Genomic DNA, 57,671 nt, shown 5'->3' on the forward strand with positions numbered 1-57,671 from the left:
TGAATCATGTCATATAAATCGGAAACCTTTCGGTCTTCATCTGCTATAATCGGAAATTCTACATTGGTATTCTGAACTTCATTAATGTCTTTGATCCATTCTACATGAGATGCGGCACCATCTACACTCAATGCAATCATTTTAACATTACGTTTATCAAATTCACCTTTAAATTGTGCAGCAGTACCTAATTCCGTAGTACAAACCGGTGTAAAGTCTGCAGGGTGGGAAAATAGAATTCCCCAGCTATCACCTAGGTAATCGTATAGGTTAATTTCGCCTATGGAACTGTCTGCCGTAAAGTTAGGGGCTTTATCGCCCAATCGTATTGTTGCCATTATAATATGTTTTTAGGGTTGAAATTTAATCCTATAAATTTAGTAGATTAATGAAGCACAACCTTAATTTTATGGTTAAAAATGTATTAAAGTTTCTTACTTTTAAGGCATGGAAAAGAACGAGTTGGAACAGTTAAAATACCCAATAGGAAAATTTGAGGCGCCTGCGCAAATAACCCATGAACACATAAAGGAATGGATTCATGTTTTGGAGATGATTCCTCAAGAATTGGAGAATTTGGTCAAGAATTTAACCGAAGAACAGTTAGAGACACCATACCGTCCTGAGGGGTGGACGGTAAGACAAACGGTGCATCATATTGCAGACAGTCACCACAACAGCTATATTCGTTTTAAATGGGCACTAACAGAGGATAATCCCGTCATAAAAGCTTACGATGAAAAAGCTTGGGCCGAACTTTTTGATACTAGAACGGCACCTATTCAGCTATCACTTGATCATTTAAAGGCGGTGCACGGTAAACTGGTTCACTTGTTAAAGGGACTCTCAAATGTACAACTCCAAAGAACATTTACCCATCCCAGCGGAAATGTTCAAGTACCTCTAGACCTTAATATTGGTCATTATGCATGGCATGGAAGACATCATTTTGCCCAAATTTTTAATTTAATAGAGAGAAAGGGCTGGTAGCCAGTAATCCAAAAGTTGGGGACTATTTTTTCCATTTTATATTACAGCCAATACTTGGTTTTTGGAGTGCATTTACCGGCGTATTATTTATTAAGGCATCAAGGGCATTTTTTAGGTCATTCCCGGTTACGGGTATTCCATTTCCAGGTCTGGAATCATCAAACTGCCCACGGTATACCAACTTTAAATCGGCATCAAATACATAAAAATCAGGAGTACAGGCGGCATCGTAAGCTTGAGCTACAGCTTGTGTTTCATCATACAAATAAGGAAAAGTATACCCTTCTTCTTGAGCTGTTTTTTTCATGAGATGTGGTGCATCCTGTGGGTAGTTTATAACATCGTTACTTGAGATGGCAATGAAACCTATTCCTTTGGTCTGATAGATTTTGGCCATTTTAGCCAGTTCAGGGTTTACATGTTTTACAAAAGGGCAATGGTTGCATATAAAAGCAATAACCGTTCCTTTGCTACCTTTTAGTTCGGTTAGGCCGGCTTGGGAATTGGTTATGGTGTTCAATAAGTTAAAATCCGGTGCTATAGTGCCAAGCGGGAGCATGTTACTGGGTGTATTTGCCATTTTTATTATGTTTAAAGCTTAAAGTTATAAAAAGAATTTTGAGTGTCTTTGCCAAACCGTAATCTATTTTTACCTTCATCTTCTAGAAGTGGGTTAATTTTTTTATAACATGGAGAAAACGATAAATTGGGAAGATTTTGCAAAAATAGATATGCGTGTGGGAACGGTTGTAAGAGCAGAAGATTTCCCGGAAGCCAGAAATCCGGCATATCAATTACATATAGATTTTGGTGAGGAAATTGGAGTAAAAAAGACATCTGCCCAGGTCACTACACTTTACACCAAAGAACAACTTTTAGGTTCACAGGTAGTTGCAGTGGTTAACTTTCCTAAAAAACAAATTGCAAATTTTATGAGCGAATGTCTTATATTGGGTGCTGTCAACGGCAAAGATGTAGAGCTTTTAGAACCAAAAGCAGTTGTTGCCAACGGATTGAAAATATCATAACTGATTGACCGAAAATCTTCTAGATAACGTACCACTTAATTTTGATGCCCAAGCACAATGGGTACTGAATATTTCCCTTGCTTTGGTAATGTTTGGCATTGCACTAGAAATTTCTGTTTCCGATTTTAAGGGCCTTTTCCAAAATCCCAAGCCCATTTTTGCGGGACTGATCAGTCAATTTATTTTACTTCCTCTATTAACCTTTGTCTTGGTCTGGTTAATTGAGCCTATACCCAGTATTGCTTTGGGTATGATTATGGTGGCGGCTTGCCCTGGTGGTAATATTTCTAATTTCATATCGCATTTGGCTGGAGGAAACACGGCATTGTCCATTAGTCTTACCGCTGCGGCAACCTTGTTGGCCGTTATATTTACGCCTTTAAATCTTCAGTTTTGGGGAAGTCTGTATGAACCAACCCATTTAATCCTAAAGGAGGTAGCTCTGTCTCCTTGGCAAATGATTCAACTGGTTTCATTGCTGTTGGGACTGCCATTGGTTTTAGGTATATGGGTAAACCACCTAAGACCTAAATTAGCAAGGACTTTGGGTAAAGTTCTTAAAGTGGTTTCATTGGTGTTTTTTATACTATTGGTATTTTTGGCACTGTATAACAATAGGGCCGTATTTTATGATTATGTAATGTATGTTTTCTGGATTGTAGTTTTGCATAATATATTGGCCTTTGTAACGGGATTTTCGTTCGCGAAAGTTATGGGACTATCCAAAAGAAATATACGCTCAATAACTATAGAAACGGGTATTCAAAATTCTGGACTGGGCTTACTTTTAATTTTTTCCTTTTTTGACGGCCTGGGCGGAATGGCCTTGTTGGCCGCATTTTGGGGAATTTGGCACTTGATTTCAGGTCTTGTGCTTGCTGCAGTTTGGAGCTATAAACCAATTAAAACAGAAACACTGACTTGAAAAATATAGGCTATCAACTATTGAAAACCTGGATTAAGACCGGATTGTATCTCTACTACGGTAAAATACGGGTCTCAGGACTGGAAAATGTGCCAAAAAATAAACCAGTACTCTTTTTGCCAAACCACCAAAGCGCATTGTTAGATGTACTCCTAATTGCGGTAGATTGCAATAGGAAACCTTTCTTTCTAACGCGATCAGATGTGTTTACAAAACCTACGCTAAAGAAATTTTTTGCCTATTTGCGAATGATTCCCATTTATAGGATTAGGGATGGGAGGGAAGCCTTAAAGAACAATCAAGCGGTTTTTGATCAATGTGCGGAAATTTTTGGGAACGGGCATGCTATTGTAATGTTTCCCGAAGCCAATCATAATATTAAGCGCCGTGTACGCCCCTTAAGTAAAGGTTTTACACGTATTCTTTTTAATGCCGTAGAGAGATTGCCGGATACGGAAATACATATTGTACCCGTAGGACTCAATTATAAGAGCAATTCGGGCTTTCCGGATCAAGTGGCCATATACTTTGATAAAAGTATTTTGGTGAATACTATGTATGATGCTGATGACGTGCAAGGTTCTGTAAATAATGTAAAAGGGCTGGTATCCGATAGGTTGAAGCAACTTACAACACATATTGAAGATGAAAAGGCGTATGAAAACATTTCTGGACAACTGAATGCTTTGGATGTAGATTTTTTGAATCCTTTTGAGACCAATAAAGTTATAGGAACCTTAGATAGCTCTATATCTGCGGAGCCTGTAAAAAAGAAAAAAGGAATTCTAGGAATCTTAGCTAATGCTCTTTTTACAATTCTAAATTTCCCTATACTTTTTATATGGCGAAAATGGGCCAAGCCTAAAGTTTGGGAACCTGAATTTATGGGAACGTTACGTTTTGGATTTGCGCTATTGGCCTATCCGGTATACTATGCACTTTTGTTTACCGTAATTGCTTTACTGTGTAGTGGTCTTGTAGGACTAATGGTAATATTGTTCCTATTTATTTACAACTGGGCGTATGTTCGTAACAACTGATTTTTGATGACGGAACAAGACTTTATAAAATAAAAAACGACCCTTTAAGGGTCGTTTTTATATTAATTTTATGAGCTTTAGATGTCGTCAAAACTAACATCTGTAAAGCTTCCTGTTTCGGTAGATTTCAACTCTCCGTTAGTTGGGATTTCTTCTTCTTTCTTGAAATCTTTTTGGTGACGCTCAGAGATAACTTCAGAACCTTTTTCCTCAATAATAAAGTTCATCATTTCCTCTACGTTTTCCCTAAAAGCCTCAAAATCTTCTTTGTAGAGGTAAATTTTATGTTTTTTGTAATGAAAAGAGCCGTCATCATGTGTAAATTTTTTGCTCTCGGTAATAGTCAAATAATAATCGCCTGCCTTTGTACTTCGTACATCAAAGAAATAGGTTCGTCTTCCTGCCCGTAATACTTTGGAATGAATTTCCTCCTGGTCCATTGAATCTTTTTCGTTCATCGCGTTTAGTGTCTAGTTAATAGTTGTTAATCTTTCAAAAATGTAAAAAAAAAGCCAATACGACAACAATTTTTTAGTTTTCTTTCTCTGACAGTTGCGTGTAGTACAACTCTTTGTAATACCCTTCAACACCGTTTAAATCAGTGTGGTTGCCTTCTTGAAGAAGTTCTCCGTTGGAGAGAACCAGTACCTTGTCTGCATTTTTAGCCGATGATACCCTGTGGCTAACGATGAGTGTGGTGCGGTTTTTGGAGGCGTTTTTAAGATTGTTGAGGATTTCTTCTTCGGTTTCGGTATCTACCGCAGATAGGCAATCATCAAATAAATAAACCTCTGGTTTTTTAAGTAGGGCCCTTGCAATGGAAACCCGCTGTTTTTGTCCTCCACTTAAGGTAATTCCCCTTTCTCCCAAAACAGTTTCATATCCTTTTTGAAAACCACTTATGTTTTGGTGTACTACAGCATTTTTGGCTGCTTCCATAACTTCTTCTTCAGTAGCATTTTCCTTACCGAACTTTATGTTGTTCTTGATGGAATCCGAGAACAAGAAAGCATCTTGAGGAACGGCACCTATAGATTTTCGGAGACTATCAATGTTCAATTGCTTTATAGGGGTGTCATCAATTAAGATTTCTCCGGAAGTTACATCGTACAATCTGGCAATAAGGTCTAGGATTGTAGATTTACCGGAGCCGGTTTTGCCTAGAATAGCTACAGTTTCCCCTTCATTAATAGTAAAGGAAATGTTCTTAAGGGCGGTTATTTCTGTATCCTCATAGGTAAATGTTACATTTTTGAACTCTATTTTTCCCTTGATCGGTGTTTCTTCAAGAACGGTGTTCGTAATATCCGGTGTTTCGTTCAAGAATTCGTTTATACGTTTTTGAGAAGCTTCGGCACGCTGTACAATGGAGGTTAACCAACCAATTATAGCTACCGGCCACGTTAGCATATTCACATAAAGAACAAATTCGGCAATGACACCGGCGGAAGCTATTTCGCCATTTATATATTGTTTTCCGCCTATATAAATAACGAATATATTGCTAATACCTATCAATAAGATCATTAGGGGAAAGAACCATGCATTTACTTTGGCCAAGTTCATGCTTTTGTCTTTTCCTTCAATTGCCAAGGCACTTAGGTCGTTATTTGTTTGCGGTTCCAAAGCGTATGCCTTTATTACGGAAACACCGGAAAATATTTCTTGGGTGAAGGTTGATAAATTGGAGAGGTATTGCTGAACAATGGTACTGCGTTCATGAATAACTTTACTTATGTAATAGATAAGTACGGATAAAATAGGTAATGGAATTAGTGTATATGCGGCCAATGTGGGGGCCGTCATAAACATAATAGGAATAATGCAGGCAAACAGTGTAATAGTATTTATACCATACATTAATGCCGGACCCGTGTACATCCGAACCTGATTTACGTCTTCGCTAATGCGGTTCATTAAATCACCGGTCCTATTTTTTTTATAAAAATTGAGGCTTAAAAACTGGTAGTGATCAAATATTTCATTCTTAAGGTCGTATTCAATATATCTAGATACGTTAATTATGGTCTGGCGCATCAAGAAGGTGAAAAATCCGGAAAGCAGTGCGGCACCAACAATTATAAGAATATACTCTAACAGTAGTGTTTTTGCTGCCGATTCACCAACCTGTCCATCCATAAAGTTTTCAATGACTTGGATAGACTCTTTTACGTATCTGGGCATTACCAATTGTAGCACACGAGCAACAATGGTTATGACTACCCCGATCAATAATTTAGACCAATATTTTTTAAAGTATTTGTTTAGGTGTGCAAGTTCCTTCATGAAAGGTTTAGGCTAGAGCTATTTTTAATGGATCAAAGATAAGGGTTTGGTGATAAACCATATGTTATAAATACCATAAGATGTTAGGAGACTTAATTAGTCTTAAATTCGATTCAACGATTTCCGAAAGTTAAATTTACGGTAACATTTTATATTTTATTAAGCCTCAAAAGGCTTAAAAACAAGGCTTTGGCGTGTTGGTGGGTGGGGATTGGAAAAAGTAGCCGTTGTTTCATCGTTTTGTATAGTAGTCTTTTGGGCTTTATTCTTATTTTTGCCACGTGAAAGTCAAACCAATACTATTCCAAAAAAGTTCTTTAAAATGCTAACACGAAGACATATACGGGTAAAAGTAATGCAATGTATTTATGCAATTACCCAATCTAAAGACGAATCTTTAGAGAAACAAGAAAAATTTCTGCGGTTTAGCATAGACAATATGTATACGCTCTACCTCTTAATGCTGAGCTTGATCATAGAAATTCAGCAACGAGGATCGGACCAATTACGGATTTCCTCTAAAAAATATTTGGCTAACGCATCGGATGATTTTCCGGATAAGGCAAAATTTGTAAACAACAAACTATTGCTTCAGTTGGTGCACAATGAGCCTTTAAAAGCTGAGCTTAAGAAGCGAAAGTTGGATAATTGGTATTTGAACGAAGAATATGTGAAAATTATCTACAACAACATTGTTGCAAGTGATGCTTACCAAAAATATATGTCCACGGAAGGCAGCACATATTCGGCGGACAAAGAGTTTATAATTACGTTGTTCAAAGAGGTCATTGCTCCAGACGAAAAAATCTACGATTATTTTGAAGATAATAACCTTACTTGGGTAGATGATATTCCTATCGTAAATACCTATATCTTAAAAATGTTCAAGAAGGTAAAGAACGATCAATCTACATCTTTCTTTCTGCCTCGTTTATTAAAGGATAAAGAAGATATGGAGTTTGCCCAAAAACTTCTTAGGAAAACATTGTTAAAAGATGGGGAGCTTACCAAAGAAATAGAGGGTAAAACACCTAATTGGGACAAGGATCGGATTGCCGATATGGATGCAATTCTTTTAAAGATGGCCATTTGCGAACTATTGAACTTTCCGTCAATTCCCGAAAAAGTTACCATTAATGAGTTTTTGGAAATAGCCAAGGAGTATTCTACTCCAAAGAGTAGCATTTTCATTAACGGTATTTTGGATAACCTTGTAAAAGAATACAAAAAGGAAGGAAAGCTTAACAAAATAGGTAGGGGGCTGATTTAAAATAATTGATTAATTTTACCTCAAATTAAAGTTAGAGATATGAGAAAAACATTTTTTGCCCTGAGTTTATGTTCGCTTATTGCGTTCGCTTCCTGTAAAGAAAATGCATCGAGCAAAGTAAAAACGGATAACGTTGTAGAAGCTGCACAACGTGATGAGGCTGGTAAGCAAATTCCGGTAATGGAATTTGAAAAAGCGGAACATGACTTTGGTACTATTGAGCAAGGTACGCCCCAAGAAACTGTTTTTACTTTTAAAAACACGGGCAACGCACCTTTGATAATTACAAACGCAACTAGTTCTTGTGGTTGTACGGTTCCTAATCCTCCAAAAGACCCTATCGCACCAGGAGAAACAGGTGAGTTGGTAGTTAAGTTTAACGGATCAGGACAGAACCAAGTAACTAAAACCATTACTGTAAACGCAAATACCGAGAAAGGTACAGAGCAATTACGTATTAAAGCGTTTGTAAATCCTAAAGGAGCTGCTCCTGTAGGACCAACAAAATAATAATTGATCAGATAATAAAATTATGGGTGATATAGGACAGTTTCTTCCAATGATCTTGATTTTTGTGGTTGCGTATTTCTTTATGATACGCCCACAAATGAAACGTCAAAAGGATGAAAAGAAATTCGCAGCTGAATTAAAAAGAGGCGATAGGGTAATTACTAAAAGTGGTTTACACGGTAAAATCATGGATTTGAATGACAATGACTTTTCTTGCATTCTTGAAACTATGGCCGGTAAATTAAAATTTGACCGTTCTGCTATTTCTATGGAAATGAGCAAAAAACTGAACGCACCCGAAAAGAAATAAGCGTACACTTTAATGTATGTTAAGAAACACCGCTATTAGTAGCGGTGTTTTTTTTGGTCTTGTGCTAAGGTAAATTAGTATATTCATGTTCTGAACAAACAAACCGGAATGATGTACCATAATAGACGAAACTTTATCAAAAAAAGTACTTTGGCCTTAGCAGGCTCTAGTGCCGCATTTTTATTTCCAATGGAGCTTTTGGCTGCTTTAAGAAAAAAGGTAGGGCCCAATGACCAAATCAATGTTGGGCTTATTGGTTGTAAGGGTATGGGGTTTAGTGACCTAACCTCTATGCTGAAGATTAGCGAAATTAATGTGATTGCACTTTGCGATGTAGACCAAGCCGTTCTAAAGGCTAGAACTGCTGACCTTGAAAAAGCGGAAATTAAGAAGCCGCTATGGTATCGTGACTATCGGAAGCTTTTAGAAAACAAAGATATTGATGTGGTCATTATTGGTACTCCCGATCATTGGCATTGTCTTCAGTTAACAGATGCCCTTAAGGCAGGTAAGGATGTGTATTGTGAAAAACCAATAGCAAATTCAATACAGGAATCCAATATCATGCTTAATTATGTAGGTGCGAGTGATCGCATGGTGCAGATTGGCCAATGGCAACGTAGTCAGCCGCACTTTGTGGATGCCATTAATTTTGTGCATTCGGGTAAATTAGGAAATATACGTCTGGCAAAAGCATGGGCTTATCAAGGTTGGATGAAACCTGTTCCCGTTGTTTCGGATTCTGCTGTTCCAGAAGGTGTAGATTATAAAATGTGGCTAGGTCCCGCTCCGGAACATGCTTTTAATGCAAACCGATTCCATTTTAATTTTAGGTGGTTTTGGGATTATGCCGGCGGATTAATGACGGATTGGGGAGTACATTTGTTGGATTATGCCTTGTACGGAATGAAAGCGGGAACTCCAAAATCGGTTATGGCATTAGGGGGTAAGTTCGCTTACCCGGAAGATGCTTCCGAAACACCGGATACGTTACAGACCGTTTTTGAATATGATGGTTTTTCAATTCTTTGGGAACATGCCACTGGCATTGATGGCGGTAATTATGGGCGTAACCACGGCATAGCCTTTATAGGTAATAACGGTACACTGGTCGTGGATCGGAACGGGTGGGAAGTAATACCTGAGGAAGAGTTTGCCGGATGGGGTAAAAAAGGAACCCCTAAAATGGAAGCTGTTTCGTATGATAAAGGAAATGCAAGCGGATTGGACCTACACACCAAGAATTTTATTGAAGCGGTAAAAACCAGGGATAATTCTAAACTAAATGCACCCATTAAAGTCGGGTATGATGCCGCTTTGGTTTCTCACATGGGCAATGTGGCCTTTAAAACGGGCAACCGTATCTATTGGGACGGTACTTCCGGAAAATTTAAAGAAGAAGAGGCGAATAAACTTATTACCGCCAATTATCAAAACGGCTGGAAATTACCAATGTTGTAGAGAAAAATGCTCCCAAACCTAAATAGATGTTAGGTTTGGGAGCATTATTTATCGGTATAAATCGTTAAGGCCTTTGCCTTCGATTATCATAGGTAAAATCTTTTCCATTCTACTTGCTTTCGTTTGTTCCCGCTTGGCGTTTGCAATGTATTCCGCATATTCTTTCTGTTTATATGGCGATAGTTTTTTAAAACATCCCTTTACTTTGGGCTGAGCTTTGAATACATTTTCCAGTTCAGGAGGAACGGTTACGCGGGTAATTTTGCTTTTAGGACTTCTGGCGAGTTCAATACCTTTCTTTTGGTTTTCAATAGCTTCGTTAATATATGCCGAAACTTTAATGGAGTCAATATCTTTTTCTGAGAAAAATTTCCAGTGGCGCATGGCTTGGGTCTTTCCTTCTTGGGCATTTTCAAGAATGTTTCCGGGGTCGCTTAAAAAGACACCTTTAAAGAACCAAATACCAAAATGATTCTTGAATTTACAAATAGCCAATACATTCTTCTGGTTGATAGTATAGGTTGGAAAATTCCACTTATAGGTCTCAACAACATCGGTTTTTATAACCAGATCTCGCAGTTGGCCAATGGCTTTTTTAAAGTGATGTTCTTCGGCAAAATAGGCCTCAATTTTTTCGGATGTATCCATGTGCTTATGGACTTTTAAGATTCTCTCTTAAAGGTAAGCATTTGTCTTTACACCGCTCTTTTGGCTACAAGCTCACATATTTTAATTATGACTTCAGTAGCTTTTATCATACTTTCCACGGGAACGTATTCGTATTTACCATGAAAATTATGTCCTCCGGCAAAGATATTAGGACATGGTAGCCCCATATAGCTTAATTGCGAACCATCTGTTCCGCCACGTATGGGTTTTATGATCGGGGTAACACGCATGGCTTCCATAGCTTCTTTTGCCAGTTCCACAATATGAAAAACAGGTTCTACCTTTTCGCGCATGTTAAAATACTGGTCTTTAATTTCCAAGCTAATACAATTGCCGTGAATGTGGTTCAGTTTTTCGGTGATATCACGAAGCAGTTGCTTCCTGTTTTCAAAGTGCGTTTTATCATGGTCCCTTACAATCAATTCAAATTCGGCATGTTCTATTTCGCCCTTTATATGGTGTACATGAAAGAACCCCTCTCTACCCGAGGTATTCTGGGGTGTTTCTTCCGGGGGCAGGATTTCTAAAAATTCGCTGGCAATGCTTATGGCATTTACCATTTTGTTCTTGGCATATCCCGGGTGAACACTTTTTCCTTTGATGGTTACTTTGGCGCTAGCTGCATTAAAATTTTCATATTCCAACTCACCAACTTGGCTTCCGTCCATAGTGTAGGCCCAATCTGCGCCAAATTTTTCAACATCAAAATGATGTGCCCCTCTACCTATTTCCTCGTCAGGAGTAAAACCTATTCTAATCTTACCGTGTTTTATTTCGGGATGATTAATAAGATATTCCATCGCGGTGATTATTTCCGTAATTCCGGCCTTGTCATCTGCGCCAAGTAGGGTAGTGCCATCTGTAGTAATCAACGTCTGGCCCTTATATTGTAGTAAATCTTCAAAATAATCAGGAGAAAGAACAATGTTTTCCATATGGTTTAGAACAATGTCCTTTCCATCGTAATTCTCAATAATTTGAGGGTTCACATTGGCTCCCGAATAGTCCGGAGATGTGTCAAAATGAGAAATAAAACCAATAGTGGGTACCTCTATATTAAGGTTGCTGGGCAAGGTAGCTGTAATGTAGGCCTTATTGTCAATAGAGACTTCCTCCATTCCAATTTCCAATAACTCCTCAACGAGCAAATCTGCTAAATACCATTGTTTTTCGGTGCTTGGGGTGGTGCTGGAACTGGGGTCGCTTTGGGTATCTATTTTTACATACTTTAGAAAGCGATCAATGATATTTTGCATTGGTATATTTTTAAACCAAAAGTACAAAATTGGGGGTACTAGAAACAATAGAAACTTTTTTTAAGATTATGTTTTTAGTGTTTTTCTTACGTTAAAAATAAAAAATACTTAACTTTTCAATGAATTAACTCAAATAACTAATTATGAAAAAGCAGTATTTAATGTGCTATGTGCTCTTTATGAGTGTCATAGGAATTGCTAGTGCCCAGATAACGGGTACGGTGTTAGACGAAGATGGTGAACCTCTGCCCGGAGCTTCGGTAGTTGTGAAGGGTACAACTACAGGATCTACTACGGATTTTGATGGTTTATTTTCTATTGATGCAGAAGTGGGGGACAAGCTGGTCATTTCCTACATTGGTTATGAAACCAAAGAAGTAACCGCTGCGGCCGGTGGCATGAGTGTGCAATTATCTTCAGGAGTAGCGTTGTCCGAAGTTGTGATTATTGGTTCCCGTAATCCTAACAGGACGGCTACAGAGAGTATGGTTCCGGTAGATGTAATCAGTATGAAGGAACTGAATAGCGTTGCGCCTCAGGTAAACCTGAACCAAATTTTAAATTATGTAGCTCCCTCGTTTACTTCAAATACCCAGACCATTTCAGATGGTACGGATCACATTGACCCAGCTTCTTTAAGAGGTTTAGGGCCTGATCAGGTTTTGGTATTGATCAATGGTAAAAGAAGGCACACTTCTTCCCTTATAAATGTTAACGGTACTTTTGGACGGGGTAGTGTTGGTACGGATTTAAATGCTATACCAGCGGCAGCAATTCAACGTATAGAAGTTTTAAGAGACGGTGCAGCTGCCCAGTATGGCTCTGATGCCATAGCAGGTGTTATTAATATAGTCTTGAACAAGAGTGTAAACGAATTAAATACAACAGTTACAACAGGAGCTAATTTCTCTAAAAATGCCAACGATCAAACGGGTGGTGTTGATGGTGCAACAACTAACGTTTCTGCAAGTTATGGGGTTCCATTGGGGCAAAATGGAGGCTTTTTAAATCTTTCCGGTGATTTTGATGTTCGTCAGGATTACAGTAGAATGAGAGAGTGGGAAGGTGATGTTTTTAATCAATACAACGTGGTTGAAAGGTTTGCGAGGAACGATGGTTATGATTTGACTAATTTATTGGATGATGATGTCGCGGATGTAATTCAATATGCAAATCAAGCAGGGATAAATTTGAACGGTGCATCTACAAAAGCGGAACTTCAGCCCATTTTATCTGCGGATGCAACGGACGCGGAACTTGCTGCAAGGGGACAGGAAAGAAGTGACTATAACATGAGAGTGGGTCAGTCTGCATTACGTGGTGGTCGAATTTTCGCCAACTTTTCTATGCCTTTAGATGATAATGGAACGGAAGTGTATTCTTTTGCGGGTATTAGTTCTAGAACTGGTAATTCTGCAGGTTTTTACAGATTACCCAACCAAAGCAGGACATTTACACCTGCATATAATAACGGATTTTTACCTGAAATTAATTCCACGATAAAAGACAGGTCTTTATCTGTAGGGATTAAAGGAAAAATTAATGAGTGGGATGTTGATTTAAGCAATACCTATGGAAAAAACTCTTTTCTATATACTATAGGAAATACTTTTAATGCTTCCATGCAAAATGCCTCGCCAACAATTTTTGATGCAGGTGGATTCTCATTTGCTCAGAATACGGCCAATTTGGACGTTTCCCGTTTTTTTGAAGATGCATTATCTGGTTTAAATGTTGCCTTTGGAGGGGAATATAGAGTTGAGAATTATGATATTGAAGCAGGAGAAGAAGCTTCTTATTCTCAATATACGGCAGATGGTCAACGTATCACTTTAGCATCGCAACAGCCATCACAAGATTTCTTTGGAAATGGAAGACCAGGAGGTTCTCAAGTATTCCCTGGTTTTAGTCCTAATAATGAATTATCTAGAGGTAGGAGTAGTGTTGCAGGTTATATAGATATAGAGGCAGATTTCTCTGAAAAATTCTTGGCCAGTTTTGCCACGCGTTTTGAGAATTATAGCGATTTTGGTTCTACTATCAATTTCAAATTAGCAACACGTTACAAAATCAATGACAACTTAAATATTAGGGCAGCAGCTAATACAGGTTTTAGAGCGCCCTCTTTACATCAGATAAACTTTAATTCTACGTCTACAATTTTTGACCAGAACGGAGATCCGCAGGAAGTGGGAACTTTTGCAAATGACAGTAGAGCAGCAAAGCTTTTGGGAATTCCTGAGTTAAAGGAAGAAACTTCAAGTAGTGTTAGTGTTGGATTCACAGCGAAAATTCCAGATGCAAACCTTACATTGACCGTAGATGGTTACTATGTAGAAATTAATGACCGAGTAGTGTATACTGGACAGTTTAGCGGTCCAGGTACAGGAACTGAATTGGACAATTTGCTCCGCCAGGCCAATGCTACCGCAGCCTCCTTCTTTGCGAACGCTATTAATACGGAGTCTCGCGGGTTGGATGTAGTGCTTACTCATCAAGCTAATTTAAGAGATAATTGGAGGTTAAAATCAGATTTAGCCGGTACTTTTTCTAAAACCAATCAAATAGGTGATATTAACGCATCGCAGGTTTTAGAGGATGCTGGTTTAGTTGACACGTATTTTCCAGAGGATAGCAGGGTGTATTTGGAAGAGGCCGTGCCACGTACAAAAATCAACCTATCTAATAGTTTAACTTCCGATAAGTGGATAATGTTCTTAAGAAACGTATACTTTGGAGAAGTAACGGAAGCCACTACGGTTGTGGAAAATCAGCAGGTTTTTGGCACCAAGTTGGTGACCGATCTTTCCATTGGTTACAAAGCCACGGATGCTTTAACACTTACGGTAGGAGCCAATAATTTATTTGATATCTATCCGGATAGAGCGGAAGAGCAGTTTAATAACCGTAGTTCAGGTCGTTTTGATTGGTCCCGTAGAGCCCAACAATTCGGTATTGGAGGTCGCTTCTTATTTGCTAGGGTAAACTTTACATTAAAGTAAAACTTTAAAGAGAAAAATTAGTTTAGAAAGGCTGCCCCAGTGGGGCAGCTTTTTTTATGTAAACGAATCATACACAGGAGAAATATAATTTTTTGGTTAAATAGTTGTTTATATAAACGAAGTTGAATTTTAATCAAGATTATATGTATCGTAAAATATATGGTTTTATAGCATTCATGATGTTTTTTTCTGTGGGATATGCACAAAGTTGTACATTGTATATAGGTGGAAAAAACAGTGAAACCATTAAAACGATTTTTCAACTGAACGAGGAGCAGATAGTTCTCATGGAGGCGCTTCAGGGAGAATTGGCAGTGACTACAAAAAGTGTTGAGGAGCAAATTGAAAAGCTGCTCGCGCAACATCCGCAAAGTACGCAGGAAGATCTTATAAAACTGGCCGAAAAATATAAAGGGCTGCAACAGCAATTGGTACAGGCAGCTTATGATAGTGATAAAAAACTGCTATCTGCTTTCAACACTAAACAATATGAGCGTTATCTTCAGCTCTGTAACGAAGCTATAAGGCTTCCTATAAAAGTGGTGCCAAAGAGTTACGAAATACCTGTAGAGGAAGAGTAAAGAGTTACCGGTTAGGCCGTGATGGCCTATTTCAATTCAGTACTTAGGATTTTAAAATTGTAATAAGTTGTGTCTATACTAGGCTAAGTTTGTATTTTTGCGCAAACACTACACAGCTTCATGTATAAGACCTTTCTTCAGCCGTTACTTTTCTCGCTAGATGCAGAAAAAGCCCATCACGTTACCTTTTCATTAGTTCGTTTTCTTTGTAAGATCGGTTTTTCCGGTTTGTTTAGGGTTATTTATAAGATTGAGGACCCGCGCTTGGAAAAGGAAGTTTTTGGGATTAGGTTTAAAAACCCAGTGGGACTTGCCGCTGGTTTTGATAAAGACGCCAAACTTTACAATGAACTGTCCAACTTTGGTTTTGGTTTTGTTGAAATAGGTACATTAACTCCAAAACCACAGGAAGGAAACCCTAAAACAAGATTATTCAGGTTAAAGCCGGACCAAGCCATAGTAAACCGAATGGGGTTCAATAATATGGGGGTCGTAGATGCTGTAGAACGATTAAAAAAAGAACATAAAGTTCTTATTGGGGGCAACATAGGTAAGAATAAAATAACTCCCAATGAGGATGCCGTTTCAGATTACCTTATCTGTTTTAATGCGCTTTTTGACCATATAGATTATTTTGTGGTCAATGTAAGTTCTCCCAATACGCCAGGCTTGCGTGAGCTTCAGGATAAAGAACCTTTAACGGCTCTTTTACTGGAACTAAAAAAAGAAAACTCAAAATTAGCTTCGCAAAAGCAGCAAAAAGAAAAACCTATTCTTTTAAAAATAGCACCAGACCTAACGGACGACCAATTGCTGGATATTATTGCTATTGTGGCCGATACAAAGATTGATGGTGTTATAGCTACTAATACGACTATAGAAAGGAAAAATTTAAAATCTGAAGAATCGCTCACGAAGGAAATGGGCGGACTAAGCGGAAAACCACTAACGCAAAGAAGTACAGAGGTAATCCGTTTCTTGGCGGAAAAAAGCAATAAAGCTTTCCCTATAATTGGTGTAGGCGGAATTCACTCCGAAAAAGATGCTTTGGAAAAATTGGAAGCCGGTGCAGATTTGGTTCAGCTGTACACGGGTTTTATATACGAAGGCCCAGCATTGATAAAGCGCATTAATAAGGCTATACTAAAGCAGTCCTAAAAACCTAAGGATATAGTTTTAGTTAGATTGTCCTCGGTTTTACTTTGTCCAATAATCAACCACTAAAACACCATCTAGGTATGGGCCTAGAGCATCTGCAAAAGCTTTGTGATCTGGGTGTGGTAAATAAGTGGCACGGTCTTCTTCGCTCTTAAAAGTTAAGAAAAAACAATGGGTAAAACCGTCGTTCAGACCTTCGGGGCTATTGTTCAATCCCCATTCGTAGCCTACAATTTGTGGAATTTTTGAGGGTAATGCGGTAAAGGCGTCCTCCACTTTTTTAATATCTTCCTTAGAAGTTTCGGGTTTAAATTTAAACAATACTACGTGGCGTAATAAACTATCTTTTTGCATAACGGTTTCGGCTGCGGGTTTTACTTCGTTCCTGATTTCAAACGCCACTAAAAGCAACGCTACTAGAACTAAACTTAGGGTAAAGGTAATCTGACTTTGTTTCATGGCTTTAGTTTTAAGATGCAATAACGGTTACGGTCCAGCATAAGGGGAATTGCGACCAACTAAAAAAAATACAATCCAAGCACATTTTTTTGAACTCCAGATTTCACACAAGATATAAAAAAGAGTAGTTACTTTAGCGTAAATAACAAGGTTTCCAGTCTAAAACTGGGATGGCTAAGATTTGTATTAAATTTAAGCAGGAATTAGATTACCATGAATTACGAAACTCTTTATGCGTTTATGTTGGCTACGGCAGCCTTGTCCGTTTCGCCGGGGCCCGATAATATTTATGTGTTGATGCAGAGTTTGGTAAACGGCAAAAAGTATGGATTGGCAACTACGGCCGGGCTTATTTCCGGTTGTTTGATTCATACAAGTTTGTTAGCCTTTGGAGTATCTGTTCTAATAAAAGAAAGTGAAACGCTGTTTTTTGGTATAAAATTACTGGGGGCCATATACCTATTTTACTTGGCCTATAAAGTATTTAAAAGCAGCAGTACCTTGGAGCTGACGGAAGGTTCCGTACCTAAAAAAGGACTTTGGCAATTGTTTAAGCAAGGGTTTATAATGAATGTGTTAAACCCTAAGGTTACTATTTTCTTTTTGGCGTTCTTTCCTGGTTTTCTCTTTAGTGAAGAAATAAGTACTACGGTACAGTTTTATGTGCTGGGTCTTATTTTTATGTTCATATCTTCTATCGTTTTTAGTTTAATAGCGGTGCTTTCCGGTAGTATATCATCTTATTTTACAGAAAATTCTAAAGTGGGCCTGTATCTAAAATGGCTTCAAATCATTGTGTTCATTGGTATTGCCGTCTATATTTTAGTATCGGATAATTAATGCTAATTTTGAGTAGGTTTAAGGGTTGGCATGGCCGGTCCATTAGAAAGGAATACGCATGATGGAAAAGGTGAAAGTTATTGAATGTCCCAGAGATGCCATGCAAGGCATCAAACCTTTTATTCCAACCAAGGAAAAGGTAAGGTACATTCAGGCTTTATTGGGTTGTGGTTTTGATACCATAGATTTTGGAAGTTTTGTTTCTCCCAAGGCTATTCCGCAGATGGTGGATACTGCCGAAGTGCTTTCACAACTTGACCTGTCAAAAACAACAAGTAAACTTTTGAGCATCGTAGCCAATGTTAGAGGGGCTGAAGATGCTTCTCGCCATCCTGAAATTCAGTATCTGGGATATCCTTTTTCTATTTCCGAAAATTTTCAGATGCGTAATACACATAAAACCATAGACCAATCCGTAGGAATACTTCAAGAAATACTGAATATTGCGGATGCTTCGGGCAAGGAAGTGGTAACCTATATTTCTATGGGTTTTGGAAACCCGTACGGTGACCCCTGGGATGTGGATATTGTAGGTGAATGGACAGAGAAATTGAGTGCAATGGGAGCTAAAATTTTATCTCTATCGGATACGGTAGGGTCTTCAACACCAGAAGTTATTCAATATCTCTTCTCGCAATTAATACCAAGGTACCCAGAAATAGAGTTTGGAGCGCATTTGCATACAACACCTACCAAATGGCACGAAAAGGTAGATGCTGCATACAAATCCGGTTGCCGTAGGTTTGACGGGGCCGTTCAAGGTTTCGGGGGTTGTCCTATGGCAAAGGACGAGTTGACCGGTAATATGCCTACGGAAAAAATGCTCTCTTATTTTACTGCGGAAAAGGCAGATTCAGGAGTTAATTGGATGGTGTTCGAGGCTGCCTATAACAAAGCTACCGAACTGTTTACTGCCTATCATTAATTCTATTGTCCACCACACATTTTGTCCAGATAGTTATTCAAGTTTAATTGAAACAAGGTACCATCTACCAAATCATGTACGGCATCCAATTCTTTTTTGTTCATGGCAAGGGTTATTTGCGGAGCCGGAGTGTCTAAGAGTAAAGACCTGCAGGTTTCGTGTTGGCCACACTCGCTGCACATGGCATTACTGTTCTTTGTGCATTCAATATTCTTTTTAAACTGTTCCAGTTCGTTTTGGGACAATAACAACCCGGTATCCCTAAAAACAATCTGTATTTTTCTAATATCTTTTGTTGAGTTTCTTTTCCACTGGAAAGCTACGCCAAAAGGGTTGTGGTAAATAGGGTTAATGTCTTCCATAATATGTGCTAATTCATTTGGGGTTAAACAATTTTATAATAAAGTATTCAAGACTTTAGTGCCTTAAGTCTCATTTCAAAAGTAGTATTTTTATTTAGATTAATTATAAATAGTAATAAAATATATTTTGATATAGCTAAAGCACGCACTATAACTAGGCAGAGCAAATACTAAATTCAATATTATTTAGATTTAATAAGAATAATGTTGCGAGGCACATTTTCATGTATTAAATTTGGCGCTCTATTTAAATCAAGTCTAAATAAATTTCGCACACAAAAATGAAAAAGATTCTTTACTCATTGGCTATTAGCTCTGCAGTTCTTCTTACATCTTGTAGCTCGGATGATAATTCTTCGGATATGAACGAAGATATCATGATTGACAACCCAACTAGTTATTCTTTTGAAAGAGATGGAGCAACCACGGTTAGCTTTGGAGGTCAGACTACACGTATCTTAATGGCTCAGGAGCTTTTAGGAGGTTTTACCACCAATACCAATACTGCAGAAACTTTGCAGGCTATGTATGCCCATGAAGAGGGTGCGGATGATTTTGAAGATGCAGATTTGAATGCTTCGGATAAGAGTCTTCGTAGTAAGACTGCGGCTTCTGCCGATTATTTTTCAACCAACGCAACAGATCAAGCCCTTATTCGTGCAGATTTTGAATCATGGATAGACGGTCAGGTAAATGAAGTCTTTGCCAACTGGAATGTTGCTGCCGAAGCTGGAGTTGCAGGTCAATTAGCGGATGGGGAGAGAACCCGTTACGTAAATGCAAAAGGTCTTGAGTACAATCAATTGTTCGCCAAAGGGTTGATCGGAGCTTTGATGACCGATCAAGCATTGAACAACTATTTGAGCACAGCGGTTTTAGATGAAGGTTCTAGCCGTGCTGATAACGACGCGGAAACTGTATTGGAAGGCAAGTCCTATACCAATATGGAGCATAAGTGGGATGAAGCTTATGGATACGTTTACGGACTTAATGCCGATGCTTCCAACCCTAATGCAGATCTTGGTGCGGATAGCTTTTTGAACGAGTACATCGGGAAATTAGAGGAGGATTCTGATTTTGCTGGAATTGCTGATGAGATTTTTCAGGCTTTTAAATTAGGTCGTGCTGCTATTGTAGCTGGAGATTACGAAGTTCGTGATGCTCAGGCAGATATAATTAGAGAAAAAATATCAGAAGTAATTGCTGTTAGAGGTGTTTTTTACATGCAACGTGCGAAAGAAACATTGGCCGAGGAGACTCCAAATTATGGAAGTGCTTTTCATGCTCTCTCTGAAGCATACGGCTTTATCTATAGCTTACGTTTTACCCGCAAACCGGGTACGGATGCTCCTTACTTTACCAAAGCTGAATCTGAGGCACTTTTGGAAGATTTAATGGGAGATGGTGCTAATGGATTATGGGATGTTAAGGCTGAAACTATTGATATGATTTCAGAGGATATTGCATCAAGATTCGATTTTACTGTTGCCCAAGCAGCCGAGTAACAAAGGGTTGTAATTACTAAAATTTAAGTGTTGTAAAAAAAAAGCAGCTTCTGTTAAGGTTTAACAGGCTGCTTTTTATATTTTTGCTTACTTAGAATAAATAAAAATAAGGTATGAGGAGGTTTTTTGCCATTGTAGCTGTAGCGGCAATGATTTGGGCTTGTAGCTCTGATGGAGGAAGTGATCCCACAGATGATGTTGTAGTAGATCCAAACCCGGATCCGGTAAGTTTTGAGCGTGGCCCCATGCTGGTGAATTGGGCAGATAATATAATTATACCTTCTTACGAGGCATTTTCTACCGAAATAACGGACTTGCAAACCGCGTTTGATGCGTTTAAAACTGATTCAAACGAGACTAATCTTATTGTTTTTAGAGCATCATGGTTGTCCGCCTATAAAATGTGGCAAAGGGTTTCTATGTTCGAAATTGGACCGGCAGAAACAGTAGGTTTTCGTTTGAATATGAACATTTACCCTGCGGATAATGATAAAATGGACGGTTTTATAAGTTCAGGAGGGTATGACTTGGCTTTGGCCTCTAACAGAGACGCAAAAGGTTTTCCTGCTTTGGACTATCTGATTAATGGTCTGGGTGATACGGATGAAGCTATTTTGGACAGATTCAATGGAACCGAAAAAGAGAATTTGGTTTCGTATACAGGTGATATTATTGCAGACATGGTAAGTCTTACCCAAGGTGTTCTTGCAGAATGGAACTCGGGATACAGAGCAACCTTTGTGGCCAATAACGGAGCGTCCTCAACCGCATCTGTAGATCGTTTTATTAACGACTATGTTTTTTACTACGAGAAATTTTTGAGAGCGGGAAAAATGGGTATTCCTGTAGGTGCTTTTTCTGAAAATGTACTTCCTCAAAACGTAGAGGCTTATTATAAGGCAGATATTTCCAATGAACTATTCTTAGAAGGTCTTGAAGCTGTTCAGGATTTTTTCAATGGTGTTCATTATGGTAAAACCACTTCCGGAGAAAGTTTGGCGTCTTATTTAGATGCATTGAACACAGTTAAGGATGGAGATGACTTAAAGAAATTGATAAACGATCAGTTTAATTTGGCAAGAACCAAGGTTCAGGAATTGGAGCCTTTTCGCAAAGAAATAGAAGACAATGTACCACCTACCAATATGCTTTTGGCCTATGATGAGGTACAACGTATTGTTCCATTGCTAAAGGTAGATATGGTATCTGCCATGAGCGTAAGTATTGATTTTGTTGATGCAGATGGCGATTAGAAAATGACCCGTTTCATTAGCAAACATATATCAGCCCCAATAGAGGCCGCCCCTTTGGCGGTCTTTCGCATTTTATTTGGTGTAATGATGTTGCTTAGTATTGTAAGATTTTGGAGTTATGGATGGATAGAAAAATTATACATTCAGCCTAAATTTTTCTTCTCGTATTATGGTTTTGAATGGGTTAAGCCCTTGGGTGTCTATACCTATTTCATATTTGTCATCTGTGCATTATCTGCCATCTTTGTAGCCTTGGGCTATAAATACAAAGTGGCCATTGTTACCTTCTTTTTAAGCTTTACGTACATAGAACTAATGGATAAGACTACCTATCTTAACCATTACTACTTTATAAGTCTGCTTAGCTTTTTAATGATTTTTTTGCCGGCCAATGCCTATTTCTCTTTGGATGCTAAACAAAGGCCGCATATAGCATTTCAGAAAATTCCGGCGTGGACGGTCAACAGTATAAAGCTCATGTTGGGCATTGTCTATTTTTATGCAGGACTTGCCAAACTAAATTCCGATTGGCTCTTTAAGGCCATGCCCCTAAAAATTTGGTTGCCCTCCAAGTTTGATACGCCTTTTTTTGGGCAGTTTTTGCATGAAGAGTGGGTACAGTACGCTTTCAGCTGGTTTGGAGCTGGATATGACCTGGCAATTCCATTTTTGCTTTTGTACAAGAAAACACGCCCTTTTGCTTTTATTATGGTGGTTATTTTTCATGTGATGACGCGGGTGTTGTTTCCTATAGGCATGTTTCCGTATATCATGATCATATCAACCTTAATATTTTTTGATTCGTCTTTTCACCATAAGTTTCTAAACTACTTGGCAAGCTTTTTTCGGATAAACAAAAACCGATTTGATAATGGAAAGGTTTTGGCTTTGTCAGTTAGGGAAAAAGCCAACCCAAAACTGATTTTAATAGCACTGTTTTTTGTGGTGCAGTTGGTAATGCCCTGGCGTTATTTAGCATATCGGGGAGAGTTGTTCTGGACGGAAGAAGGTTACCGATTTTCTTGGCGGGTAATGTTAATGGAAAAATCGGGCTATGCACAATTCAAAGTAGTCAGTAAAGATTCGGGTAAATGGTTTTATGTGGATAATTCCGATTTTTTAACGCCATTTCAGGAAAAGCAAATGTCTTTTCAGCCAGACTTTATTTTAGAATATGCCCAGTACCTGAAAAAGCATTTTGAAAATGACGGGCACAAAAACGTACAAATATTTGTAGATAGTCGGGTGGCGCTAAATGGTAGATTAAGCACTACCTATATAGACCCCAAAGTAGACCTTGGCCAAGAGCGGGAGTCGTTTGAACATAAAAAATGGATAATACCTTTTACTGATGAAATTAAGGGAATTTAGTATCGTACTTATAGCATTTCTAACCGCATTAAGTGCTGTTGGCCAAATTAGTATTACCGGTAAAGTGGTAGATAACAAAGGTAACGCTGTACAAGATGCAGAGGTCTACCTAAAGGAACTTCGGCTTTTAGAAACTACACAGGCAGATGGCAATTTTGTTTTTTCCAACATTCCGGGGGGTAAATACACTATTGTGGTGTTTGCTTTTGAGTATGAAGTCTATGAAAAGGAACTGACTTTTGATACGGCCTTCAATCTCAGTATTCAGCTAGAGCGAATAAAGTCGCAAGCGCTTTCGGAAGTAGTTCTAACTGAAAGACGAGAGAAAGTATTCGCTTTAAAACAACTTAAAAAAGTAGAGGGTACCGCTATATATGCAGGAAAGAAGACAGAGGTAGTTCTTTTGGAGGGTCTTACGGGAAACCTTGCGGCCAATAACGCGCGGCAAATATATAGTCAGGTTGTGGGGCTTAATATTTATGATAATGGTGATGCCGGCCTGCAGCTGAATATTGGGGGTAGAGGATTGGACCCTAACCGTACCGCCAATTTTAACACGCGTCAGAACGGATATGATATTAGTGCAGATGTACTGGGTTATCCAGAAAGTTATTACACCCCACCTGCCGAATCCCTCGAGGAAATTCAAGTGGTGCGTGGTGCCGCTTCTTTGCAGTACGGCACCCAATTTGGTGGCTTGATCAATTTTAAGTTAAAAAAACCGAATCCAAACAAGGAAATAGAACTCATTTCTCGCCAAACCGTTGGTTCGTACGATTTGTTTACGAGCTTTAATAGTTTAAGTGGTACAGTGGGTAAGTTCAGTTATTACACTTATTTAAATTATAAGGATGGTAACGGGTTTAGGCCTAATTCTAATTTTAACAGTAAGAATTATTTTGCCCATTTGGGTTATGAAATATCGGATAGGACAAAGGTGAGCTTGGAAACCACATTTATGCATTATTTGGCTAAGCAACCTGGCGGACTGACCGATGCCCAGTTTTATGCAGACCCCACTTTTAGCAATAGAGACCGAAACTGGTTTGAAGTAGACTGGCGTTTGTATTCATTGCGATTAGACCATGCGTTTTCTGCTAAAACAGATTTTAGCCTAAACATATTTGGTCTAAATGCCTCGCGTAGAGCTTTGGGTTTCCGAACTAACAGGGTTTCTGAAGTTGATAATATTGACACCCCTAGAGAATTATTGATAGATGACTTTAGTAACTGGGGCGCAGAGGCAAGAGTATTGACCCGCTATAATTTAGGAGGCACTGAATCTGCACTTTTGTTAGGTTCCAAAATTTATAAAACGGATAATGACCAAAGGCAAGGCCCTGGTACCGCTGCCGCCGATGCTGATTTTACATTTGCCGATGTTGATTTCCCGAATTATGAGAGACAATCCCAGTTTAATTTTCCCAATTTTAATGTCGCTTTTTTTGGTGAAAACATTTTCAATCTTTCGGATAGGTTGGCTTTGACACCCGGTTTTAGATTGGAACATATTAAGACTGAGAGTATAGGGAGCTATCGAGAAATTACGTTAGACTTGGCGGATAACCCGCTGTTGAACAGAGAGGTAGATGATAATAGGGATTTTGAGCGAACATTTTTACTCTTAGGCTTGGGAGCTACCTATAAAGTGTCGCCTAGCGTAGAACTCTACGGTAACTTTTCGCAGAATTATCGTTCTGTAACTTTTAGTGATATACGTGTAGTGAATCCTTCTTTTCAAGTTGACCCGAATATTTCTGATGAAGATGGTTTTACGGCAGATTTTGGTGCCAGAGGAAGGTTTAAAGATGTGCTCTCCTATGATGTAAGTGTGTATGGCCTGTATTATGACAATAGACTGGGAGAAATTCTAAAAGAAGAAACGCGGGTTAATGCAGCTGGCGAAGAAGTTTCTACAGGAAGATTGCTAAGGTCAAGAGGTAATATAGGAACCGCCTTTATTTATGGGCTGGAGAGTTTTGCCAATTGGAGTCTAAAAGAAACTTTCTTTCCGCAGTCGGAAAAGGCAAAGCTTAATTATTTTGCTAATTTGGCTTTGACACAATCTGAGTATCTTTCTTCCGAAAGGAACAATGTGGAAGGGAAAGAAGTAGAATTTATTCCAAAGGTAAATCTAAAAACAGGTTTGAACTTTGGGTATGGAAACCTGTTGGGAAGCCTACAGTATACCTATTTTGACAAACAATTTACAGATGCAACCAACGCCCTTCAGGACGTAGAGGACAACCAGAGAGGCATAGAAGGGGAAATTCCTGCGTATGATATTTTAGATTTTTCGCTTTCTTACACCTATAAAAAATGGAAGTTGGAAGCGGGTGTCAACAACCTTTTGGATAATTCCTATTTTACCCGGAGGGCTACGGGTTATCCCGGGCCGGGCATTATTCCATCTGAACCAAGAACATTTTACACCACCCTTCAGCTTAAATTGTAAACGGTTTCCAAAGATATAATCAGTTGATATTCGTGTAGTTGTGTTTTTCTTTTTTATATCGATTTAAAACAAAATATATAGAAGTAGTTTTTTGATGTGAATTAGAGATATTCGCCGTAAGAATGTGGGTGATTTCTGTAGGTTTTAGTTTGCTCGTAATCCAACATTGATAATAAGGTGATAACCAATTAATTTTACTACATTTGCACGCAATTAAATCTTTAATTGCTATGGAAGCCCACCTGAATAAAATTGTTGGAGAAGGTCTCACTTATGATGACGTACTCTTAGTCCCTGCCTTTTCTGAAGTACTCCCAAGAGAAGTAAATATTCAAACCAAATTCACTCGTAACATTACAATAAACGTACCGGTCGTTTCGGCTGCTATGGATACGGTTACGGAATCGCGAATGGCTATTGCCATAGCGCAAGAAGGCGGTATTGGTGTTCTTCATAAAAACATGACTATAGCGCAACAGGCCATTAAGGTGCGTAAAGTAAAACGTGCGGAAAGTGGTATGATCATAGACCCGGTTACGCTACCCCTAGATTCTTTTGTACGTGATGCAAAGGCCAATATGAAAGAATATAGTATTGGAGGAATACCTATTGTAGATGATGAAGGAAAGTTAATAGGTATTGTTACCAACAGAGATCTTCGTTTTGAGAAAAATAATGACCGACCTATTTCTGAGGTAATGACCTCTAAAAATTTGGTTACGGTTAGTGAAGGAACATCATTGGCCCAGGCCGAAGATATTCTTCAAGAAAATAAAATTGAAAAATTACCGGTTGTTGATAAGGATTATAAACTGGTTGGGCTAATTACTTTTAGGGATATTACAAAACTTACCCAAAAGCCTATAGCCAATAAAGATACTTACGGAAGGTTACGTGTTGCTGCGGCCATAGGAGTTACTCCTGATGCCGTAGATAGGGCCGAAGCTTTGGTAAATGCGGGAGTTGATGCCGTAGTGATAGATACCGCACACGGACATACGAAAGGTGTGGTTTCCGTTTTAAAGGAAGTAAAAAAGAAATTTCCGGATTTGGATGTTATTGTTGGTAACATTGCTACGGGCGAAGCTGCAAAATATTTGGTAGAAGCGGGAGCAGATGCCGTTAAAGTAGGTATTGGACCTGGTTCTATTTGTACCACCCGTGTGGTTGCAGGTGTTGGTTTTCCTCAATTTTCGGCCGTGCTAGAAGTGGCTGCCGCTATTAAAGGTTCTGGAGTACCTGTTATTGCCGATGGAGGAATCCGCTATACAGGTGATATTCCAAAAGCGATTGCTGCAGGGGCGGATACGGTAATGTTAGGTTCTCTTTTGGCAGGAACAAAAGAGTCTCCTGGTGAGACTATCATTTATGAGGGAAGAAAGTTTAAGTCTTACCGTGGTATGGGTTCTGTTGAAGCCATGAAAGAGGGTAGTAAAGACCGTTATTTCCAAGATGTAGAGGATGATATTAAGAAACTGGTGCCAGAGGGTATTGTTGGCCGTGTTCCTTACAAAGGAGAGTTGTACGAGAGTATTCACCAATTTGTTGGCGGTCTTCGTGCCGGTATGGGATATTGTGGGGCAAAAGATATTGATACGCTAAAAGAAAATGGGCGTTTTGTAAAAATTACGTCTAGCGGTATTAATGAAAGTCACCCGCATGATGTAACCATAACAAAGGAATCACCTAACTATAGTAGATAGTTCATCAATTAAAAACAAAGGCCAAAATTAATTATTTTGGCCTTTGTTTTTTTAGGGTATGTACCCGATAGAGGTCATCTGCAGCTTGCATTAATTTGTTTTTGAGTGTTGGTTTTAAATCGGGATTTTCGGTTAGGAAATTCTCCAATACGGTATATGCTTCAGCGGATGTATGTTTCCCGATAGTATTGTTCAGCCAGCCTTTTGGAAAGAATATATCTCCGGTTTTTTGAATTTCTTCCAGTATATCAAGACTTGCTCTCAGGTTTTTTAAGCTTTGTTTTTCGCGAAGCGGATGATTTAGATGGCTTAAGGCATCTAAGACCCACGATTCTTTCTGTCGGTTTTTTTCGTTTAGAAGAGCGTTGAAGAATTCATTTCTAACCGTTTCATCATTAGATAAAGAAGGGAGGAGAAAGTTAAATTCCGCCAATTTATCAGGGTTGTCTATAGCTTTCTTGGCTTCCAATACTATATTTTCTGAATCTGGGTGATGAAAAAGAGCTAAGCTTTCTGCCATGGTGGTATAATCATCCGTATTCAATTTTAAATTTGGCAGCGTAATATCCTTATGCCAAACTTGATACAATTGTGTACGTGATTCCTCCAAGTAGGCAATGGAACGAAAAGTTGAAAACAAGGTTTTCTTTAGATTGGAAGGTAGGTCCGATTGCAATTGGGACCAAAGTTGCTCGGCTAGTATAGGTTGATGCTCTGTTCTTTCATCAGCGGATAAAAATGTCCAGAAAATATGGGTTATATAGCCCGAAAGTAAATTGGCTACAAGTTCATTATTTTCATGGACCAAGTGCTTGCGATAGAATTGGAGTGCCTCCTTTGGTGTAATATTCCCTCTTAGGAAATTTTCATAGATGTTGATGAACTGATATCCTCGTGCCACATCATCCGTAATTTTGGGCAGGTTTTTCGTTTCTGATTCGTGCAGTGGAAAAACGCCATATCCCATACCATTGGAGTTGTACAGGATGGATAAAGGTTTGGGTTTGCCAATGGCTTCAGGAAGGGTAATGCTGCTCCCTGTCATTTGAACGGGAATGTTTACTAAGCTATCTTGGTATACCAAAGTTAAATCAAAAGTCTGGGGCCATATGTGGTAACTATCGTCTTCTGCGGTCTGGCTTATTTCAAAAGAGGCTATGTTTTGGTTAGAATCATATACTATTTGGTCGTGAAATAAAGGGCGACCAGCAGCATTTACCCAAGTTTCACTCCATTTTTCAACATCTACTTCAGTGTTTTTTGCCAGTATCTGTATAAGGTCGTTCCAAGTGGCATTGCCATTACTGTAGGTTTTTATGTATTCCTGAATACCCTTTTGAAAAATTTCTTTTCCTAAAATGGTTTCTAACTGGCGCATCATTATCGGAGCTTTGCTGTAGATGATACTTCCGTAAAGCGAACCTGCATTGTTGAGGTTATTTAATTCTTGGCGAATAGGGTTGGAGCCCTTGGTTCTATCCTCACCGTACGCTCTTGGGTAGTGCGTGGTCATAAAAGAAAGGTCGTGGTTTATATCTGGAAAAGCCGGGTTGGCAATTTTATCCGCTATGAAATTGGCAAAGACTTCCTTCATCCAAACATCATTGAACCAATCCATAGTTACCAAATCTCCAAACCACATATGGCTGGTTTCATGGGCTATGAGTTTTAACCTTCTTAATTTTTGGTTCTTTGTAGAAGTTTCATCTAAAAACAGGGCACTTTCTTTGTATTGTATTGCACCCACGTGCTCCATGCCGCCATACTGGAACCCCGGAATGGTAGCAAAATCCAACTTCTGAAAAGGGAATTTGTATTGGGTGTAATCCTCTAAAAAAGCTATGGATTGTTGGTGAAGGTTAAAAATGGTATCCGTGCTATAGACAACCTTCTTTTTATCCGTTTCACGGTACAACATAGTCATATCGAAACCATTTGGATTTTGATGGGTAAGATTGAATTTACCGGCTACAAAAGAGAATAGATAAGTGCTCATTAGGTCCGTTTGGCCAAAATGATGAGTGGTAACCCCGTTATTATCCTCTTTACTTATTTCTGGAGCTCCGCACAGTACAGTCCAATCTTTTGGCGCCGTAATTTCCAGAGAATAGGTAGCCTTTAAGTTAGGCTGGTCAAAACATGGAAAGAGCGTTCGGGCACGGTCCGGAACTAAAAGGGTATAGAGATAATCATCATTTCGGTTTAAAGAAGATTCCCCTGCAATGAAATCTATCTCTATTATGTTCTTCCCGGCTTTTAGGGACTTGGAGTCTATTTTAATGTGTTCATGCTCGTGAACAATGACTATGGTCTTAGAGTTGACGTCAATAGATTTTAAATGGGAAGTTTGTTCTTTAAAATCAAGATACAGTGGAGCATTTACGTCAGAAATTTGAAAAGTTAAAACAAGTTGGGCCGGAATAGGTTGGGTTTTCGCTTCCGGAATTTTAAAATTAAGTTGATAGTTGACATTGGAAACTTGGTTTTTCCTGTAAGTTGCCAACTCTAAAGAAACCCCATCTTCTAACTGAAGAGCTGTGTTGGTACGGTCTTTACAGGATAAAAAAATTAAGGCTGTTACTAATGTAATATAGAGTGCTTTCATGAACTTTTGAACGGGGAGTATTTACTTTGATGAAATGAAAGTACTTAAAAGTAAAAACGAATACAAGAGGTTTAACTAATCTAACTTTTAGAGAATAAAAAACCCTGATATTATTTTACAATATCAGGGTTTTAAAATGTTATATGTAGCTCTTTTGTTTATTTGCTTTCACCGGCATAAGTCTTCCAGTCTTGGTCCTTGTAAATATTATCGCCAAAGTATCTGGCAATATTTAAGAAAGGCTCTGGTTTTTGATAGCCCGGTACAGGAGAAAGCATGTTCATTTCTTCGTCCAGAAAGATAGTGGTTGGGTAACTTAACCTGCCTTGCATAAGGGCTGCGGCAAATTCATGATATCCTTTTCTTCCGGAGGGGATAAACTTATAGGTTTTTCCTTTAAATTCAATGGGTTCCTTACCTTCACCATCTAACTTCACCATATAAAAATTATCGGCCATGTAGGCAGCAACCTCAGAATTTTGAAAGGTATCCTTGTCCATCTTTTTACACCATCCACACCAATCTGTATAGACATCTATAAAAATTTTCTTAGGTTTTTTTTCCGTTGCAACTAATTCTGCCGCTTCGTTCCAGCTCAACCATTTTACCTCTTGGGCGTTCATGGTTGTGATAGTTAGCCCTATAAAGGCAAACAGGACAAATTTTAAGGCGTATGTGGTGCGTATTTTCATTCTGATTTTTGCGGTATTAGTCCAACTAATGTACCAAAACTAACGAAAATCCAACAAGTTTATTTTGCTAAAGCCTTTTCCTTCTTGGTAGCAAAGAGATTTTTAACATCTATTTGATGTTTGATCAGGTCATCAAAAGTTTCTCGCTCCCTAATTAAAATAGCTTTGCCTTCATGCCAAAGTACTTCTGCAGGTCTAAACCTAGAGTTGTAATTGCTGGCCATGGTAAAGCAATATGCCCCTGCATTTTTAAAGCAAAGAATATCACCTTCACTTATTTCGTTTATTCGCTTGTTACTGGCAAAAGTATCGGTCTCACAAATATAGCCTACCACAGAATAGTAACGTTCCCTACCTTCTGGGTTGGATATGTTAAGGATGCGATGCGTAGCCCCATAAAGCATGGGTCTAATTAAATGGTTAAAACCAGAATCAATACTAGCAAATACTGTAGATGTAGTTTGCTTCACTACATTCACCTTGGCCAAGAAATTACCTGCTTCGCTCACTAAGAATTTACCGGGTTCAAAAGCTAATGTCAATTCTCTTCCGTATTCTTTACAGAATTCGTTAAACCTGCTACCTAATTTGTTACCTAGTTCTTCAACGTTGGTTTCAATATCACCATCTTTATAAGGTACTTTAAAACCACTACCAAAATCTATAAAATCAAGGTTTTTAAAGTTTTTAGCAGTTTCAAAAAGTATCTCCGATGCATAAAGGAAAACATCAATATCCAAAATATCACTTCCGGTATGCATGTGTATACCGTTAATGTTCATGTTGGTAACATTAACAATGCGTAACAAATGTGGAATTTGATGAATGCTGATACCAAATTTGGAGTCAATATGACCTACGGATATATTAGCATTTCCACCTGCCATAACATGTGGGTTGATGCGAATACAAACGGGAACATCTGGATGCTTGCTGCCAAATTGCTCTAAAATAGAAAGGTTGTCTATATTAATGCGAACCCCCAATTTTGATGCTTCCTCTATTTCTTCCAAAGAAACACCGTTAGGTGTGAAAATGATAGATTCTGGTTTGAATCCTGCCAGAAGGCCTAATTGAACCTCTTGTATGGAAACCGTATCCAGACCACTTCCCAAACTGTTCATTAGTTTTAAGATGGCTATATTGGATAAAGCTTTGGCGGCGTAATTAAGTTTTAACTTCTTTACACTGCTAAAGGCATTTGTAAGTCTTTCAAATTGAGAAATTATTTTTTCCGAATCGTAAACGTAAACGGGGTCTCCATATGTTTTTGCTATATTTAGCAAATCGGCATTATTCATATCTTCGGTATTTAAAGCAAATTTAACCCGTTAATCTTATATGGGCAAAAAAACCGTTACAAATATAAAAAATACAACAAATTGTTATTTTTGAAACATGAGTCTGTGTAATTTAAATTTGCGGTTCGTAATTTCGGTCGTATTTTTAGAGCAAATATTACACTATGAAATTGGCGTTATTACCACTGCAATCTATATTTTTTCCGGGCGAAACCGTACCGCTACATATTTTTGAGGATCGCTACAAGCAATTGATCAAAGATTGTAGAAATGAGGCTGTTACCTTTGGTATTCCTGTTTATATTAATGATAGTATGACTTATGGAACAGAAGTTCAATTGGTAGAAATTGTAAATACTTACGAAGACGGAGCTATGGATGTAACCTGCGTAGCACGCCAAGTTTTTCGTATCCTAAGTTTCAAAAACCAAATGGATGGCAAGCTTTATGCAGGCGGAACCATAAAATTTATTGATAGCGTAAGAGATGCGGATAAATCCTTGAAAAAGGAGGTACTAGATAAGATTCACGAACTGTACGAGCTTATGGCCGTGCCCTATACCCCGTTGCCGTTAGAGAAGTTCAATAGTTATGTTTTGGTACATAAAATGGGGCTTTCGTTTGACCAAGAGTACCAATTATTGCAAATGCCAAGTGAGCGGGATCGTTTGTTATTTATGAAGTCGCATTTAATTTCAACCATATCAATGTTGAGCGAAGTTAATCGTACCAAAAAGACCATAGAAATGAACGGCAACTTTAAAAACTTTGACCCCTTAGACTTTAAGGATTTTAATTTGTAATTCTGTTCTCATAGACCATTGTAAAACTTATGAAGTAAAAAAAGGAACGTGATTTAGGTGAATGAACCAGTTATGGGTAAGAGTTTTTAAGGCTTAGGATATATCTGCGCAACTAACTCTATATTTCATTAGTCTAAATCCTCTACGTTTCCTATTTTTGCTTTCGAATCTAAATATACCTTAATATATGAATCTTCACGAGTACCAAGGAAAAGAGATTTTGGCCAGTTTCGGTGTGCGCATTCAGCGCGGTATCGTGGCCCATAATTCAAAGGAAGCCGTAGAGGCTGCAAAACAATTAACTGCCGAGACCGGAACAGGTTGGCACGTTATAAAAGCCCAGGTACATGCAGGTGGCCGTGGTAAAGGTGGAGGTGTAAAATTGGCCAAAAACCTTAAAGAAGTAGAAGAAATTGCAGGAAACATTATAGGAATGAACCTGATTACCCCACAGACTTCTGCGGCGGGTAAAAAAGTTCACCAAGTTTTAGTTGCCGAAGATGTATACTACCCAGGCGATAGTGAAACTAGTGAATTCTATATGTCAGTTCTTTTGAACAGAGGTACAGGAAGAAATATGATCATGTATTCTACCGAAGGTGGAATGGACATTGAGGAGGTTGCCGAAAGCACTCCACATCTTATTTTTACTGAAGAAATTGATCCTGCTACAGGTCTTTTACCGTTTCAAGCTAGAAAAATTGCTTTTAACCTAGGGTTGTCAGGAACTGCTTTTAAAGAAATGACCAAATTTGTTGCTTCTTTGTACAAGGCTTATGTAGAGAGTGATTCCAGTATGTTTGAAATCAACCCAGTGTTGAAAACATCGGATGACAAGATAATGGCGGTAGATGCTAAGGTATCTATTGATGATAATGCGCTTTACCGTAGAAAGCAATATGCAGAAATGCGTGATTTACGTGAAGAGAACGCAATTGAAGTTGAAGCTGGTGCATTGGGTCTAAATTATGTTGATTTAGATGGAAATGTGGGCTGTATGGTAAACGGAGCCGGATTGGCAATGGCCACGATGGATTTGATTAAAATGGCCGGTGGTGAACCAGCTAACTTTTTAGATGTTGGTGGTACAGCCGATGCTAAAAGGGTAGAAGAAGCTTTCCGTATTATCTTAAAAGACGAAGGTGTTAAAGCTATTTTGGTGAATATCTTTGGAGGTATTGTACGTTGTGACCGTGTTGCAAACGGTATTGTAGAGGCTTACAAGAATATGGGAGATGCTATTAAAGTTCCAATTATTGTTAGATTGCAAGGTACCAATGCAGAAATTGCTAAGGAAATTATTGATAATTCCGGTTTGGCAGTACATTCCGCTGTACAGTTCCAAGAAGCTGCTGATAAAGTAAAAGAAGTTTTAAGCTAAAACTATCTTTTTATAAATTTTGAAAGGGATGAACCACATGGTTCATCCCTTTTTTTATACGCATAATTAAACATTTTACAATTTGTGTTTTACTCAGGTCGAGTAAAAAGCTGAGGTATCGTTAGATTTTTTACTCGTTTTATGACATTACTGTTTTCTAGTGTTAAATTTTAGTAAATAGTCAGTATACGGACTCTATTTTGTAATATCTTTAATGTGAATTAGTTATCTGAATTAGCAAAACAAAACAACAAACGCCATGAAAAAATCAATTTATGCATTAATGGTGATGATGGTATTTAACATAGGTTATGTTCTGGCCAACACACCCGAAGTTGAAGTACACGAACCAAAAGCATTAAAAGTTCTTACTTCACAAATTTATGAGATGTTAGGAACAAACGTTATTCCTAATGATATTAGAGGCTCTAAAGCAGAAGTTAGAGTAGCTGTTGATGAAGGGAATTACCTAAGAATCCTTTCTATAGAAACGGAGAATGAGGCCTTAAAAGATTTTTTGAAAAGTGCTATTGACTTTGAAAAATTATCAAAAGGAACTTTTGAAAAGGGTATTGTTTATCGCATTCCAATTGAAGTAGCTAAGCGATAAAAGTCAATCATTTTATAATTGAAAAAAGGTCTCCATTGGAGACCTTTTTTTATGATTATTGGTCGGTTAAAATGCTTGCATTATTTCGTCATACACAATTTCACCATTAATGATATTCAGTCCTTTTCTTAACGAGGCATCGGTATCTGTTGCATTTGCCCAGCCTAAATTGGCGAGCTTCAGCACATAGGGTAAAGTAACGTTTGTTAAGGCTACAGTAGAAGTGTAGGGCACAGCTCCCGGCATATTTGCCACGGAATAATGTACCACATCATCTATAATATAGATAGGGTCTTCGTGAGTGGTGGGTCTTGTAGTTTCCACACAGCCGCCTTGGTCCACGGCAACATCAACAATAACGGTTCCCGGACGCATTTCTTTAAGCATATCCCTAGTTATAAGATTGGGTGCTTTTGCACCTTTCAAAAGAACCCCGCCAACAATTAGGTCGTGGGTCTTTATGTGTTTACGGATATTGAATTCATTGGAAAACTCAGTAATAACATGTGGGGGCATCACATCATTTATGTGTCTAAGCCGTTTCATGTTAATGTCCAAGATGGTTACTTGAGCTCCAAGCCCGGCAGCCATCTTAGCTGCTTGCACACCAACAACACCAGCACCTAAAACTAGAACTTTTCCTGGGGCAACACCGGGAACACCCCCTAGAAGAACCCCTCTGCCTTTTGCTGGTTTTTCTAAATATTTAGCTCCCTGTTGTATGGCCATTCTTCCTGCAACCTCAGACATGGGTGTTAACAATGGCAGGGTGCCATCTTCGTCCTCAACCGTTTCGTAAGCAATGCATATAGCTTTGCTTTCTATCATTGCTTTGGTTAGAGATTCGCTAGAAGCGAAATGAAAATAGGTGAAAATAATCTGATCAGGTTGTACCAAATCGTATTCCTCGGGCATGGGTTCCTTGACTTTTACGATCATTTCACTAATGCCATAAACTTGTCCAATAGTATCTAAAATAAGGGCTCCGGCTTTTTTATAATCGTAATCAAAAAAACCGCTGCCCTCGCCAGCGGTAGATTGTACATAAACAATATGCCCATGTTTGGTGAGTTCGTAGACTCCTGCAGGAGTCATCCCTACACGATTTTCATTGTTTTTAACTTCTTTGGGAATACCGATTGTCATGCTCTTTTCTTTATATAAATTAAAATATTGGGTTCTTTTAATCTAGTTTTTTTCCGAGGTCTGTGAGTGGGTGTCTATACCCGCGTAGGTGTTAAACTGACCTGATAGTTCCGATGCTTTGCTTTTTTTTATTTTTTCAATTACATATGGAATGAAAGATACAACAATCATCCCAAAACCTATTAAAAGTAAAACCGCCGGGTTGATAAAGAAATCGCTAAAAGAGAATATACCAATACATAAAATGGTAGAAAACGGTAGAGATAGCGCCAAGATGTTTACGGCAAAATTAATATCAAAGGTTGGCTTTGTTTGTTTGTCCTCTTCTTCCATTGAACTAATAGCGCTCATATGGGCAAACGGCCAGAAGCTACATGAGCTTTGCGGGAATACTACCAATAAAAGAATTAACTGGGTAGATAGCGCCGGAAACAGCAAAATGAATATGGCGGATAAACAGAACGTAATGCCTGCTCTGCGCGTTAAAAGCGAAAGAATAAGTCCAAATTCTCCGGATTTTATACGTACGGCCATACCTATGAACAAAAGTATAAGAGGTGTCATTATTACCTTAATACTTAAAGCGGTGTCTTTTATAAAAGTGGGCAATGAGTCTAAATTAAAACCAAATGATAATAACAAAAGGCCGGCAATTATGACCATATTTATAGGCTCTTTAATTAGTGCTAGTCCTAAACCTTTAAGCTTACTGGAAGTGGATGGTTTTAAGTCTTGTAATGCTCTTTTGTGATACCAATGTGTAGCTAACATGTATAGCAGTATAAGAACAAATATTTTGTTTCCTACATCTGCCAAAGCGGCAAGAGCTAAAGAATCATCACCTAAATAGATAGCAATAAAAGGAAAACAGGATAGACCTGGTGCCAAAGAAGGCATCAGCATCATTATGGTTCGTTTTTTTGAGTTTTCTTCTTTTGATATGGTTGAGTTCAGGAAATATTTGGTTGCAAATAGCATAACAAGGTTAAATGCCAAAGCAAGCAAGGGGAAAATTAGTAAGGAACTATCTAGTTTTATTTTGAGTAGAGCAACAAATATTACGGCTGGCAAGGCAACACTAAGAATGATAACCTTAACACCTTTTAGGTCTTGCTTAGCTACTTTTTTTTGTAATAGTAGCCCTAAACCAATAATGAGCAATAGTTCTAACGTGTTTTGAAGGGCGAAATTCATAGGGTGTAGTTTAAGAATTAATGAGTAGGTAAAAAGGATTGAAAAACCCAAAGAGAGCCGATATCTGGTAATATCAAGGCAATTGATGGTTGAACCGACTCTCGGGGGTATTTCATAGCAATTATGCGAGGACTTTTTGTAAAGCGGTACCAAAAATTTCCATTTCTTCCATAGTACCCATACTTACGCGACACCAGTTTTTGTCCATAATGTCAAAAGCACGTACGCCAACACGTTGCTCGGTCATTTTTTCCAAGAATTCTTTGCCTTCCATTTCAATTGGGAAAAGAATAAAACTTGTAGAGGATGGTACGTAGCTGTATCCCATTTTATCCAGAACAGAGTAGACATATTCTCTACATTCGGCATTTAGTTTTCTTGACTTGTTTTGGAACGCTACATCGTCCATACTAACGGATGCCGCAAAAATGGTAGGGTAGGAGATGCCCATTCCGCCACGGGTTATTTTTTGGATTTTATCCAATGTAGCCTCTTGCGCCACAATGTAACCTATTCTAAGGCCTGCCATTCCGTGAATTTTAGAGAACGTACGGGCTATAATAACGTCTTTGCCCTCGTTAATAAGGGAAACCATACTCTTTTTGGCCGCATCGTCCAAGAACCCTAAATAGGCCTCATCTATGAAAACCGTAACCTTGTCCGATACGCGGGAGCAGAAATCTACCAATTCCGCATGATCGGTCATACTACCTGTCGGGTTGTTGGGGTTACAGATGTATACCAATTTGGTATTTTCATCAATAGCTGCTTCCATAGCGGCAAGGTCATGAGACCAGTCTTCCTTTAATGGAACGGGCTTCCAGGTGGCACCAGTGGCTTCAGCAACTTTAATAAGAGACATGTAGGATGGATCAGCAGAAACAATATTTCCGCCATCGGCAAATAATACCATTGCAGTTTTTTCCAATAGATCAGAAGAACCTGGGCCCATCATAATGTTCTTGGCAGTAACTTTTTCTTCAACGGCAATTTTTTCCATTAGGTCAAAAAGTTCTTTCCACGCATATCTATTTCCCATTGGTGCCGCGTTCTTAAAGGATTCGATAGCTTTAGGAGACGGCCCGTATGGGTTCTCATTTGCGTTTAACTTGGCCAAAAGCTCCATCGAGTCTGGAAATACATTGGCGTTATATTCTTTGAAAAACGGACTATAAAGTGTCTGCCCTTTTGCGTTAATATGTAGTCCTTTGGCATTTGATTTTCCAAAAGTTACGTGTGGAATTACCATTGCTCCTGCTGCGGTCAACATTCCTCGTTTTAACCAAGCTCTTCTGTCTAAAGTGTTCATAATGCTGTTTGTATTTAAGTTAAAAAGTCTAATTCATTTCTACTGGTAAGGCGTTGGCGCCTAAATCTCCGGAAGCAACAATGGTATCATCAGTGTCACTTAAGTAGATGTTAATGTGTGAATCCATATCAGGGATAGAATCATAAAAACTGGTGTCAGTAATAACGAAGAATTTGTTCGTCATAAATTCACCACTATCTCCGGAAACATCATCTAATGCAATCATTGTAGTGGTTCCGGTACCTACCATGCCATCCATAATTAAGGCAGGGTGCGATAGTCCTTCTACAGTATTGTATAGTGCAACCTGTACTAAAGTGCGATCAAGGTTGTCTTTCCAGAAAACAATTCTTCCATTTACATTTGATCCTGCTGGGTCTGTAGATGCTATGGTGTATGCCATATACTGGTTAAGTGTACCGCCACCGTCAGCTGCGGTAAGTACGGGGTCAAGTCTTTCTTGTTCGCAAGAGATAAGACCTGTAGCGACCACCATTACTACTAAAATGTTTTTTATATACTTTATCATAATTATCTTTTTTAAGTTTTACCGGATATTCTTTTCTTATAGTGTAAATGTCAATCTACCGAAGTAGTAAGATCCCGATGATCCTTGCTGATAGTTAGAATACAAGTTGAAGGTTCTTAATTCATACCTTACTATTTCTGGGTATTCATTAAAGATGTTGTTACCTCCTATGGTGAAACTGATTTTATCTGAAAAGTTGTAGGTAACACCCATGTCCGTAGTGAACTCAGGTGTGAAATATTGATCGGCGTAACCTACACTACCATCAAGAAGCGTACGTTCTCTGCTATCCCTAGTTTGAACAGAACCAAATCTTGTACCTCTTAACATGGCTGAGAACTTACCAATAGAGTAGTTTAATGTTCCGATAATCTTGCTACTTGGTGTACCCGTTTCAAACTGACCGATAAGTCCTCTGTTTACATAGTTGTCAGCCAATTCGGCATCGGTAAGATTTGTGTTTAGGTCAGGAATATTTACATTTTCAAATTTGTTCTCTCTGAAAGTTCCTGAAAGTGTAACTCCCAACTTACCTGCACCAATATTCTTGTTGTAGTTCAGTACGGCTTCAACACCTTTAGTACTGATGTCACCACCGTTAATTCTAAAACTAGCTAAACCACTACCGATGATTGGAGAAAGTACAGGAGCTTGGCCTGCATCAAATTCACCTGTTTCAAAGATTCTATCGAATATGTCAATTTTATAGGCATCAACAGTTAAATTCAATTTTCCAATTTTGGTAGTGAATCCTAAGCTGTAGTTTCTAGAACGCTCTTCTTGTAGTTGACCTATGCCCAATGCTCTTGCAGCAGAACTACTATTAGGATATAACGTACCGTCAAATGGCTCTAGGCCTACGAAAAAAGTATAACTGTGAGAGTAGTTCAATTCTTGTAATGAAGGAGCTCTAAAGCCACTGCTGAAAGAGCCTCTCAATGCAAAATTATCGCCAATAGAATATCGTGCGGCTACCTTACCGGTCAATACGTTACCAAAATCTGAGTAGTTTTCTAATCGCAGTGCTCCGGAAACTAAGAAAGCTTCAGTAACGTCCAATTCCATATCTACATAAGCCGCCATTACCGAACGGTAAGAGTTGCTTTCGTTTTCAGGTGCAAAACCCCTGAAACACTGGCAGTTTAACGCATAATTTTTAACCAATTCTTGGCTTACCCCTGCGTATGGTAGCACAACCGGATTCCCGGAATCGTCTACAATAGGAGTGCCGTTAAGGTCTTCTAAAGGAAAGCCATCAGGACCAACCAAGGCTTGGTTGTCTTCCGTAGCGGTAACTATTCCTGCAGTTCCTGCTGTCCAGCTTTCTTCTTGGCCGGCAACGATTGCATAGTTTTCAACTCTTAATTCGCCACCAAAGGCTACGTTAAGTCCAGATAGAATATCATCATAAAAGTTAGTGAAATCAAGATTTAATGTGTTTTGGGCAAAGCTGTGCGTACCTAAGTACATTTCTGTTGGTGAACTGGTTCCGATACTTGCGTTCCAAGTATTGAACATACCATATTTAGCGGAGTTGTAACCAAAGGTATTACTCAGGTCAAAATCAAAATCACCAAGCTCTCCGGTAATTCCCGTGGACAAAGAAAGATTGTATTGGTCTGTATAAATCTGAGGTCTAAATCCGTTCGGGTATAGGTCAAAACTAGTTCTGTCCGCTTGTGCAGCTCTTCTATAGAAACAGCTATAAGCATCTGAGTACTGGTAACCGAAATCCCCAAAAGCATAAAAATCCGTGGTTTCACTCAACGGATTTTCAAGATTAAAGCCAAAGCCCATAAGTGTCTTGGCCGGGAGTCCTGAATACGTTGCTACATCTACTTGTTCGATATCTCTTGCTGCCATGAGCCCTTCTACTGTTGTTAACGTGCTCATTGCTGCGGTGTTTCCACTTGCTTGTGCGGCAACCAGTTCTGGGTTGGTTATAACCGGTCTTCCGTTTACATCTGTGGTTTGGTTGTTCAGGTAACCATCGCTGTATAGTGGCGCTCTGTCTATTTCTAGTACGGTTGGTCTAATAGTTCGTTCAGATTGGCTGATCAATGCAGAAACATTAAAGTAACCGCCGTTTTCGAATCCAATTCCGTAATTACCATCAAATTGAAAATTGAAACCATCCCAATCCCCGGATGATCTGTTTAAGGCTTTCTCGCCATCTGTCAAGTCAGAATCACTAAAGTCAGGCGACTTGTTTGGGTAACCACCAACGGTAAGGGTTCCGGTAAATTCACCGGTTCCCTTTTTTGTTACTACGTTAATTACCCCTGCAATAGCGTCAGAACCATATTGTGCAGAAGCACCATCACGAAGTATTTCAATATGATCGATACCTATAGAAGGTATAAATTTCATATCTACGGCATTAGATGGTGTGCCTGTTTGTGATGCCGCTAAAATTGCCGAGGTGTGCCTTCTTTTACCATTTACTAAAACCAACATTTGGTTAGGTGCCAAACCCCTAAGGCTTGGTGGGCTAACGAATGAGGATAGATCTCCACCACCACTGGTATAAGCGGTGAATGACGGCGCCGAAGCAGCCAACATTTGTGAAAGATCTTGTTGCGGCATATTAATAGCTTCTTCTTTAATATTAATAACATCTACCGGAACCGGAGTGTTCAATTTAGTTCTGGGTTGACCCCTAGAACCAATTACTATAGTTTCTAGCAGTTGTTCCGCTGCCATGGCCAAGGTTACGTTTACGGTTGCTTGACCGCCTACGGGTACTTCTTTAGTTCCGTATCCTAAGGATGAGAATATAAGGATAGCATCTGCCGGAGCGTCTATCGTATAATTTCCATCAAAATCAGTAAGTGTTCCTTTTGTTGTGCCTTTAATAATAATGTCGGTGCCTGGTAGCACGACTCCTTCTTCATCTACTACCGTACCGGTAATAGTCGTCTCTTGTCCGTATGAGATCATACAGTTTAAAAATAAGAGTGATAGTATTAGAGCTTTCTTCATAAGTACAAGGTTTTGGTTGATACTAAACATTGTTCATTTGCCCAACCACACCTTATCCAATCGGGGGACGGTGGTCAAATGCGATAAAAGAAAAGTTCCGGATACTTAACGTGTCGGTTGTCATTGTTTGTGACCTAACGACACCACAATATTAGTGTGACTTTTTGATTAAAAAAAATGCGACACCCTTTGAAAACACTGTGTTTTAGGTAGTTATGAGTGTTTAATCTACCGATATGGTAATTTTTGATGAAAAATTGATCAATATGACAGAATTCAGATTTTTAGATTTTAAAAATCTAACGATATGTAAATATTGCGTTATAAAACCATTTTTATGGCATTAAAAATTTGAAGCGGTCAATTTTTAATTATATCCATAAAAAAACGGGTTTAATTAGTGAATTATAACTGATTTTTTGAAATCATTAAACTATTTTTACTAAAATCCTCTAAATGGTAAATTAAATTGAACATTTTGTGATGATTGTAAGCTGATTATCAAGAGGTGACCCAAAATTTCGGGTAGTAAATAACCAAGAAAAATACTACAAATGAGAGACAAACTTGATTCAGTAGACCATAAAATATTAACGTTATTATCTAATGATGCACAGATGCCCTATACGGAAGTTGCAAAGCGTGCAGGAATCTCTCCTGGAACGGTACACATGCGTACACGTAAAATGAAGAATATGGGAGTTATTAAAGGGGCTACCCTAAGTCTAGACTACAGTAAAATGGGGTATAAGATGACTGTTTTTCTGGGGATATATCTGCGCGAGAGTTTCTTATATAAGATAGTAATAGAAGAATTGGCTAAAATTCAAGAGGTGGTTAAAATCCATCATAGTACTGGAAAGTATGACATCTTTATAAAGGTACATGCTAAGGATAGTCTACATTACAGGAGGCTATATCAAGAGGCAATACTTACTATTGAAGGTATACGGGGTATAGAATCCTTTATTTCTGTAGAAGAGAACATGAGTAGACATATTAATTTTGAGAGCTGACCATTAAGTAACATGCTATTGCAACAGCGTGTATGGCTGTTTAGAATGATAAGAATGTGTTAAAAAGGCTGTTCCTTCGTAACAATCTCATCTCAGTATCGTCTTTTAAGTAATTCATCAAATCATTTAAAACGATAAATCATGAGAAAAACTAGTTTAGTCTTGGTAGCTGCAATGCTACTTTCAATCGGTAATGTTTTTGCTAACGAAGGTGAAAACAAGAAATCAACAAAAAACTTAACGGTTCAAATTTACGAGCTGCTAACGGACAACTCTTTAACTATTAAAGAAGTTGATGAAACGGCCTTTGTTCGTTTTACCTTAAACCAAAATCAAGAAATTGTGGTGTTAAGTGTAAATGCGGATAATGAAGTGGTTGAAGCTTTTGTAAAAGAGAAGCTCAATTATAAAAAGGTCAGTATTCAGGCGTATAAGGAAGGGAGAACCTATACTTTGCCTGTTCGTATTGCAGGTTAAATAGGTTTAGGTAAATATTAAATCCTGAGGGCAGCTCATCACCGAACTCAGGATTTTTTTTTGTTCTTGTATTTTACGTTAGTAATATCTTTGTTGATTTTCTTTTGTTGTTGCGTCTTAAAATCCGGTCTTTTAGCGTGATTGACCTTTGCCGGTTTCACAACTTTTTTGGAAAGTACTTCACCCGGTGTTTTTGGGTTTTCTTTCGTTCCCCTCAAATGAATCACTAATCCGTTTAAAAAATTACGCAATACTTGATCGCCGCACTCCATATAGTTGGGGTGGTCGTCCTTTCTAAAAAAGGCGCCCAATTCACTTTTGCTAATGTTGAAGTCAACAAGTTTTAGAATGTCAATTATCTCATCATCTCTCAGCATTAATGCTACTCTAAGCTTCTTAAAAACATCGTTATTGGTCATAGCGTAAAATTTTTGGCAAGGTATTACAAAAATATGGAGAACCATACTGATGAACCCTTATACTGACAATCTTGCCATAGAACATGCTGTAACTTTTATTGCATATTACATATAAAAATGACGTTTTGTCACTTTTATACATGCAAATAATGACATATAGTCATGATTTAGTAGTTGGTATGTAATTTGTCTTTAATCAATCGAATTAAAAATTTAAAGTCTAATATAAAATATAGATATCATGAGTATAGTAAAAAGAAACAACTTGGCTTTTCCTTCATTAATGAACGAGATTTTTAAGCCTGATTGGTTTGGAGGTATGGAGAATGTAGCAACAAGCACTCCTGCTGTAAATATTAAGGACAACGAAAAGAGTTTTGAACTCGATTTGATTGTGCCTGGAAGAAAGAAAGAGGATTTTAATATTGAAGTAGACAATGAACTTTTGACCATTTCTGCTGAATTAAAGGATGAAAAAGAAGTAAAAGAAGAGAATTATACCCGTCGCGAGTTTAGATTTTCATCTTTTAAAAGAGCTTTTACGCTTCCAGAATCTATCAATGTAGATGATATTAAAGCAGATTATGTTGATGGTGTTTTGAAAATTGAATTACCGAAAAAAGAAGAAGCTTTGCCAAAACCAAAGCGTCTTATTGAGTTGAAGTAAAAGTTAGATTGGTTGTTTTGTCTTAGTGCAAAACGTTTCATAATCCCGATTATTAATCGGGTAGATTTAAGTTTGGTTGGTTAGTTGAAGAAGCGCCCTAGGTATATTTCTAGGGTGCTTTTTTTGTGGAAAAGCAAGCAATTTTCAGCTCCGTTTTTGAATAGTAAAAGACAAATTATTTTGCATTTGACGGTTGCTTTTTCAAAGTGAATCGAGTAAATTATTGACTTAAAACAGTGTCATTTTTTTTCTGTTTAAAGAACTGTAACTACGAGTATATTTTTATTAAAAAATGATAAAAAACACAATTTAGACTTGTCTAAAAATTGATTTTTTTAGCCTGTTAATCAGTTATTTAAATCTATTTATGTGTATTGTTAATTTATGTGGTTAAAATCACTGGATTTCCTCCTCTAATAAACGTGAATTTAGGCTTTTTCTTGTAGTGATTTTATCTCGTCTCTCAGTTTTGCAGCCTGCATAAAGTCCAGTTCTTTGGCGGCCTTTTCCATGGCCTTTCTTTTCTCTCGGACCATCTTTTCAATTTGGTCTTTGGTCATATATTCAAGGTCCGGTTCCGCGGCTCTCATCTCCTCTTTTTCGAAGTGATATGTAGAAACTGAATTTTTAGAAAGTACACTATCCAAACTTTTATTTAATGCTTTTGGTACGAGTCCATGTTTCGTATTATAGGCAATTTGTTTTTCTCTACGGTAGTTGGTTTCATCAATTGTAGTCTGCATGCTTTCCGTAATTTTATCGGCATACATAATTGCCCTTCCGTTTAAATTTCTTGCCGCCCTACCAACGGTTTGGGTTAACGATCTATTGCTTCTTAAAAAACCTTCCTTGTCAGCATCCAAAATTGCTACTAAAGAAACTTCTGGTAAATCCAATCCTTCACGAAGTAGGTTAACTCCAATTAGCACATCAAAAATACCCTTTCTAAGATCTTGCATGATTTCTACTCTTTCCAACGTATCAACATCACTATGAATATAACGGCACCGTACATTAATTCGTGTTAAGTATTTGGCAAGTTCTTCTGCCATTCTTTTGGTGAGGGTAGTTACTAGAGTCCGTTCATCCTTTTCTACCCGAACCTGAATTTCTTCCACGAGGTCATCAATTTGATTTTGGCTGGGTCGTACCTCAATAATGGGGTCCAAAAGTCCGGTAGGCCTAATTACCTGTTCAACATATACACCTTGGCTAAGCTGTAGCTCATAATCTGCCGGTGTAGCACTCACATAAATTGCCTGGTTTTGAAGTGCTTCAAACTCTTCAAATTTTAGCGGACGGTTGTCCATTGCCGCTGGGAGACGGAAACCATAGTCCACCAAGTTTACTTTTCTAGAGCGGTCGCCACCGTACATGGCATGAACCTGTGGAATGGTTACATGACTTTCATCAATAACCATCAAATAATCGTCCGGAAAATAATCAAGTAGGCAAAACGGTCTGGTACCTGGCTGGCGGCCATCCAAATAACGTGAGTAATTTTCAATGCCCGAACAATAGCCTAGTTCTCTAATCATTTCCAAATCAAAACTGGTACGTTCTTCAAGTCGTTTTGCTTCAAGCGGTTTTCCTATTTCTTTAAAATAATCTACCTGTTTTACCATATCTTCCTGAATCTGATGAATTGCACCCTGCAGCACATCAGGAGAAGTAACGAACATGTTGGCCGGGTAGATGTTCAAGGTTTCGTAAATCTCGATTACGTTGTTGTTGAACGGGTCAAACGCCTCTATTTCTTCAACTTCATCACCAAAAAAATGAATACGGAAAGCATGGTCCGCATAACTGGGGAAGACATCAACAACATCTCCCTTAACCCTGAAGTTACCGTTCCTAAAATCGGCCGAGGTTCTGGAATATAGACTTTGCACCAATTGATGAAGGAATTTGGTACGTGCAATTACTTGGTCTTTTTTAATAGTGATGACGTTCTTCTGAAATTCCACAGGGTTTCCGATACCGTACAAACATGAAACCGATGCAACTACCAACACATCTCGCCTTCCGGAGAGTAACGATGACGTAGCACTTAAACGTAGTTTTTCAATATCTTCATTAATAGAAAGGTCCTTTTCTATGTAGAGTCCGGATGAGGGTATAAAAGCCTCAGGTTGGTAGTAATCGTAATAAGATACAAAATACTCCACCGCATTATCCGGAAAAAACTGTTTGAATTCCGAGTATAGCTGCGCTGCCAGTGTTTTATTATGGGCGAGCACTAGGGTAGGGCGTTGTACATTCTCTATAACATTGGCAACGGTAAAGGTTTTACCGGAACCGGTAACCCCTAATAAGGTTTGGTACCGTTCCCCGGCCTCCATTCCCTCTACAAGTTGCTTTATGGCTTGTGGCTGATCGCCCGTTGGTTCAAACTCTGAGACTACTTTAAATTTCATCCCTTAAAATTACAAAAGAAGTGTGACTTTGAGAGCCGTAAAGATTTTATTGTTTGTTTCAAAAGTAAACCAGGCAGCGTTCATATATTGAATAGAATAGTGTTATCGGGAATTACAAATCCCTCTTCTTCAACAACGCATAGGACCCATAAATAAAGATAGCCGTCCAAGCTAGTACAATTAGTATTTCATACCAATGTACATTGTAGTTTAGGACAATTTCTTCTCCCATTTGGTTTACGGCCGTTTGTACGGCACTTAACCTGGTGAACGGTTCCTTAATAAGGTTCCACATAGCATTAAGAGGAAAGAATCCCATAATCATATCTGTGGTTTCTCCATCAAAAAAACGCCATCTGATAATGCCTCGAATAAAGGATTCAAATATTTGCCATAGAATTAGAAAACCTAGAGCAAAAGCAGAGCGTTTTACCAAAACGCCTAAAAAGAGACAGAACGAGAAAAACCCTACTAGTTTTACAAAAAAGGCTAAAAGGAATTCCAGTCCCGAGAAAATAATACCAATTTCATTAAAATTAGAGTAGAAAAGACCCAAAATGAGTGATACCACGAATACAAAAACGGTGGAAATCAAAGCGAACGAAATGACCGTCAGAAATTTTGAAAGGATAAATTCCTTCTTGGATAGTCCGTCTATTAAATTCTGTTTTATGGTTTTATTACTGTATTCATTGGCCATCATAGAGACGATAACAATGGCTAAAAACAGTTTAAAGAATGCGGTAATAAATGAATTGAAATGCCAGATGTACGGAAAATTGAAGATTCCCTGTTCGGCCAAATGGAACTTTATAGGGCCAATATCAAATTTAATGGCAGCCACTAAAGCAATGGAGCAAAGAAGAACAAAGTACGATACAATCAGAACTTTACTGGCCCTGTTGTTCCATAATTTGATGAATTCAATTTGTAAGAGTCGTGTCATGGTTTTCTAGTTGGATTGATTTTTGGTCAAAGTCAGGAATTGTTCTTCTAGGCTTTCTTTTCTTTTCACAAGATGCGATAACGTTATCCCCTGGTCAAATAGGGTTTTGTTGAGTTCTCCGGCATTCATTTCTTCTTTTAAAAAAGCGGTAATGCAATTGTTCTCCAATTTTACCTGTCCAAAGCTGGCGTGTTTTTCCAAATATGTTTTTAAGCGTTCCTGATCATTGGTCTTTAATTCAAAAAAGCCATGACTTGTTAGTAGGCCATCTACACGGCCGGAATATAGTTTTTCGCCTTTTCTAAGTATGATAACATGGCTACATACTTTTTCCACTTCATCCAAAAGATGGGAAGCCAAGAGAATGGTGGTGCCTTGAGATGCAATTTTCTTTATGATTTCCCGTATTTGGTGAATACCTTGTGGGTCTAACCCGTTGGTGGGCTCGTCTAAAATTAAGATTTCGGGGTCATTGAGTAGGGCAGAGGCAATGGCCAGACGTTGTTTCATACCCAGTGAATAGGTCCTGAACTTGCTGTTTTTTCGGTCTAACAAACCAACTAGCTCCAATTTTTCCTCTATTTTGGTTTCACTTACCTCTTTGATTTTACAGACCAATTTCAGGTTTTGTATAGCCGTCATGTAAGGATAGAAATTGGGTCTTTCAATAATTGCCCCAACTTTTTTTAAAGCTTGGTGGGTGGTCATAGAACCATCAAACCAAGAAAAATCGCCTTGCGTTCTATTTACAACGTTCAGAACAATTCCCAGCGTGGTGGATTTTCCACTGCCATTCGGCCCCAAAATGCCGTAAACATTGCCTTTTTCAATAGTAAAAGAAAGGTCTTTGACCGCGGTCAGGTAGCCGAATTTTTTGGTGAGATGGTCAACCGTTAGAATTGTATTCACGTCAAGTGTTTTTTTGATTGATATATCATACTTGACGAGATAGGGGATATAATGTTACAAAAGCCTTAGTTTTTCTTTACCCGATAGGTTATTTTTCTATTGGTTATTACTGTAGTAGGTTGTTCCAAGGTTACTATAATGGTTTCCGAAGGGTCATCGGCAGAAATATTGGCGTCCGTTTGGTCCTGGCTGTTAGTTGCGGTATTGGTATAACTAGCGGAAGTAATATAAATATTGTTCAATCTGGCTCTTGTAACCAACGTTAACGACTCTAGTTCTCCTTGGCTCATGGTTCCCACTGTCCAATCAGGACTGTTAAAACTCCCTTTTGATACTGAGGATGAAACTAATTCCAATCCAGCAGGAAGAATATCTGTCAACACTAGGTTAGTAACATTGTTCACGCCCAAGCTCTCTACGGTTATAGTAAATTCAACAAGTTCTCCGTCCAGTACATTATTTCTGTCCGCCGTTTTTTTTACAACAATATCGGGAAAACAATAATAAGCGGCAATAGGTTGGGAATCATAAGTACACCCACCTTTGGTAACTCTCACAAAATAATCGCCTGCTTCACTTGGGGTATAGCTCGAAAAAATTGCCCCAGTAACAATAGTTCCATTCTGATACCATTGGTAAGCGTCAAAATTAGCATCTACTACTTCTATGATAGAACCGGGAAGACATCCACCACCTTGTACCTGTAAGTCAACTGCAGGTACCGTATCAAAACCAGAGAAATAACCGGCGATACCGCGGGCACCATTAAAACCTATGAAACCTACAGCAATTGGCCCGGTGGATTCAACGGAAACATTTCCCGTTAAATTAGCTACATAAAAAGTTTTCCAATCCGCAGATCCTGTAACGGGTGTTGGGGCAGGAAGGGTTACGGCGCCATTGCCATCCGTAACGGTAATATTTGCATTTGGGGTAGTGGTAGAGGCTATTATGGTTACACCTCCGTTCATTGTAATTCCGGCTGCATCCTGAATATTGGGAATGTTATTAAGGTTGTCCGGTAGTAAACAGTTAACCGGTGCTACAAAGTTAAGTCCTACAGTTACAATAGAGCTTCCTCCCGCTAATAATTGATAGGCATATGCATCTTTGGAAGTAGTAACGAACATATTACCACCTGCTACGGAACTTGAATAGTTGCTTTCTGGAATTTCAAAATAATCACCATTGTTTATGGTAGCAATTGGCGTTGCGGAGCCGTTCACATAAATTGCCGTATTGTTCTGTGTACCGATAATAATTGGTTTTTCGGTCTCACTAGAACCATTTCCTCTAATGAATACATATTCTTTGCCTATTTTATTTTGAGGCACAGGCTGGTCAATTGCGGCATCTCTACTACCGTTTCCTACTCTTACGCCGATATTAAGACCCCCGTTACTGATTACAATGTTTTTGGTAGCCGAAATGGTGGCGCCTAGCCAACCATCAATATTTGCCGTAGTTTGTTTTACGTATGCCTCCATCACAAATGTTTCATTTGCGTTCAGGGTAACCTGAAAAGTATCCGAAGTAATACCTCCGGCATTATTCCCTAATCGGAATTCACAATTTGGGTCGTATCCAAAGATGTCTATTACGGTATTATCCTCAGTTGCCATAATACCAACAGAATTGGTTAGACTGTTTTGTGTGGCTCTGTTTGGAATACCTCCCCATTTGAATAAAGTACCCATAGCCTGTCTACCCTTACTAGTAAGTGAGGTTGACTGGGAGGTCGAGCTACCTCTATAATTCACATAAAATTTCTCGCCGCCGGGTGATTCAAACCGAAGACCGCTATTGGTAAGAACAATACCCGTATTACTATTTGTAACCATGGTAATATTATTGTCACCCTGGGCTAATCCATAAGTAACTGGTGCTGCGTTGGATAATGTTAAATTAGCAATTGGGGTAACGTTTGTGCCTTGATAAACATTTACACTAAAAGCAGTGTTTTCAGGTGTGGATAGGTACACAGCTTGGTCTTTAACCGCCTGGTTATTGCCCCCTTGCTTTAGAGGTGGCAAATAATGAAGGTCACTGAGTTGTGAAAAACCACTCAGTGACACTATGAAAAATAAAACAAATACTCTTAATTTCATTTTACTTATCTATACAGCGTAAAATGCCCTACGAATTCCCTAGTATCTGCCTCTCCGTTGAGTTTTATGATGTACCAATAATCTCCGGAAGGTAAGTTGGTATCTTGGTAAATACCGTTCCACCCATCTTGGTTGTCTTTAAAACGGTACACCGTACGGCCGTATCTATCGTAAATACTGATAAAGATATCCGGGTAAATCTCAATATTTTTCGGACTCCAAATATCATTGTTACCATCTCCATTAGGTGTAAAGAAATTAGGGATTTCAATATCTATGAATTCCATATAAATACTTTGGGTACTTTCACAGCCATTTTCATCTACTACGGTAACGATATAAGTATCTGTTCTAGTAATGTAAAAAACGTTGTCAGAACCATTGTTGGTATCCCCAAAATAGTAGGTGTAGTTTTCTCTACCACCCGAAGCGGTTGCCGTTATCTGATTGATATTGGTCTCGGCTACGGTCAAAGTTAAGGGGTCAAATGATTCAATTTCAAAATCATAGGTGGCTACACAACCATTAGCGTGCGAAATGGCAACGTAATGGCTACCCGGAGCAATATCACGGAAGAACGGATTTAGTTGCATTTGGGAAGGGTTCATAGTATCAAGTCCAAAAAGAACGTCGTTTTCTATAGTTGGGTCCGCAAGCACAATATTCACATAATTGCTTGGTATGTTTCCGTTACAACCGTAGACCGGTTCAACAAGAGCTTCGAGGTTTACTCCGGATTCTATGGTAACCGTAATGGTTTCTTCACATCCTTGGGCATCTTCAACATAGATAATATATAGTCCGGAAGCTAAATCACTAAAGTTAGTTCTTCCTTCCACAAAATTGGTTTCTGTAAACAAACGGGTACTGTATGGAGCGGTACCACCTGTTATGGTCAAATCTATTTCGCCATTTTCCTCGCCAACACATATTTCAGGAGTAGCTAATGCTTCAACTTCCAATACCTCTGGTTGGGTAATGGTGGCTTCAATAACCTCAAAACAACCGTTAGAGTCCTGAACAATGATGGTATAGTCTCCAGGAGCTAATTCATCAAAAGTATTTTCATCTGTAAACTGATTCAAGTTTGGAGAGATGGCAAACTGATAGATTCCTGTACCGCCATTTACATTCACGGTAATGCTTCCGTCTTCGGCACCATTACAACTTACATCTACAATTTCTGGAGTAACTTCTAACGGAGCTGGTTCTACAATTGGAATTTCCGTTGAAACCACTTCACAATCATCACTCTGAACCCTAACGTAGTAGGAGCCCATTGGTAAATCTGTAAATAGACCTGTGTTCTGGTTAGGACGTATTTCATTGGTAAGCGCAGCGTCCGAGAATAGGGAGTACTGATAATTGCCCAATCCGCCATTGGCTTCAGCATCAATAACTGCTGTACTTTGACCGTTACAGTTTACTACAGCTGCAGAATCGTCTATTACCACTTGTAATGGCTCTATAGCATTGATGGTAATACTGTTGCTCTGAACGGAAACACAGTTAAAGCTATCCCTAACATAGTATTGGTAAGTGCCTGCGGTAATACCGGTAAACAAATGTGTGTCAGGACCACTTGTTTGGTTCATGGCATTAAAGTTGGTGCCGTCCGTACTCCACATATAAGGAGCGGTTCCACCAGAAGCGGTCAATAGCAACTCGGCATCGGACAGACAACTTAAGCGTTGAGCTGTGACCAATTGGCCTTCTACCTTTGTAGGTTCAACAATTTCCTCAATTGGTGTTTCAAAGCTACAGTTCATATCGTCTAATATGCTGATGCTATAAAAACCGGATCTTAAATTGCTAAAGGTATCGGTAGTCTGTGAGCTTGACGTCTGCAATAGGTTGGTACCGGAAGCATCATCGTACGTATTAAGAATGTATCTGTAGTTTGTGGTTACGTTCCTTGGGGAAACGGTGGCCGTAACAGAAGCATCCGCATCACCTTCACAGACTAAGGCTACGCTTGAAATTGTTGCGAAAATAGGGTCTGGGACAACCAATTCAAATGCATTGGCGAACGTAGGGTTACAACCTAAGTTGTCCGTTACTTCAACCGTATACTGCCCGGCTCCAAGACCTTGAAAAAGGAAACTAGTTACTTGGTTGGCTGTGTATGTTGTACCTGAACCGTTGTGGGTCAAGATAATGTCATACGGAGCTTTTCCTCCAGCAGGGGCAATGTTGGCGCTACCAAGGTCATTGGTACAACCTACATCTTCCGTATCTATTGGTGCTAGAGTTATTGGAGCGCTTGGTGTTGTAATGTTAAAGGACCTTACTTGTGTACAATTAGGGAAATCATCTTGTACTACTTCTACCAAATAGTTTCCTGCAGGTACGCTAATGGCGGGAGTAGGGCCAACATTGACAGAACTGCCCGTTAACACGGCAGCACCATCATCAGAACGGTCTGCCGGAGTACCATTGGTGTCATAAATAGAATAAGAGAATCCAGTAGTGTACGTAGCATCATCCAGTGTTAATCGAATACTGCCGTTGTCTCCATGGCAAACAACATCGGATAGTTTTTCAACGGTAACATCAAATGTATTCGGGTTTTCTACAGAATGACTACGGGTAATTTCACAACCTGTAGTGATATTTCGAATCCCAAAAGTATAGCTGCCAGCTCCAAGATTCAAGAACTGATTAGAAGCTTGGTATGTAGTGGACGGCAATTGTCTAAACTCATAGTTTGTTGGGTTGGTTGCAAAGTCCGTAATAGTGCTGGTTACATCAATACTGATGTCCTCTCCACTGTTGATACAGCTGATATCTCTAGTAACGGAAATAGTAGCGTCAACTAGTGCGTCATAAGCATTTACAGTAACTGTCCGTTCAACGGGACAACCTTTGCTATCAAAAACACGAACGATTACATCTCCGCCGGCAAAATCTGTATACTCATAAACTAGACTGCTGCCATCTTGAAGAACGTTTGAAGTAGCATCGTCAATGAAAACAAATCTATTGTAAGTACTACTTCCTCCTGAAATACTACTGTAATCAATAGTAATTTTTGCATTATTGGCGTCATTGTCACCTGTACAGCCAAATTGTTCTACAGCAGGTAGGGCAAATGAAATGAGGACATCCTCATTCACTACAACCGAATTCATAACTGTTGAACATCCGTTAGGGCCTTCTCCTGTTACGGTATACGTATCTCCAGGTAAGTTTATAAAAGATTGAATAGTGGCATCCCAAGATGCACCTACCGGCATTGGGGTCAAGGTAAAAGTCAAAGGATTATTACCATTGTTAACTTGGGCCACTTCTATACTACCGTCATTAGCACCTGAACAACTTACATCTGTAGGATTGGCGGTGAACTGTGGTTGAATAGCAGCAGGAACCTCTACTGTGAAACTTCTGCTACATTGTGGGGCCGAAGTTCCCATGTCGTAAACGTTAACAGTATATGTATCCGCTGCATCTATTATTGCATTGAAAGGATTGCTCGTTAAGGTTTGGCGTGCAATTTTAACCGCAGCAGAACTATCTACAATTTCGAATTCGTAATTACCAGAACCTGAAATTGCCTCAATCGCTATTTGCGCTTCATTACCGGCACCACAGCCCAATTGCTTATCCAAACCTGCTGTAGCCTGTAGGGTTGGGTGTACATCAATATTTTGTGAAGCTGTACAACCAGTTCCGTCTTTAATGAAAATATCATAATTTCCTGCAAGTACAGAGGTGAAATTACCCCCGTTATTCTCGTATGTGCTTCCACCATCCAAAGAATAAAGTACGGTTCCTGTTCCCGTAGAACTTACCGTAATGGTAGCATTGGTGCTGCAGTTATCTATATCAATAGCATCTATGGTAGGTAGTGCCATAAAATTCATGGTTACATTGCCCAATGCATACGAACAGCCATATTGGTCTTCTACGGAAACAGTATAAGTTCCCGCAGGCGAATTTGCCGCAATTTCAATAGGATTATCACCTGTAGCGGTAATGGTTGCAAACGGAGCAGGTCCGGTTACGGTATATAGATACGTACCGCCACCACCTCGTGCATTGTCAATTTCTATAAGTCCGGGACTCTCACAAGAAATATCCTGAATAGATTGTGGAACTCCAGTGATAGTATCCAGTTCATCTAGAATTTCATTTTCACTGGCGCTGATACATTGTGGGGTTCCAGAGCCATCTATTTGCTGAACTTCTATGAAGTATTCGTCTGCTGGTAAACCTGTAATATTAATGGTACCGGAATAGGCTACTACACCTCCGCTATTGCGGATAGCGTTACCATCAATATCATATAAAACCCATTCCATGCTTGGCTCAGTGCTTCCGTGATTATCGGTAATCGTATATTCAATTTCACCATTACTTGTGGCATTACAGGCAGGGGTAATACTGGCCGTAATTTCCATTGGATTGGTAACAATATCATTAACGTTTACACTACTTTGTCTTACACAACCTACGGCATCCCTTACGTAGAAAGCATAGGTTCTTCCTGGAATTAAATTCGGGAAGGTGTGAGTGGTCCCTGAAGGATATGCCACTGTCCATGGGTTGGTTGGAGTAACGGCGTTAAAGTTTGCCGGATCGTCCGAATAGGTGTACTCATAGGGAGCTGTACCGTTTTGACCACGTACACTAACCTGTAACTCATCACAATTAACGATTATTGGAAGAATTGTAATATCTAAATCATCCAATGGGTAAGGAATGATAAATCTAGGTAAATCGGTTTGACATATAGTAGCACCGCTACCATCTACCGTTCTTAATGAAGGCTCAACTTCCTCACCTGATAAATATCCTCTAAATTGATCGGAGGTTTGCCATGTAGTACCACCATCGGCACTAAATTCAACAGTTCCTATAGTGGTCGGGTAATTTAAAAAGTCAAACCCAAAATCATTAACATCACCCGTACAATTGGCGGGAGTTCTACCTTCTACATCACTGGTTAGTTCAATAGGTTCGTCAACAACAATACCTGTAACTGTTTGTACACACCCAGCGGCGTCAGTAATCTGTACGTCATATGTGCCTGGGGTTAAGTTGAAATAGGTTCTGGTATTGCTAACCACGTCCGTATCTGATTGGTCCGGGTTACCATTTGTAGTATCGATTAATCTGTAATCGAACGGTGCAAGTCCGCTTGTGATATTCACTTCAATACTTCCGTTGCCACCAAAACATTCGGCATCCTTTGGGACCGCGGTAAAGGATAAGGTAGGATTGGCTTGAACCTCTTCCGTGACGGTTGTTTGACAATAATTGGTTCCGTTGGATTTATCCCTTACATAAATATCATAATTTCCAATATCGGCTACAGGTACGTCCCTAGTATTGGTTGCAGCAAAATCTGCATCCGTAACCGTATTTCCGCTAGGTATAAATGCATACATATAATTGGTATCTCCTCCATTTGCGGTTGCGGTTAAAGTACCATCTGCACAACTGCTGGCATTGGTTACAGAAACACTTAAGGTAACGGCAGGAGCTATGGTAATAGACTGAATTCCTGAGGAACATCCATATTGGTCTTTTACTTCTACATCATACGTTCCTTCCGATAAGTTGTTAAAAGTAAATGTAGTTCCGTTGATAGGTGTTGGGGTCTGTTCTGCACCTGTACCTAATTTAAATGTATAGTTGCCATTTCCGTTCGTGACGGTTGCGGTTACGCTTCCATTATTAAGACCGTCATAACACTGGGTAGCCGCTAGGTCTACAGAGATTGGAGTAGGGGCAATTACGGTAACTGGCACTGTAGATAATGCTTCGCAGTTGTTCGTATCGGAGATTCTAACCAGGTAATCACCCGCAGGAACATTCAAGAACTGATTAGACGTGCTAAATGCACGAACCATGGTACCATCCGTAAGTTCCAACTGATATTCGTATCCTGGTGTTCCTTCTGTTGCCGTTGCCTCCAACGTTGCACCTGTGTTTAAGCAGGTAAACTCAGCTGTTTGTTGTAAAGTTGCAGTCAACGCATTTGGTGAAGTCAAAGTAACTGATGTTGCTGAGGTTGCCGTACATGTATTGTCATCTACTTTACGAGCCATTACGCTGTACGTACCATCGGCCAAGGTAGCAGCTGAGGTAATTGGAGAAGTGGTTTCCGCTGTCCAAGTGGTACCTCCATCCAAAGAGTATTCATATCCAAAAGCAGGATTGAAATTATCGACTTCAAAGCGAATACTACCATTGTTACTTCCATTACAAGTCGGGTTTGTACTTCCAAGGATATTTACCTCAAAAGCTTTACCAGTCTCTACAACCACTGTAATATCTGCGGTTTTATTACAGATTTCAGGTACTTGAGTGGCTTGAATATCGTCAAGGACCAAAAAGTTTCCATCATCACTATCCAGATTGGTACGAAGCACGATACCAACGGCAGTGTTTGTACCAGGATTAAACGTAACCTCTCTTAAGTGCCAATCATTTGCATTGGTATTCTGTGGAATAGAGCCGGTAGCTTGACTACTAATAACGGTGCCAGAAGCATTTACTAGTTCCACAAGCACTTCAGGGTTGTTGCCTGGTGTACCATCTATTTGTAAGTTATAAGCATAAAACGAAATAGTTATGTCTTGATTGGCAAGAACTTCAAGACCAGACCTGGACCATAATACGTTATTGTTACCGGCCGAGGTGCTTACACCTATAGCCATGAATCTACCGTTTGTAAGACCGGAATGGTCATTAGGACTTCTCCAAGTAGTATTCGGGTTTGTAACTCTATCCGTTACTGCATATTCTGCATTTACTAAAATACCTGCAGGACCAAGGTTACAGTTAGTTTCGCTG

General features: G+C 39.0%; 46 protein-coding genes (2 of these 46 cut by a window edge). 24 read left to right on the plus strand and 22 right to left on the minus strand.

Annotated features, from left to right (window positions below):
- Positions 1-338, minus strand: partial view of a peroxiredoxin gene (locus SJY45_RS18230; protein WP_215441468.1) — the 5' portion only. The gene continues 301 nt to the left of window position 1, outside the view; only the first 338 of its 639 coding nucleotides appear in the window; its start codon is at positions 336-338; its stop codon lies off the left edge, out of view.
- Between the two features lie 109 nt (positions 339-447).
- Between SJY45_RS18230 and SJY45_RS18235 the strand changes: the two genes are divergently transcribed.
- A complete protein-coding gene (locus SJY45_RS18235; RefSeq protein WP_215441470.1) occupies positions 448-990 on the plus strand; it encodes a YfiT family bacillithiol transferase in 543 nt (180 codons plus the stop codon).
- A gap of 22 nt (positions 991-1,012) precedes the next feature.
- Here SJY45_RS18235 and SJY45_RS18240 read toward each other — a convergent pair whose 3' ends face one another.
- A complete protein-coding gene (locus SJY45_RS18240; RefSeq protein ID WP_215441472.1) occupies positions 1,013-1,570 on the minus strand; it encodes a thioredoxin family protein in 558 nt (185 codons plus the stop codon).
- Between the two features lie 109 nt (positions 1,571-1,679).
- On the opposite strand from SJY45_RS18240, the gene SJY45_RS18245 reads away from it, so the two are divergent.
- The 3 genes from SJY45_RS18245 to SJY45_RS18255 are packed head-to-tail and all read left to right on the plus strand — an operon-like array spanning position 1,680 to position 3,983.
- The gene (locus SJY45_RS18245) at positions 1,680-2,018 is read left to right on the plus strand and encodes a tRNA-binding protein (protein WP_215441474.1); all 339 of its coding nucleotides are present in this window, start codon (positions 1,680-1,682) and stop codon (positions 2,016-2,018) included.
- A gap of 4 nt (positions 2,019-2,022) precedes the next feature.
- A complete protein-coding gene (locus SJY45_RS18250) occupies positions 2,023-2,943 on the plus strand; it encodes a bile acid:sodium symporter family protein (protein ID WP_400072574.1) in 921 nt (306 codons plus the stop codon).
- On the plus strand, positions 2,940-3,983 hold the full coding sequence (locus tag SJY45_RS18255; protein ID WP_400072576.1) for a lysophospholipid acyltransferase family protein: 1,044 nt from the start codon (positions 2,940-2,942) through the stop codon (positions 3,981-3,983). Before SJY45_RS18250 ends, SJY45_RS18255 begins: the two co-directional genes overlap by 4 nt.
- A 77-nt stretch (positions 3,984-4,060) precedes the next feature.
- On the opposite strand, the gene SJY45_RS18260 is transcribed toward SJY45_RS18255, so the two are convergent.
- Both SJY45_RS18260 and SJY45_RS18265 read right to left on the minus strand, forming a co-directional pair.
- Positions 4,061-4,441 (minus strand): PUR family DNA/RNA-binding protein, encoded by a 381-nt coding sequence (locus tag SJY45_RS18260; RefSeq protein ID WP_215441480.1) that lies wholly within the window; start codon positions 4,439-4,441, stop codon positions 4,061-4,063.
- Between the two features lie 73 nt (positions 4,442-4,514).
- Positions 4,515-6,269 carry an ABC transporter ATP-binding protein gene (locus SJY45_RS18265; RefSeq protein WP_215441482.1) on the minus strand — a complete coding sequence of 585 codons (1,755 nt, stop codon included), beginning with the start codon at positions 6,267-6,269 and terminating at the stop codon, positions 4,515-4,517.
- Positions 6,270-6,591: 322 nt separating this feature from the next.
- Between SJY45_RS18265 and nusB the strand changes: the two genes are divergently transcribed.
- From nusB to SJY45_RS18285, 4 genes are all read left to right on the plus strand, one after another.
- Positions 6,592-7,539: a transcription antitermination factor NusB gene (gene nusB / locus SJY45_RS18270; protein ID WP_215441484.1), complete on the plus strand. Its 948-nt coding sequence runs from the start codon at positions 6,592-6,594 to the stop codon at positions 7,537-7,539.
- A 39-nt stretch (positions 7,540-7,578) separates the two neighbouring features.
- Positions 7,579-8,049: a DUF1573 domain-containing protein gene (locus SJY45_RS18275; RefSeq protein ID WP_215441486.1), complete on the plus strand. Its 471-nt coding sequence runs from the start codon at positions 7,579-7,581 to the stop codon at positions 8,047-8,049.
- Between the two features lie 22 nt (positions 8,050-8,071).
- Positions 8,072-8,359, plus strand: coding sequence for a preprotein translocase subunit YajC (yajC, locus tag SJY45_RS18280; protein WP_215441488.1), 288 nt, complete (start codon positions 8,072-8,074; stop codon positions 8,357-8,359).
- Between the two features lie 111 nt (positions 8,360-8,470).
- Entirely contained in the window at positions 8,471-9,820 is a 1,350-nt protein-coding gene (locus SJY45_RS18285) for a Gfo/Idh/MocA family protein (RefSeq protein ID WP_400074372.1), read from the plus strand.
- 48 nt (positions 9,821-9,868) lie between these two features.
- Here the strand turns inward: SJY45_RS18285 and SJY45_RS18290 are convergent, their stop codons facing one another.
- Both SJY45_RS18290 and pepT read right to left on the minus strand, forming a co-directional pair.
- On the minus strand, positions 9,869-10,468 hold the full coding sequence (locus tag SJY45_RS18290; RefSeq protein ID WP_400072579.1) for a YdeI family protein: 600 nt from the start codon (positions 10,466-10,468) through the stop codon (positions 9,869-9,871).
- A 47-nt stretch (positions 10,469-10,515) separates the two neighbouring features.
- A complete protein-coding gene (pepT, locus tag SJY45_RS18295) occupies positions 10,516-11,745 on the minus strand; it encodes a peptidase T (RefSeq protein WP_400072581.1) in 1,230 nt (409 codons plus the stop codon).
- 143 nt (positions 11,746-11,888) lie between these two features.
- On the opposite strand from pepT, the gene SJY45_RS18300 reads away from it, so the two are divergent.
- From SJY45_RS18300 to SJY45_RS18310, 3 genes are all read left to right on the plus strand, one after another.
- Complete coding sequence (locus SJY45_RS18300; RefSeq protein WP_400072583.1) at positions 11,889-14,747, plus strand: TonB-dependent receptor domain-containing protein; 2,859 nt, start codon at positions 11,889-11,891, stop codon at positions 14,745-14,747.
- 143 nt (positions 14,748-14,890) lie between these two features.
- On the plus strand, positions 14,891-15,328 hold the full coding sequence (locus SJY45_RS18305; RefSeq protein ID WP_400072585.1) for a hypothetical protein: 438 nt from the start codon (positions 14,891-14,893) through the stop codon (positions 15,326-15,328).
- 120 nt (positions 15,329-15,448) lie between these two features.
- Positions 15,449-16,486: a quinone-dependent dihydroorotate dehydrogenase gene (locus SJY45_RS18310; RefSeq protein ID WP_400072587.1), complete on the plus strand. Its 1,038-nt coding sequence runs from the start codon at positions 15,449-15,451 to the stop codon at positions 16,484-16,486.
- Positions 16,487-16,525: 39 nt separating this feature from the next.
- Here SJY45_RS18310 and SJY45_RS18315 read toward each other — a convergent pair whose 3' ends face one another.
- On the minus strand, positions 16,526-16,945 hold the full coding sequence (locus SJY45_RS18315) for a Dabb family protein (protein WP_400072589.1): 420 nt from the start codon (positions 16,943-16,945) through the stop codon (positions 16,526-16,528).
- 213 nt (positions 16,946-17,158) lie between these two features.
- Here SJY45_RS18315 and SJY45_RS18320 point away from each other — a divergent pair, with 213 nt between their 5' ends.
- Together SJY45_RS18320 and SJY45_RS18325 are read left to right on the plus strand one after the other, a co-directional pair.
- Positions 17,159-17,785 carry a LysE family translocator gene (locus SJY45_RS18320; RefSeq protein WP_215441502.1) on the plus strand — a complete coding sequence of 209 codons (627 nt, stop codon included), beginning with the start codon at positions 17,159-17,161 and terminating at the stop codon, positions 17,783-17,785.
- 58 nt (positions 17,786-17,843) lie between these two features.
- The gene (locus SJY45_RS18325) at positions 17,844-18,710 is read left to right on the plus strand and encodes a hydroxymethylglutaryl-CoA lyase (protein ID WP_215912647.1); all 867 of its coding nucleotides are present in this window, start codon (positions 17,844-17,846) and stop codon (positions 18,708-18,710) included.
- A 2-nt stretch (positions 18,711-18,712) separates the two neighbouring features.
- Here the strand turns inward: SJY45_RS18325 and SJY45_RS18330 are convergent, their stop codons facing one another.
- Positions 18,713-19,072: a hypothetical protein gene (locus SJY45_RS18330; protein ID WP_215441506.1), complete on the minus strand. Its 360-nt coding sequence runs from the start codon at positions 19,070-19,072 to the stop codon at positions 18,713-18,715.
- Between the two features lie 281 nt (positions 19,073-19,353).
- Here SJY45_RS18330 and SJY45_RS18335 point away from each other — a divergent pair, with 281 nt between their 5' ends.
- The 5 genes from SJY45_RS18335 (at position 19,354) to guaB (ending at position 27,359) form a co-directional block, all read left to right on the plus strand.
- Positions 19,354-20,577 carry a DUF4856 domain-containing protein gene (locus SJY45_RS18335; RefSeq protein ID WP_400072592.1) on the plus strand — a complete coding sequence of 408 codons (1,224 nt, stop codon included), beginning with the start codon at positions 19,354-19,356 and terminating at the stop codon, positions 20,575-20,577.
- Positions 20,578-20,690: 113 nt separating this feature from the next.
- Entirely contained in the window at positions 20,691-21,830 is a 1,140-nt protein-coding gene (locus SJY45_RS18340; RefSeq protein WP_400072594.1) for an imelysin family protein, read from the plus strand.
- A gap of 3 nt (positions 21,831-21,833) precedes the next feature.
- A complete protein-coding gene (locus SJY45_RS18345) occupies positions 21,834-23,201 on the plus strand; it encodes an HTTM domain-containing protein (RefSeq protein WP_400072596.1) in 1,368 nt (455 codons plus the stop codon).
- On the plus strand, positions 23,182-25,656 hold the full coding sequence (locus SJY45_RS18350; protein ID WP_400072598.1) for a TonB-dependent receptor domain-containing protein: 2,475 nt from the start codon (positions 23,182-23,184) through the stop codon (positions 25,654-25,656). The genes SJY45_RS18345 and SJY45_RS18350 overlap by 20 nt, the downstream gene beginning before the upstream one ends.
- Positions 25,657-25,886: 230 nt before the next feature.
- Positions 25,887-27,359 (plus strand): IMP dehydrogenase, encoded by a 1,473-nt coding sequence (gene guaB, locus SJY45_RS18355; RefSeq protein WP_215441514.1) that lies wholly within the window; start codon positions 25,887-25,889, stop codon positions 27,357-27,359.
- Positions 27,360-27,390: 31 nt separating this feature from the next.
- Here the strand turns inward: guaB and SJY45_RS18360 are convergent, their stop codons facing one another.
- The 3 genes from SJY45_RS18360 to lysA all read right to left on the minus strand — a co-directional run bounded on the left by SJY45_RS18360 (position 27,391) and on the right by lysA (position 31,957).
- Entirely contained in the window at positions 27,391-29,964 is a 2,574-nt protein-coding gene (locus SJY45_RS18360) for a M1 family metallopeptidase (protein WP_400072601.1), read from the minus strand.
- A gap of 158 nt (positions 29,965-30,122) precedes the next feature.
- Positions 30,123-30,656 (minus strand): thioredoxin family protein, encoded by a 534-nt coding sequence (locus tag SJY45_RS18365; protein ID WP_400072603.1) that lies wholly within the window; start codon positions 30,654-30,656, stop codon positions 30,123-30,125.
- A 59-nt stretch (positions 30,657-30,715) separates the two neighbouring features.
- Complete coding sequence (gene lysA, locus SJY45_RS18370; RefSeq protein ID WP_400072605.1) at positions 30,716-31,957, minus strand: diaminopimelate decarboxylase; 1,242 nt, start codon at positions 31,955-31,957, stop codon at positions 30,716-30,718.
- Positions 31,958-32,121: 164 nt separating this feature from the next.
- On the opposite strand from lysA, the gene SJY45_RS18375 reads away from it, so the two are divergent.
- The 3 genes from SJY45_RS18375 to SJY45_RS18385 all read left to right on the plus strand — a co-directional run bounded on the left by SJY45_RS18375 (position 32,122) and on the right by SJY45_RS18385 (position 34,751).
- Complete coding sequence (locus tag SJY45_RS18375; protein WP_215441522.1) at positions 32,122-32,760, plus strand: LON peptidase substrate-binding domain-containing protein; 639 nt, start codon at positions 32,122-32,124, stop codon at positions 32,758-32,760.
- A gap of 187 nt (positions 32,761-32,947) precedes the next feature.
- Positions 32,948-34,141, plus strand: a complete 1,194-nt coding sequence (sucC, locus tag SJY45_RS18380; RefSeq protein ID WP_215441524.1) for an ADP-forming succinate--CoA ligase subunit beta — start codon at positions 32,948-32,950, stop codon at positions 34,139-34,141.
- 259 nt (positions 34,142-34,400) lie between these two features.
- Positions 34,401-34,751, plus strand: a complete 351-nt coding sequence (locus tag SJY45_RS18385) for a hypothetical protein (protein WP_215441526.1) — start codon at positions 34,401-34,403, stop codon at positions 34,749-34,751.
- Positions 34,752-34,817: 66 nt separating this feature from the next.
- On the opposite strand, the gene ald is transcribed toward SJY45_RS18385, so the two are convergent.
- From ald to SJY45_RS18410, 5 genes are all read right to left on the minus strand, one after another.
- Positions 34,818-35,897: an alanine dehydrogenase gene (ald, locus tag SJY45_RS18390; protein ID WP_215441528.1), complete on the minus strand. Its 1,080-nt coding sequence runs from the start codon at positions 35,895-35,897 to the stop codon at positions 34,818-34,820.
- A 42-nt stretch (positions 35,898-35,939) separates the two neighbouring features.
- Positions 35,940-37,091 carry a permease gene (locus SJY45_RS18395; RefSeq protein ID WP_400072608.1) on the minus strand — a complete coding sequence of 384 codons (1,152 nt, stop codon included), beginning with the start codon at positions 37,089-37,091 and terminating at the stop codon, positions 35,940-35,942.
- A 121-nt stretch (positions 37,092-37,212) separates the two neighbouring features.
- Positions 37,213-38,400 carry a pyridoxal phosphate-dependent aminotransferase gene (locus SJY45_RS18400; RefSeq protein ID WP_400072610.1) on the minus strand — a complete coding sequence of 396 codons (1,188 nt, stop codon included), beginning with the start codon at positions 38,398-38,400 and terminating at the stop codon, positions 37,213-37,215.
- A gap of 28 nt (positions 38,401-38,428) precedes the next feature.
- Positions 38,429-38,929 (minus strand): hypothetical protein, encoded by a 501-nt coding sequence (locus tag SJY45_RS18405; protein WP_215441534.1) that lies wholly within the window; start codon positions 38,927-38,929, stop codon positions 38,429-38,431.
- A 36-nt stretch (positions 38,930-38,965) separates the two neighbouring features.
- Positions 38,966-41,911: a TonB-dependent receptor domain-containing protein gene (locus tag SJY45_RS18410; protein ID WP_400072612.1), complete on the minus strand. Its 2,946-nt coding sequence runs from the start codon at positions 41,909-41,911 to the stop codon at positions 38,966-38,968.
- 554 nt (positions 41,912-42,465) lie between these two features.
- Between SJY45_RS18410 and SJY45_RS18415 the strand changes: the two genes are divergently transcribed.
- Complete coding sequence (locus SJY45_RS18415; RefSeq protein ID WP_215441538.1) at positions 42,466-42,927, plus strand: Lrp/AsnC family transcriptional regulator; 462 nt, start codon at positions 42,466-42,468, stop codon at positions 42,925-42,927.
- Positions 42,928-43,068: 141 nt separating this feature from the next.
- Positions 43,069-43,404, plus strand: a complete 336-nt coding sequence (locus SJY45_RS18420) for a hypothetical protein (protein WP_289041353.1) — start codon at positions 43,069-43,071, stop codon at positions 43,402-43,404.
- A 47-nt stretch (positions 43,405-43,451) separates the two neighbouring features.
- Here SJY45_RS18420 and SJY45_RS18425 read toward each other — a convergent pair whose 3' ends face one another.
- Positions 43,452-43,823, minus strand: coding sequence for a DUF1456 family protein (locus SJY45_RS18425; protein ID WP_215912659.1), 372 nt, complete (start codon positions 43,821-43,823; stop codon positions 43,452-43,454).
- Positions 43,824-44,064: 241 nt separating this feature from the next.
- On the opposite strand from SJY45_RS18425, the gene SJY45_RS18430 reads away from it, so the two are divergent.
- Positions 44,065-44,490 (plus strand): Hsp20/alpha crystallin family protein, encoded by a 426-nt coding sequence (locus SJY45_RS18430; RefSeq protein WP_215912660.1) that lies wholly within the window; start codon positions 44,065-44,067, stop codon positions 44,488-44,490.
- 428 nt (positions 44,491-44,918) lie between these two features.
- On the opposite strand, the gene uvrB is transcribed toward SJY45_RS18430, so the two are convergent.
- The 5 genes from uvrB to SJY45_RS18455 form a co-directional block, all read right to left on the minus strand.
- Positions 44,919-46,907, minus strand: coding sequence for an excinuclease ABC subunit UvrB (gene uvrB / locus SJY45_RS18435; RefSeq protein ID WP_400072615.1), 1,989 nt, complete (start codon positions 46,905-46,907; stop codon positions 44,919-44,921).
- 112 nt (positions 46,908-47,019) lie between these two features.
- Positions 47,020-47,853 (minus strand): ABC transporter permease, encoded by an 834-nt coding sequence (locus tag SJY45_RS18440; RefSeq protein WP_400072617.1) that lies wholly within the window; start codon positions 47,851-47,853, stop codon positions 47,020-47,022.
- A 6-nt stretch (positions 47,854-47,859) separates the two neighbouring features.
- Positions 47,860-48,762 (minus strand): ABC transporter ATP-binding protein, encoded by a 903-nt coding sequence (locus SJY45_RS18445; RefSeq protein ID WP_400072619.1) that lies wholly within the window; start codon positions 48,760-48,762, stop codon positions 47,860-47,862.
- Between the two features lie 65 nt (positions 48,763-48,827).
- A complete protein-coding gene (locus tag SJY45_RS18450; protein WP_400072621.1) occupies positions 48,828-50,870 on the minus strand; it encodes a DUF11 domain-containing protein in 2,043 nt (680 codons plus the stop codon).
- A gap of 5 nt (positions 50,871-50,875) precedes the next feature.
- Positions 50,876-57,671 carry the 3' portion of a T9SS type B sorting domain-containing protein gene (locus SJY45_RS18455; RefSeq protein ID WP_400072623.1) on the minus strand. It continues 5,993 nt past the right edge of the window, so 6,796 of the gene's 12,789 nt are visible here — the last part of the coding sequence; its start codon lies beyond the right edge, outside the window; the stop codon is at positions 50,876-50,878.

The sequence above is a fragment of the Zobellia russellii genome (assembly GCF_044597075.1).
In the GTDB taxonomy this organism is placed as follows: domain Bacteria; phylum Bacteroidota; class Bacteroidia; order Flavobacteriales; family Flavobacteriaceae; genus Zobellia; species Zobellia russellii.

What these genes read in the sequence shown, in the direction of transcription:
- SJY45_RS18235 (WP_215441470.1), top strand. Translation starts at nt 448, where the DNA reads ATGGAAAAGAACGAGTTGGAACAGTTAAAATACCCAATAGGAAAATTT.
- SJY45_RS18240 (WP_215441472.1), bottom strand. Translation starts at nt 1,570, where the DNA reads ATGGCAAATACACCCAGTAACATGCTCCCGCTTGGCACTATAGCACCG.
- SJY45_RS18245 (WP_215441474.1), top strand. Translation starts at nt 1,680, where the DNA reads ATGGAGAAAACGATAAATTGGGAAGATTTTGCAAAAATAGATATGCGT.
- SJY45_RS18260 (WP_215441480.1), bottom strand. Translation starts at nt 4,441, where the DNA reads ATGAACGAAAAAGATTCAATGGACCAGGAGGAAATTCATTCCAAAGTA.
- SJY45_RS18265 (WP_215441482.1), bottom strand. Translation starts at nt 6,269, where the DNA reads ATGAAGGAACTTGCACACCTAAACAAATACTTTAAAAAATATTGGTCT.
- nusB (WP_215441484.1), top strand. Translation starts at nt 6,592, where the DNA reads ATGCTAACACGAAGACATATACGGGTAAAAGTAATGCAATGTATTTAT.
- SJY45_RS18275 (WP_215441486.1), top strand. Translation starts at nt 7,579, where the DNA reads ATGAGAAAAACATTTTTTGCCCTGAGTTTATGTTCGCTTATTGCGTTC.
- yajC (WP_215441488.1), top strand. Translation starts at nt 8,072, where the DNA reads ATGGGTGATATAGGACAGTTTCTTCCAATGATCTTGATTTTTGTGGTT.
- SJY45_RS18285 (WP_400074372.1), top strand. Translation starts at nt 8,471, where the DNA reads ATGTACCATAATAGACGAAACTTTATCAAAAAAAGTACTTTGGCCTTA.
- SJY45_RS18290 (WP_400072579.1), bottom strand. Translation starts at nt 10,468, where the DNA reads ATGGATACATCCGAAAAAATTGAGGCCTATTTTGCCGAAGAACATCAC.
- pepT (WP_400072581.1), bottom strand. Translation starts at nt 11,745, where the DNA reads ATGCAAAATATCATTGATCGCTTTCTAAAGTATGTAAAAATAGATACC.
- SJY45_RS18300 (WP_400072583.1), top strand. Translation starts at nt 11,889, where the DNA reads ATGAAAAAGCAGTATTTAATGTGCTATGTGCTCTTTATGAGTGTCATA.
- SJY45_RS18305 (WP_400072585.1), top strand. Translation starts at nt 14,891, where the DNA reads ATGTATCGTAAAATATATGGTTTTATAGCATTCATGATGTTTTTTTCT.
- SJY45_RS18310 (WP_400072587.1), top strand. Translation starts at nt 15,449, where the DNA reads ATGTATAAGACCTTTCTTCAGCCGTTACTTTTCTCGCTAGATGCAGAA.
- SJY45_RS18315 (WP_400072589.1), bottom strand. Translation starts at nt 16,945, where the DNA reads ATGAAACAAAGTCAGATTACCTTTACCCTAAGTTTAGTTCTAGTAGCG.
- SJY45_RS18320 (WP_215441502.1), top strand. Translation starts at nt 17,159, where the DNA reads ATGAATTACGAAACTCTTTATGCGTTTATGTTGGCTACGGCAGCCTTG.
- SJY45_RS18325 (WP_215912647.1), top strand. Translation starts at nt 17,844, where the DNA reads ATGATGGAAAAGGTGAAAGTTATTGAATGTCCCAGAGATGCCATGCAA.
- SJY45_RS18330 (WP_215441506.1), bottom strand. Translation starts at nt 19,072, where the DNA reads ATGGAAGACATTAACCCTATTTACCACAACCCTTTTGGCGTAGCTTTC.
- SJY45_RS18335 (WP_400072592.1), top strand. Translation starts at nt 19,354, where the DNA reads ATGAAAAAGATTCTTTACTCATTGGCTATTAGCTCTGCAGTTCTTCTT.
- SJY45_RS18340 (WP_400072594.1), top strand. Translation starts at nt 20,691, where the DNA reads ATGAGGAGGTTTTTTGCCATTGTAGCTGTAGCGGCAATGATTTGGGCT.
- SJY45_RS18345 (WP_400072596.1), top strand. Translation starts at nt 21,834, where the DNA reads ATGACCCGTTTCATTAGCAAACATATATCAGCCCCAATAGAGGCCGCC.
- SJY45_RS18350 (WP_400072598.1), top strand. Translation starts at nt 23,182, where the DNA reads ATGAAATTAAGGGAATTTAGTATCGTACTTATAGCATTTCTAACCGCA.
- guaB (WP_215441514.1), top strand. Translation starts at nt 25,887, where the DNA reads ATGGAAGCCCACCTGAATAAAATTGTTGGAGAAGGTCTCACTTATGAT.
- SJY45_RS18360 (WP_400072601.1), bottom strand. Translation starts at nt 29,964, where the DNA reads ATGAAAGCACTCTATATTACATTAGTAACAGCCTTAATTTTTTTATCC.
- SJY45_RS18365 (WP_400072603.1), bottom strand. Translation starts at nt 30,656, where the DNA reads ATGAAAATACGCACCACATACGCCTTAAAATTTGTCCTGTTTGCCTTT.
- lysA (WP_400072605.1), bottom strand. Translation starts at nt 31,957, where the DNA reads ATGAATAATGCCGATTTGCTAAATATAGCAAAAACATATGGAGACCCC.
- SJY45_RS18375 (WP_215441522.1), top strand. Translation starts at nt 32,122, where the DNA reads ATGAAATTGGCGTTATTACCACTGCAATCTATATTTTTTCCGGGCGAA.
- sucC (WP_215441524.1), top strand. Translation starts at nt 32,948, where the DNA reads ATGAATCTTCACGAGTACCAAGGAAAAGAGATTTTGGCCAGTTTCGGT.
- SJY45_RS18385 (WP_215441526.1), top strand. Translation starts at nt 34,401, where the DNA reads ATGAAAAAATCAATTTATGCATTAATGGTGATGATGGTATTTAACATA.
- ald (WP_215441528.1), bottom strand. Translation starts at nt 35,897, where the DNA reads ATGACAATCGGTATTCCCAAAGAAGTTAAAAACAATGAAAATCGTGTA.
- SJY45_RS18395 (WP_400072608.1), bottom strand. Translation starts at nt 37,091, where the DNA reads ATGAATTTCGCCCTTCAAAACACGTTAGAACTATTGCTCATTATTGGT.
- SJY45_RS18400 (WP_400072610.1), bottom strand. Translation starts at nt 38,400, where the DNA reads ATGAACACTTTAGACAGAAGAGCTTGGTTAAAACGAGGAATGTTGACC.
- SJY45_RS18405 (WP_215441534.1), bottom strand. Translation starts at nt 38,929, where the DNA reads ATGATAAAGTATATAAAAAACATTTTAGTAGTAATGGTGGTCGCTACA.
- SJY45_RS18410 (WP_400072612.1), bottom strand. Translation starts at nt 41,911, where the DNA reads ATGAAGAAAGCTCTAATACTATCACTCTTATTTTTAAACTGTATGATC.
- SJY45_RS18415 (WP_215441538.1), top strand. Translation starts at nt 42,466, where the DNA reads ATGAGAGACAAACTTGATTCAGTAGACCATAAAATATTAACGTTATTA.
- SJY45_RS18420 (WP_289041353.1), top strand. Translation starts at nt 43,069, where the DNA reads ATGAGAAAAACTAGTTTAGTCTTGGTAGCTGCAATGCTACTTTCAATC.
- SJY45_RS18425 (WP_215912659.1), bottom strand. Translation starts at nt 43,823, where the DNA reads ATGACCAATAACGATGTTTTTAAGAAGCTTAGAGTAGCATTAATGCTG.
- SJY45_RS18430 (WP_215912660.1), top strand. Translation starts at nt 44,065, where the DNA reads ATGAGTATAGTAAAAAGAAACAACTTGGCTTTTCCTTCATTAATGAAC.
- uvrB (WP_400072615.1), bottom strand. Translation starts at nt 46,907, where the DNA reads ATGAAATTTAAAGTAGTCTCAGAGTTTGAACCAACGGGCGATCAGCCA.
- SJY45_RS18440 (WP_400072617.1), bottom strand. Translation starts at nt 47,853, where the DNA reads ATGACACGACTCTTACAAATTGAATTCATCAAATTATGGAACAACAGG.
- SJY45_RS18450 (WP_400072621.1), bottom strand. Translation starts at nt 50,870, where the DNA reads ATGAAATTAAGAGTATTTGTTTTATTTTTCATAGTGTCACTGAGTGGT.